Below are 47,325 nucleotides of genomic sequence, written 5' to 3' on the forward strand. Positions count from 1 at the left end.
CCAATTTCGGCAGCCACGACGATGCCTCGGCGCGCAAGATGGCGCACACGCGCACCTTGCTGGCGAAGTTGGCACCGGAACTGGAGGTGGAGGGCGAGATGCACGGCGATACGGCCCTGTCGGAAAAGATACGCGCGCAGCTGTTCCCCGAGGCGAAACTGAAGGGACAGGCCAATCTGCTGGTGATGCCCAATCTGGATGCGGCCAATATCGCCTACAATCTGCTCAAGATGACTGCGGGCGACGGCATCACCATCGGCAGCATCTTGTTGGGTGCTGACAAATCCGCACATATCCTCACGGCGACTGCGACCACGCGCCGTATCGTGAACATGAGTGCGCTGGCTGTCGCCGGCGTGAAAACCAGGAGTGAATGATGGACAAACAGGAAGTTGAACTGCTGAGCAAAGAGGTCGAATTGTTGATGGCCGAACGTACCCGTCTGTTGCGCGTGGTGGGCGCGGCGGCGGTGCTGGTGGCGAATGCGGATGCGATGCGCTTGCAGCCGCAGGCGGTAGATGCTGCCGAAGTGCTATCCGAGATGCTCAACGCGCTTCCCGAGGAGACTTTGCAGGACGCACTGGAATCCGTTAAGGCGCATTCGGCGGCTTGAATCCATGCAAAAGGAGACGATCGGGCTGATCCTCACCGGCGGCGGCGCTCGCGCGGCCTACCAGGTCGGCGTGCTGAAGGCCGTTGCCGAATTCCTGCCATACCGGGCGCGGGTGCCCTTCAAAGTGATCAGCGGCACTTCGGCGGGCGCGCTCAACGCCATCACGCTGGCGGTGAACGCGCGCCATTTCCGCAAGGGGGTGCGCTACCTGCTGAACATCTGGAACAATGCCCAGGTGACCGACATCTACCGCGCGGATGTGCTCGGGGTTCTGAACAACAGTCTGCGCTGGGTGTTCGGTCTGTTGCTGAGCGTGCTGGGCAGCAACTGGCTCAATCGCGTGTCGTTGCTGGACAACAGCCCGCTGCGCACTTTCCTGGAGCGGGCTTTGCCGTGCGATCTTATCCAGCGGCATATCGACGACGGGCTGGTGCATGCGGTGAGTGTCACCGCTTCGGGCTATGGTTCCGGCCATTCGGTGACGTTCTATCAGGGGGCACCGGATATCGAGCCGTGGAAGCGTACCCGGCGTGTCGGAGTGCCGACCCAGCTCGATATCCAGCACCTGATGGCGTCTTCCGCCATCCCTTTCATGTTCCCGGCCGTGCATGTGAACCGTGAGTTCTTCGGCGACGGTTCGATGCGCCAGATCGCACCGATCAGTTCCGCGCTGCATCTGGGGGCCGAGCGTGTGCTGGTGGTAGGTGTCGGCCACAGCGCGATCACGGATGACGAGAAGCGTCCCAAGATCGAGCACTATCCCGCGCTGGCGGAGATCGCCGGCCATGCACTGGACAGCATCTTCATCGACGGGCTGGAGGTCGATCTGGAGCGCCTGCAACGTATCAACAGGACCCTGGACGCTGTTCCCGAAGAGTTGCATCACACCCTCGACCTGCGCCATGTGGAAGCGCTGGTGATCTCGCCCAGCCAGCCGCTGGAAAAGATCGCCGAGCGCTACATCCATAACCTGCCCTGGACCATCCGCTTGCTGCTGCGTCTGGCAGGCGTGATGCGTGGCAGCGGCGCGAATCTGGTCAGCTATCTGCTGTTCGACAAGCATTACTGCCGTGCGCTGATCGAACTGGGCTACCAAGATGCGCTCAAGCGCCGCGAGGAGATCATCGCGTTCCTGCAGCAAGGCGGTGAACCGCCCTGTCATGATCTGGCGCAATGATCAACGCCGCGCCACATTCCCACAAGTCGCTGACCTTCACTTTGCTGCGCTTGCTGGCGGACGGGGAATTCCATTCCGGCGAGGACATGGCGGGGCGGTTGGGGATGTCTCGTGCCAGCGTGCACAACGCGTTGCAGGATGTGGCGCAATACGGTGTCTTGCTGCATAGCGTACGCGGGCGCGGCTATCGTCTGGCCCATCCGCTGTGCTGGCTGGACAAGGAGCGGATACTGGCCGAAGCCGGGGATGCGCGTAGCGTCCTGGATATCGAGATCCTCGAACACGCGACCTCAAGCAATGCCTTGTTGCTGCAAGCTGCGGCGCAAGGCGCAGCCAGCGGCCGCGTGCTGGCGGTGGAATGGCAGAGCGCCGGACGCGGACGACTGGGGCGCACCTGGCATGCCGGACTGGGCGAGGCGCTCACCTTCTCGTTGCTATGGCGTTTCGAATGCGGGTTGGCGGCGCTGTCGGGGCTGAGTCTGGCGGTGGGTGTCGCCATGATGCGCGGCTTGCGCGAACTGGGCGTCAGGGACGCGGGCCTGAAGTGGCCGAACGATGTGATGCTGCCGTCGGGCAAACTGGCCGGTATCCTGCTGGAAGCGCAGGGCGATATGCTGGGTCCCAGCACGGTGGTGATCGGCATCGGATTGAATCTGGTGGCACCAGCGGATGCAGACAGGATCGGGCAGGCGGTGGGGGATCTGTCGGCATGCGGGGTGCCTCCAGGCCAGCGCAACCGGGTTTTCGCCATTTTGCTCAAGCATCTGGTGTCCGTGCTGCGCGAGTTCTCCGCGCACGGTTTCACTGCGTTGCACAAGGAATGGGAAAGTGCACATATGCATGCCGACCGGCCGGTCGAGATGCTGATGCCGGATGGGAAACGCATCCAGGGTATCGCGCTGGGCGTGACGGATGAAGGGGCATTGCGCGTGCGAACGGCGGAGGGCGTGCGTGAATTCCATTCCGGCGAAGTCAGTCTGAGGGGGAGATAGGATGCTGTTGCTGGATGTCGGGAACAGTCGCTGCAAATGGACGCTGGTGCAGAACGGTGCCTGGCTGCGCCAGGGCGTGCTGGAGAATCGCGACCTGGCACGGCTACCGGAGCTGGTGGGGGGGCTACCGGCGGGTTCCCGCATACTGGTGTCCAATGTGGCGGGCGAGGCGGCCGGGGCCAGCTTGCGAGAATATCTTGCGGCATTGCAGGGTGAACTGACGTTCATCCTGGCCGAGGCGGAGCGCTGCGGTGTGCGCAACGGTTATCGCGAACCGCAAAGACTCGGCAGTGATCGATGGGCAGCGCTGATCGCGGCGCGTCATCGCGCCCCCGGTGCCTGGCTGGTCGTCAATTGCGGGACGGCGACCACGGTCGATGCGCTCTCGGCGCAAGGCGAGTTCCTGGGGGGGCTGATATTGCCAGGATTGTCGCTGATGCTGGACAGTCTGAGCGCCAACACGGCGCTGCTGACCGCCCAAGAGGGTGACTTGCAGGACTTTCCCCGTGACACCGCAGCCGCCATGTCGAGCGGCGCGGTGCGGGCGACGCAGGGCGCGATCCTGCATCAGTTCGGATTGCTGCAACAACGCGAGGGCAGTGTGCGCTGTCTGATCAGCGGCGGTGCGGCGGGCAAGGTGATGCAGGGACCGTCCATACCGTGCGAGCATGACGAATACATGGTGTTGCGCGGATTGCAGATTTTGGGAGAAGAGGGAGCATGAACAAGAAATGGGTATGGGGGTTGCTGCTGGCCAATGTGCTGTTGTTTGCATGGATGCGTTGGGGAGAGGTGCTGACCGTCGATCCTGATGTGTTGGCAGCGCAGCCGCCGTTGCACGCGGACAAGGTCGTGCTGCTGAAAGAGACGAGCCCGGTGAACGTGGAATCCTCACCTGCGGCCACATTGCCAGAGTCTGCGGTGGTGTCGGCGGTGGAAGTGGTCGAGGCTGTTCCCGCGCCCGCCCCGCGTCTGAGTGATGAGTTGGCCAACCCGCCACAGATCGAACAATGCCTGTTCTGGGGCGAGTTCTCCGGCAGCGGCCTCGCAGACGCCCGTCAGCGACTGACCGCGCTGAACCTCGGCGCACGGCTGCAGACGCGCAGCGTGGAGCACGCGAGCGGATACTGGGTGTATATGTCGCCGCTGAAGAACCAGGCCGAGGTACAGAAGAAGATCGGACAGCTGAAGAAACTCGGTGTGAACGATTATTTCGTCGTGCAGGAAGCGGGGGAATGGCAGCGCGCCATCTCGCTGGGCGTGTTCCGCACCGAGCGCGCAGCGGAGAACTATCTGGCCAGCCTGCGCAAGCAGGGCGTGCGCACCGCCAAGGTTGGGGAGCGCAAGAGTACGCTCAGGTTCACCCAGTTCGTGATCTCGGAGGCGGAAGCGGAGATCGAGTCGAAAGTGCGCGGTTTTCTGAAAGATTTCCCGGACAGCGAGCTGAAAATGTCAGACTGCAATTGACAGGGCGCGACTAAATCAGCAAAATGCCGCCCTCTTTTTGGCAACGTAACATTTTTACTGCCGAAGAAAACTTGACGGTGATATAGCTCAGCTGGTTAGAGCACAGCACTCATAATGCTGGGGTCGGTGGTTCAAGTCCACCTATCACCACCACATATAATAAAGATAAGCCCCGCCAGTCGGGGCTTTTTCTTCGCCCATTCCAATGGCAGCAATGGTTTTATCGGTATTGCTGTTGTCTCATGTGTGTTCAATTTATCTCAATAAATGTCACAAAATCTCACGCTAATGTGAGTAACGATGTGAGTAATTCTTGCTAAATTTCAATGGTGTGAGTAATATGAATTTTTCATTACTCACAAGGAGTTAATGATGGGAAAGCTAACAGATAAGGCTGTGCAATCTGCACAACCTAGAGAAAAACAATACGGAATTTCTGACGGCGATAGCCTTTCGCTGATAGTCCGCCCCACTGGGGCCAAGCTTTGGTGGTTCAGATATAGGTTTGCAGGCAAGGCTAAAACCTTATCAATAGGGGTGTATCCAGTTGTTTCATTGAGAGAGGCGAGGGATAAGGTATTTGAGGCCAAAAAGAAATTAGCCAATAACATCGACCCTTCCGCTGAGAAGTTAGCAATTCGCGCCTCATTAGTTGAGCAAAAAGAGGAGCAAGTACAAGACGAAGCTAGCCGGTTCGAGGCTGTAGCTCGCGACTGGTTTGAGAAGCACAGTAAAAGCCTAAAGTGGGAAGAAAATCATGCCAGCAAAATCCTCGGACGACTGGAAAATGACATTTGCCCTTGGCTTGGGAAGCGACCAATAGCAGAAATTACTGCACAAGAGCTTTTGAGTGTAATCCGAAAGATTGAGTTTCGTGGAGCCTTAGAGACCGCGCATAGGGCGCTTTCTGAGTGCGGCAGGGTGTTCAGATATGCCGTAGCCTCTGGGTTGGCTGAAAGGGACCCTTCCGGCGATTTAAAGGGGGCTTTGCCACCCTACCGCAAGGATAAGCACTTCGCGGCCGTTACAGACCTCAAGGATGTGGGAGCATTGCTTCGCGACATAGAGGGTTATAGCGGCACTCATGTTGTTCGGGCTGCATTTGCCCTTTCCCCGCGAGTATTCCTAAGACCTGGCGAGCTTCGGAAGCTGGAATGGGAGTGGATTGATTTTGATGAGGCGATGATTACGATTCCACCGACTGCTCACAAGACAGGCAAAAGGACGCAAGCCCCTCATATGGTTCCATTAAGTCAGCAGGCGATTCAAATACTGAAAGAAATTCAGCCTCTCACGGGGAGCAATAAACTCGTTTTCCCAAGTGAGCGGGATAAAAATCGCCCAATGTCTGATAACGCAGTGCGTTCGGCAATGAGACGCTTAGGTTGGACGGGTGACGAGATGACGCCGCATGGCTTTCGTGCGCTGGCAAGCACGATATTAGACAATTTGGGATATAAGCAGGAATGGATCGAGCGTCAGTTAGCGCATGATGAAGCCAATAAAATTAAAGCCGCTTACAAGCGTGACTTGCATTTGATGTATATGCCTGATCGCAAAAAGATGATGCAGGAATGGTCAGATTATTTAGATAAATTACGCGACGGTGCACAGATCCTCCAGTTGAGGAAATAGTCGATTGCGGAGAATTTTGCTAATGCAACCCGTTATTCCTCTTTCAGTTTTGAATTGACACGAATCAATTGAGCCGTATCAGTTGAGCAAACGGAATCATTGCTGTGCAATTTTATGAGCGGTGATATGTTTTTTCTCTTTCGCAACTTGGGCACAGAATTTTCATCCCGACATATACAAACCACCCACTCTGAAAATCCTACGTTGCAAACACGATAATTTTTTCCGTAAGAAACCCTGAGCTTGAAATTTCTTCCGGTGATAGACCGTGCTTTGTATTCAAAATGATTCGGCAACTGCTCCTTATGCTGAAGCTTTTTTGCAAATACCCTTGTCTGAGAAAGACTCAAACTTCGAGTTGAAATTGCAGTGTAGGCACGGAGAGAAACTTGTTTAGGGTGTTCAATATAAGTTGGTACCCAAAGCGAATGAGGCCTTGATTTTGTATTCGGCGCATTTTCCCTGATGCGCTTTTCAAACTTAGAAATATCCAGCTTAACTTTCTCCCACCAATCGCCATCGCGTGCGACGTAGAAAAATCTCTTGTTGCGGCTGGAATGATTTCCAGAAGCGGTGCGAGTAAGAATTAAATTTTCTAGTACGGACTTAAGCCATTTTTCTCTTGCGACACGAAGGTCGTTAAGCAGCCTGTTCACTCGTCTTTTTTGCGATGCAGGTTCATGCATCTCATCTGCTGAATTCGATGAATTGTCTGTTTTTATCGGCATTTATATAAATTCTATTAAGTAAATTTACTTTTATGCATCAAATGGATAGGCGCATATTTGATGCGTATGAAACTTTAACGCAAAGACACCATAAGTTGCTACTGGCAAAACTGTAAATGATGACCGTATTGCGAGTGCGTTGAAAAACACTTCCGTGGTACGGGCTGGAATGGCTCATGCATTCCGTTTGAGTACTGAAAGAATTCACATGAATCAAATATTACGCCCTAAGCAATTATCAAAAAAGCTATCTGTATCACCGGCGACATTATGGCGTTTGCAACATGCAAATGATTTTCCGAAGAAGGTGCAGCTTTCAGCCCGTGCAGTTGGCTGGTTGCAATCCGACATTGATGCGTGGCTCGAAAGGAAGGTAACAAAAAGTCAGAATTCCAGTAGCGAGGTTACGAAATGAATATCTACTTTAATGGTGTAACTCTGAAAGTTACGAAACATGAATTAATGGCTGGCGAAGGGCTAAATAATCAAAATTCGCTTGGAAAGTTGATTGGAAATCGTTTTGCTGACGCGGTACGTGATGCAAAAAACTTCACTTTAATAACTGTGACAAATTTAATTGCATGGATGCAATCAAACCACACCAGTCTAATTAAAGGAGAAATCAATGAGTGACTCCTTAACCGCAATATTTCCGATTGATAGAAGAAAAGGAGAGGCGCTGGAAAGAGAAAATTTCCCGGCACGGTATCTTGTTCAAATGGATAACCATGGTGAACTAGGTAATCCATTTTCAAGGTGGCAATCTGTACGCTCACCGCTAACGAATGAATCATTTCGGGTGCGCACAATTCATAAAATTCTTAACGGACAGCGTAGCGAAGTGCAAGGGTATGAGGTCGAGATTAATCCGCCAGCGTGCTTAATCGGAAACAACCTGTTGTTATCGAACAGTGTATATATGGCGGTCACAGGCACGTTTAAACTACTTCAGTATTGGTTGCTTACGCAAGGATGCACCCATAAAGAAATTAAATTGCTTTCGATTGAAGATGCAAGGATTAAGTCGGCCACGCTGACATACCTTGTCGAGTGCACTGGTGAAAACGATGCTCACTCTGCAAGGCGTGAGTTGGGTTTACATGCTGCTGCGATCAAAAACAAAAAGAACCGTTCAAAACCGCTTTTAAAAAATCTTGTGTTTAGTATCGGGACTAATGAAGAGGCAACCGTATATATGAAGCATCATGATTATTCTATTACGGCATATGTCAAAGACAATCCTGTTGGAGGCGCATCATCATGCTTCGCCAGCAGGGATATTGAAAGTTCCTTACGCAATGAAGCACGAAAATATTTACGTGTCGAAATCAAGTTTGGCGAGAGGTGGCTGGAAGATAATGATCGGGATACTGCTGACTCATGGAGGGTTGTTGATGGTTTCAATCCTTATGATCTCGGCATCGCTACGATCCGGGAGTATCTCAGGCTTGATGAAAACTTGCGCGTTAGAAAGCCAAAACGTGAACATCTGAGCTGTTTGTCTAGGGATGATAAGAAAGTCCTAAGATGGCACTTGAATGGTAACGATGCCAAGGAGCATGAGTTATTGCGAGGATGCAATGCTGCCAAATTCTATCCGATGAGAATTCGGATTTTGCGAAAATTGCGAATCGATCTTGGTATTCCATGGTGCGTACAAAATTCAGAATTACGACCAAAGCTTAATCAGTTATTTGCGATTGAGGGTAAATATAAGCCGCCACGCGAACTTGCGGAGCACGTGTACGGCCCGTCTAGCGTAAAGGTGGCAATTGGCAAGTTGAAGGAGTTAATTGGCAAGAGGCAGGAGGCTCCTGAGGGCGATTAGATTGCTCATATAATAGGGACTGCATGGGGAATCGTCACTCATGCAGTCAAAATGCTCTAGCTTCTGATAATTTGTATGCTCAATTTGCGTACCAATTTACGCTGGAGAATTCTATTCTCCAGACGGCGTTATCTCGATTGCTGTCATAAGTACAGGTGTACGCTGATTGCCATTATCCCGGTCAAACAATCTCCCTTTTACCGAAACTAGCTTGCCACTCAACGCCGCATACTGATCACTTGTTTTTCCATCCAGTACAAGCTGCATCAGCTTAACGCTATCGCCCTTAACGGTTATTGATTTTGCCAATTGAATCGCTCGGAACATTACCTTGCCCCCATCTGGTGTTTCTCCCGGCGCAGCAACCAAACGTCCATGAAGCACGACAATTTCTGACTCTGCGTACTCTGGATAAGAAATATTTACAGGATTCGGAACAGAGGTTGTTTGAGCTACAGCTACTGGTGCATTGCTATCCCCCATAGTGCTTGCCCCGCTCAATTTCGCGGTCAGCAACCTGCGCTGTTTGAACATCTCCTCGGCATCGTTCTGCTCTATGCCACACAATTTATTAGGCAACTGCCCAATACTCACATACTTGAGTTCTTGCGACACTTGGTATTTGAATTCATATACAGGACTGCCTTGATTGTATAGTTTTTCAAAATCCTGCCAGTCCATGTAAACCAAATCAAAGCATTGATCTTTTGGCTTGCCTTTGATCAGCTCAACAAGCACGCCTAAACGCCCCAGAAAGTCATCCAAATTATTTGATGCAATGTTTATCTCAGCCCCTTTGTGATAGTCAACCGCTTTATCGCCAGAAAGCGCCACAGAGGAAGAAGCATTTTTAGGTTTGCCGAAAACCGCACCAATGATTACAAGAGCCACTATCGCTATCGCAATCCATTTCCACTGAAAACCTTTACCGCTTTCAGAAGATACCGGAGAGGCAGCGCCATTCAAGGCATTCCTGAACGACCTAATTATTTTCTGGTTTGGGCTACTGAATAGCGCATAAATATTGTCGTAGTTGGCTGTTGCTTTAACATTTATTTTTGTTCTGTTGTCTGCCAGCCTAAAGAGCGTAATGCTAACTTCACCCCAGGCAGGAAACCTTTTATATTCAGCCTGCATCGTGGAAGTCAATTCCTGCGCCTTGATATTCTTAAATCCACCGGCCTCCAATGCTCCAGTACAACGCTTCAGCAACGCCTCCACATTTTCAGCAATCTCGAAATCTTCCTCAGTTGATTTTCTAATAGCCATATCACTCCCTAATTAAATTATTACTGATTAGTCCACATTCGGCTTCAGCACAATTGCCGAAGCCACCCAAGCGCTATCATTCGTATAGATTCTGGAGCTGGTCATTTTTGCAGAGCAGTTCGCAACCATCTTCTTGCACGCAGCATCACCACTTTTCCAAAATCTCCTTGGCAGAAAATTCATTGCATGTCTCGGCATGCTGCTTGCATTATTCGCCGATATACAGCACATCCAGAACGGGCATCGTTCTCTCAGTCCTATTCACCAATCTGTATTTTCTATTGGCTTTATAGCGCCCCACCACCCAAACAGCTGATCCAATTCGCAGATTCCGAATAAAGCTGATCGTTTTTTTGCTCAGGTTCAATTGGGCATAGTGCCGTGTTCCATTCCGGCTTAACGCTTCCGCTCGCAAAGCCAATTTTGGGCCAAGTTCCACCTCTTCTTGCCATGGGGTTTGATAAGCGACTTCAAAAACAGAGTCGGAGTCAAAACGTACACGCAACACGCCATCATGTTCTTCGCCCTCAATCGTCACTCTCCCTCCATAAACCGCGTTGTCCACTTTCAGTAAAGTGGATGCCATGATTTCCTGCAAACTGGAGATGTGGTCGTTCGCTAACCATACATCTTTCATGCTTTCCGGTTTAATTGCGCCCGATCTGAGCTGCTGCTGACGCGCCAGCTTTTCCTCCTCTTTTGCCTTCAAAGCATCCTCCTTTGCCTTTTCTTTCTGCGCTACTTCTACTTCCATCTTTTTTGCTCTGAGCTTGGCCTCTGCCTCATCTTGGTCACTGCTGGCATGGTTCGCTGCTAACCAACGTGCATGTTCTGCGGCTTGCACTCGACGATATTTTTCAGGAACAAAAGAATCAAGCAACCACACAGCAACCCCAAATGCACTCCTTGAACGGTTGCCATAGACATTTAACAGTGCCTTGGCTAAGGCCATCTTTTCTTCATTGGACAACTCCTGACATTTTTCAAACTGAAAAATATCCAATGGAGATGTTTCCTCACTACTAAACGGGCTAGTGTAGATTGAGGCATTGGATACGATTCCGTGACCTAGATTATCCTCACTGACGACCTTCCCAAAAGACGGTTCACAAGACCACGCCTTCTCGACCATGTCTTCCTCGGAAAAGGCACTGCTGCATATCGCGAACAACGCCAGAAACCAGCCCATATTTATACGTCGCATGTTGCCCCCTTGGTTACTAAACCTTAACGATGATTTGCCTTTATATTTTGCTGGTGCTGCCATGTTGCTTTCTTCTTTCAATAAATCACATTTAGTTTCAGCGCGATAAATCTGGCCGACACTTATCCAAGCATGACGTAATAAATCATAGTATGACATGGAGGGCCATTCTGACAACCTTCCAATAAAACGACACTACACATCATTTAATGATGTAGGAGAGTGAAGTGAGGAATGACCCGAAGGCCGAGGAAAAAAAGCTGGCAAAGCGGCTCGGTGCGCTCATCGCGGCAAGACGAAAATCCCTAGGACTAACCCAAGGAGAGCTGGCCGAAGCAGTTGGGATTGAGCAAGAAAGCATGTCCCGGATTGAAACGGGGATAATTACAACATCCTTGAGCCGATTGCTTTCATTGGCCGATGCGCTGGACTGCTCGATCGAAACTCTATTACGTCCAGCTTCCAACCGGCAACAAGACCAATCGTTAGTAATGGAGGGATTGTTGGATGGCCTTGATGAAGCGGAACGGGCTTTCGCCGTTCGGGTTGTCAGCGACTTTGCCAACCTCGCCCGCTCTCGTCGAAACAAGCGTAGCAAGTCATAAATAATCCGTAAGGGGAAGCCGTCTCAAATTTTTGGATTTCATCACTTGAACCTAGGCCGTCATCAACGAAATCGGCGAGGTAGGAATGGCCGACTATTTCTTCCGCGCCTCATTAACTAACGATAATTGATGTTATCGCTAGTCAACTCTTCGCCGGTCTTACCGGACATTGGCGATTTTATGAAAATCCAGTTTTAACGTGCCTCATTTTATTGTATCGGAAGTTCCTGATTGAAATGTTATGCGGCATCAACCTGGGTATTGCCACACGCAATTTGTGTGAACTGTTATCATCCTAAACTGGTCGCATATCGATACGCTTAACCACGGAATGGGGTGTCCAGTGACGATTCTGCAAGAGATTCTGAAGTGGTCTCAGGGCCTTCCCGCATGGCAACAGGATGCCATCGCCAGACTCTATGTGAGGCCAGAACCTTCCGCCCAAGACCTCGATGATGTGTATGCGCTGCTCAAATCCGCGCACGGTATTCCCGACCCCCAAGGGAGAATCCCGACCCAACTCGCAGCCGAGCAAGTGGCCGTTCCGCAGGCGCAAGATCGGCTGATACAACTCGCCGCAATCAAGAATCTATGTAACGTTAATGCGCTGGCCGAGGGGCAGCGGCTGCCTATTAATCCGAGCGGTCTTAGCGTCATCTATGGGGAGAACGGCTCGGGCAAATCGGGTTATTCCAGGGTGTTCAAGAAGGCTTGTCGCGCCCGCGACCAACGCGAATCCATTCACCCAAATGCTCACTTGCCGCCTGACAAGGTCGGACTTGCGCGAGCGGCATTCGAACTCGTAGTGGATGGTAACCCTCTGGAAGTCGAATGGGTGTCGGGCCAGGAAGCACCCGAGCAGCTTTCCTCGATAGCCATCTTCGATTCGCATTGCGCGCGAGCCTACGTCGACAACCAGGGGGACTTCGCTTACGTGCCATACGGTCTCGATATTCTCGAAGGGCTCGTGTATGTCTGTGGGCAGCTTAGGGCTTCTGTGGCAAAAGAGCAGGCCGAGAACAAACCGAACATCGATATTTTCGCCACCTTAAGTAAAACGCAGACTCCGGTAGGCAAGATGCTGGCATCCCTTTCGCACCAAACCAAACCCGAAGACGTTGAAGCTCTGGCACATTGGACAGCAGCCGACCAGAAGCGACTTGAGACTATCGGCAAGACGCTCGCCGAGACCGACCCCAAGCAGAAAGCGCAGATTATCAAAAACCTGGCGACGCGCTTCGCTGGCCTGTCCACCCGCATTAACGCGGCCATCGGCTTGGTCAATGATGCCAGCGTTGCCAGTCTAAAATCCCTCATCGAGAAATCGACCGTTGCAAAACAGGCGGCAATCTTGGCGGGCCAGAACTTCAAGGAAACTCCAGGCCTTCTGCCCGGCACCGGGGGCGAAGCCTGGAAAGCGCTTTTTGACGCGGCCCGTGCTTTCGCCGTGGAGTCCCATCCCGGCAAGGATTTCCCACATTTGGGAGCGGAATCCGCCTGTCCGTTGTGCCAGAATCCTCTTGAACAAAATGGGGTGGCGAGGCTCGAAGCGTTCGAGGTCTTTTACCAGCAGGCGGCTGAAAAAGCGGATAAGGCGGCTAGACAACTGGCGGAGGATGCTTATCGGACAGTCAAGAGTGCCCAGCTAGACCTGTTGATCGATGAGTCTTTGGCGACTGAACTTGCAGGAGTGAGCCAGAAGTTGGCCGACGACTGCGCGAACCTCCAGAAGGTTCTGCTGGAACGGCGGGCAGCCATCCTCGAAGCACCGAAGTCGGGAAACGATTGGAATGCGATTCCTGCGCTGCCGACAGATCCCAGGGTTGACCTGGAGAACGCCAAGAACAAATTTCTTGGCGATGCCAAGGATCTCGAAGCGTCCATGGACGAAAAGGCCAAAGCGGCAATGTTCATCGAAAAGGTCGAACTGGAAACCAGGCTACGGTTCTCCGATTTGAAAGATGCCGCATTGGATGCCATCGCCAAGTGCGTATTGATAGAAAAGCTCAAGGCCTGTTCCGAGGCCACGGCTACGACCGCTATCTCCCGCAAGTCCACCGAGCTTTCCAAGACCATGGCAACCCAGGAGGTCGCCAATGCCCTCAACCAGGAGTTGAAGGATCTGAACGTCCACGAGCTGAAGGTGGTGATGAAGCCCGAGTCGCCGGGTGGCAAGACTAGGTTCAAGTTGGTGTTGGAAGTTCTCGGCAGCGCATCGGCAAAGGACATCTTAAGCGAGGGGGAGCAGCGGGCCATCGCGATCGCCTCGTTCTTAGCCGAAGTGAACCTCGGTAAAGGAAGCGGAGGCATCGTATTCGACGACCCCGTTTCCTCACTAGACCATCGCCGCCGTGGTTACGTTGCGAAACGCCTGGCAGCAGAAGCCAAGCGCCGGCAGGTGATCGTTTTAACCCACGACATCTATTTCCTTTGCATCCTCCAGAAGGAAGCTGATGAAGCAGGCCTCGGCTTAGACCCCCAATACATCCGCAGGACATCGATGGGGTTCGGCGCGCATAGCGCACATCTGCCCTTCGATGCCCTGACCACATCAAAGCGCGTCAAATACCTCCGGCAAATGCAAGTGGCCATAGCCCAAGCGCACAAAACTGATGAGGAAGAGGCAAAAAAACTCACCCGCAACGCCTACTCCCATTTGCGAATGACTTGGGAACGTGCCGTCGAGGAGGTGCTTTTCCAGGGCGCGGTCACGCGTTTCGGTGAAGGGGTCTCCACCCAAAAACTGAGCTACGTCGAAGTCAGAGACGACGATTACGCGAAGGTCAGCTCGGCCATGTCCAGATGCTCGAAGTTCGCCGCACACGATGCTGCTTTGGGCGCGCAGTTATCGACGCCACGCCCCGATGAGCTTTCCGTAGATATCGAAGAACTGGAGGCTTGGCGCGAATCGGTCGACAAACGGAAAGATGCGATTCGCGCCAGGAGGTCGTAATCGGCGAATGAGGCTTGGGTAAAATTGTTATCATACGCAACAGAATGACTACGAGAATTTAAATGAAAGTTGAAACAGAAAAAATGATGAAAGGCCCTCATCACCGGGCCGAAGTTGTCAAAATATCCACAGTGGCCCCAAGAAAACGTTCGGATGCTAAGTCTGCTACTGTCGAAATCGGAAAGAAAGCTCGCGGCAAGATTAAGCAGACGGTGGAGAAAAAGTCGGCAACCGTCCAAAACCTGCGGCCTACTCCGCTGAAACCGACCGCAAAAACATCGGATGCCGCCAAGAAGATGGCGCGCCCGTGGGAGATTTTCACCCCGATTGTAAAAAGCAGCAAAAAGACCAACCTGACGCACGTGAGCCTGTTCTCGGGTTGTGGCGGCTTCGACCTTGGCTTCCATCAGGCAGGATTCAAGACGGTGTTCGCGAACGACATCAACCCCGATGCGTGCGAGACGTATCGCCAGAACATCGGGGAAATCTCCGATCAGGACGTAAGGGTGGTAGGTGTTCCGAAACTGAGTAAACGTCCCGATGTGTTGACCGCTGGGTTTCCGTGCCAGCCCTTCTCGAACGCAGGTTCCAGGAAGGGTGTGGAAGACAGCACCAGTGGTACCTTATACCAGACCGCATTGGCTTTCGTCCGCGACTTGAAGCCCAGAAGCGTGGTGTTCGAAAACGTGCGGGGGCTACTCTCCTTCGGGGATGGCGAGAAGCTCCTGATTCAAGAAATCTGCGAGCAGCTGGATGCGCTGGGATACAACGTGGTGTTCAGTCTTATCGATGCGTCCAGGCATCACGTCCCGCAAAAAAGGTTGCGCCTTTTCGTCGTCGGAGTGGAGAGGGTCCATGCGGCCGGATTGTTTTCTTTCCCGCATCCCGTCGACCGGGACGATTTGAGCCTCAAGCACACCATAATGGATCTGAACAGCAAGGTGTTGAACCAGAAGGAGCTGATGCAGCTTAACCCGCAGGCCATACAGCTGGGAAGCATGGTTCCCGAAGGCGGGTCCTGGAAAAACATCCCCTACGAGAAGCTTCCCGAGCGCCTCAAGAAAATAAGTGACAACATGGAGCGATACCGGTGGCCTAACTTTTACAGAAGGTACCATCGGGACGAAATCGCCGGAACGATCACTGCGGCCTTCAAGCCCGAGAATGCAGGCGTTTGGCATCCTATCGAAAAGCGCATCTTCTCGGTGAGGGAAATCGCCAGGATTCAAACCTTTCCCGATTGGTTTAATTTCGTCGGTCGCACCATCAAGTCGAAATACCAGCAGATCGGCAATGCGGTGCCTCCACGGTTGGCCTACGAGATGGCTATGCAGATCAAGGCGGTGCTGGGTGGTGCCGACCTGAGGGGCGAGTCGGAATACCTGAGCTTCGAGCAGTTCGTAGACTCCGGCAAGCCGCTGCGTGCCCGCGATAGAGACGTGATCTTCTCGCAAGAGAAGCCGTCCGTCAAAACCAAGAAGCGAGCATGATGCGATGGCTAAATATTTGAGTCAGGAGTTGGTTTGCAAATCCTTCGAAAGGCTTTCCTCGCGAAACACGACGGGGAAGACGCATATGGAGCGAACATCGGCGCTGATGTATTTTTTGTCGGTCGATGCCGTGTTCAAACATTTCGGGGTGAGCAGCCTGGATCTGAATCCGGATAGTCTGGAAGGGAAAAATAGCCGCAAGCAAGTGGAGATGGAATTTACCAGGCTGGTTCTGGTCGGAAATTCACACGGCGTGGTCAGGCAGGTAACCGAGTTGGGTAAAATCGAAGAGGCAGGAACCCATCCGGAGAAAAGGATATCGTCGAACTTCTTGACGGTGCCGCTGAAGAAAGCATCAAACCAAACTACCCCCTTTTACTATCCGAGCCGACCCAAGCACCCGCTATTCAAAATGGGGTTCGCTGCCACCGGGAAGAAGTGGGGAGTCAGCTTTCACGACAACTGGATGACGAATTTCTTGGCGATACTGACCACGATAAAGGGGGCGACTCCATCGTTGGACCTCGCGGTGTTCGTTTGTAGGGACTGTGCCATCGATGATGGGGCCGCAGACATTTTTACGGCTCTTGAAGAGCAGCTCAAAAAAAGGTTTACCAGAAACCTGGCCGACTTCTGGGTTCAGAGGATAGAGAAGGAAAAGGTTATGGCTCGCGGTGTTGAGGCTCCTTTTGCCGACCACCATGCGCTATTCGCGAGTTTTTATAAGCAGGCCCCCGCCCCCGTTAAACAATACGAGCAGATGAAAAAATCTGAACTGATAGACCGCATACATCAGTTGGAGTCGATGTTGGCAACGACAGATTAACCCATAGGATTAGGACGACCATGACCACTCAACCCAAGTTTATGTTGGACAAACCACAGCCTCAAATCAAGCAGAGGCTTTATAACGGCAGGAGGATCAACGTTTGGGAAGGGAAGGTGAAAGTTTCGTCGATCATCGGCTGGGTGGACAACCCAAGAATTGAACTGGAGAAAAAGAAATACTTATCCCAGGTTGGCGGGAGGCAGCTAACCCAGGACGAAATTTTCGATCTGATGAAGAACGACCCGGAGGTAAAGCTCAAGGAGCTTCGGGACGACATCATTAAAAATGGTCTGCGCGAACCTCTCGCCCTGTCGTTTACGGGAAAGCTGCTCGATGGAAACCGCAGGTTTTTTGCCGTCAAGTACGCGCTGGCAAGTATGCCGTTGTCCGACCCCAACCGCCAAGACCTGGAAACGGTCGAAGTTCACGTCCTTTCCGAAGACGCTACCGATGCCGACGAGCAGAATGTCCTGGTGGAAGAGAACTTCTCGGCATCGTTGAAAATCGAGTGGCCTGCATACGTGAAGGCGGTCCAAGTTATCGATGCTCACGAGGAGGGCTTAAGCCCGGAGGAGATTTCGCAAAAGTTCAGTTGGGCCAAATCGAAGATCAAGGAAACGCTCAAGATCCACGAAATAATCCAGGAGTTCATTATTTTTGCGACCGCCAATATAGACCCGGACGATGAGTCAGGCGGCGGTTTGGGATTATCGGAGCAGGAGGCGGAGACCGTTGCCGCCAAAAGTTATCAGTATTTCAACGAGGCGCAGAAGTCGTTTTTTGACCCGTTGAAGACGGACATAGATTTCAAGATCCAGTTTTTCAAATGGATCAACGATTCGAAGTTTTCGAGCTTCCCCGAAGTCAGGGTCGCATACAAAGCGTGGCTACATCCCGAAGCCAAAGCGGCCCTGTTACAACCCGACCCCGCTGCCGCGAAATCGGCGAAAGCGATTCTCGACTACAACGCGAGAATCGTGAGGAGCGGCGACGAAGCCGTTGGCAGGATCGATACGTTCGTCAAGTTCATCAAAGAAATGACCGCCTCTGATATCAAGCTGATTCCTGAAAACTCGCGGAAGAATCTCCAAGAGGCACTGGAGCTGGTAATCAAACTGAGCAAAGCGGCATCGGAGTGAACCGATGAAAGTCCGAGTCGAGGGGGATGGGGTGCACATCGAGTGCGCTGGACTTGAACTGTTAAAGCTCAAGGCCCAACTTGCCCAACGGATAGGCTCGCAGCTTACCTCGGGGAAAGATTTCATTACGTTTCCGTTGCCTGCTCTTCCTATAGTCGCAGACCTGATAGGTCATGCGGAAACGGATGGCGAGGTGGAGAACGCGTTGGAGCGATTCAAGCGGCACGAAGCGGCACGAATCAGGGCGCTTGAGATAATAGAACTCAACGAGCAGCCCGCACTGTCTGGAAACTGGAACAACGTCCTCGAACCCGCCCAGGCATCGGCGGTCGGAGCGATGACCGTGCCGGGGCTTTTAGGACTCTGTCTGTTCGATGAGCAGGGCAGCGGGAAAACGGTGATGACCATCGCCGCCTTCGACGAGTTGAGGGGGTTGGGCGAGATAGATGCGATGATCGTGGTATGCCCGAAGAGTATGGTCAGCGAGTGGCCGAAGGACATCGCCAGGTTTCTAGACCCCGAGTGCCGGGTCGAGATAGCCGAGGGCGACCAGCGGCAGAAGTATGAGACTGCGCAACGCAAGTTCGACGTGCTGGTCACGAACTACGAAGGTGTTGAGCCCATGCTGGTCTACCTGATGGCGAGCGCATCCACCCGGCGCTACCTTCTCGTGGTCGACGAGTCCTACTACCTGAAAAACGGTGAGTCCTACCGTTCGGAAATCGTGGAGAAACTCAGGTCGAAGTGCCGGAAGTGTTTCGTGCTGTGCGGAACTCCCGCTCCCAACTCCGCCCACGATTTGGTGAATCAGTTCGTCCTGGCGGACTTAGGCTACACGTTCGGCGGATTCAAGAAATCGAACAACCCTGCGGCGGACTGGGACAAAATCGCTACGCTGGTAGACACGAAAGGTGTTTTCATCAGAAGGTTGAAGCCGGACATCCTCCAGCATGTTCCAGAAAAGAACTTCCACGTGATAAGTGTGGAGCTTGCGGGCAAGCAGGCCCTGATGTACGAGAAGGCAAAATCAGCATTGGAGTTAGAACTCAGGAGTCTGAACAACGAGTCGTTCAAGAAGAGTTTGCTGACTTATTTCCAGAAAAGGGCCGCGCTGTTGCAGATATGTTCCTGCCCCAGCTCGATCGACCCGACGGCTTCGGAAGTTCCTGTGAAATACACCGTGCTCGACGATCTCCTGGATAAACTGATATCCCAGGGCCGCAAGGTCGTGCTCTGGTCTTTCTACAGGAAAAGCCTAGACGAGATCATGGCGAGATATTCTCGATATCATCCCGTCAGGGTCGATGGCTCAGTCACTTCTAACGTTGCAAGGCGAGATGCTGTGCGCTCCTTCCAGGAGGACCCGGCTACCATGCTGTTCGTGGGCAACCCCGCCGCCGCAGGCGCTGGAATCACCCTACACGCGGCCTACGATGCGGTCTACATATCGTATTCTAACCAGGCGGCACACTATCTCCAGTCGCTGGACAGGATACACCGGCGTGGGCAGGTCGCGGACGAGGTCAACTACTACCTGCTGATTTGCAAGAACACGATAGAAGAAACCGAGGTGGTGAGGCTAAGGGGTAAAGAGGTCCGGCAGCACGATTTGTTAGGCGACCACATAACTTGGCCGACATCGCTGGATGACGCACTGGGGGAGCTCGGAGTTCATGTTTGACTTGGTCTGGGTCCTCGATGGCGAGAAGGGCACGTCTTTCGGAAGCGCCGGTGTTTCCGGCAGTTACATCCTCCCCAAAAACGAGGTCGATTTCGAACCTAAATCCCTGGCGGGCCGAAGGCTCTGGGTCGTGCTGAGGGGGCAAGAAGACAGGTTGCTCCTGCTCGTCAAGGTAAAGAAGGTGGAGCGGATAATCGATGGTTACTACTCCGGCGATTATTGGATATCGCCGGAGGTGACGGGTTCGCTCAAGCTGGTGTCTGACTACGCAGGTGCGGCCAGATACGCCACGATGTCCACTCGCGCTTCTAAACTTGGCGTGTCCGAACTGTCGCAAGAGTCATCCGGTGCTCTAGCTTTACTCGTCAAAGGCTCAATACAGACGAAGTTGCTTCCGCCCGACAAGCGTTCCCTGTCGAAGGTCGATTTCCAGCTGGTGCCGAGCAACGGTCGCCGCCTGGCCCAGAGCGCTTTGCGGGCGGTGGTGTCGCATCTGACGCTGGAACAGGTATGGGCGAATGGGACGGGAGACAGGCTGGGGGCTTTTTCTAATTACGCTTGTGCGTTACTCACGGAAAAAATGGGCACAAAGCCTTCGCCGGAAATTGTTGGCGACCTGAAAGCTTTCGACCCGGTGTCTGTGATATTTGCGGAAGAAAAGCCTTCGACCGAACGGGGAGAACCTGGTCATAATTACAACGCGCCGTGCGTGGACACCGAGTTTTCCGAGATCGAGCCGGGGAAAATATACGCCAGGGAGTTCGTGTCGGCGGACTCGAAACTGAGGAACTTGGAGGAGGCACTCAAGAAGACTGAGCATGCGGAAAAAATCCACCAGGCGATGCTGAAGGATATTTCAGAATACTTGATCACGAATGGCATCAAACCTTACGAAAGCAGTTCCATCGACTTGTTATACAGGTCCAGGGAAATGCTGAACATCTTCGAAATAAAAAGCTCGAACATTAATAATATCCTGTCCCAATCATCGAAGGGGGCGTTCCAGTTAGCCTGTTACCTGAACGAGCTCAGCAAGGACTACGACAACTTGAACGCCAGACTGGTGCTTCACGTGACGGAGAGCCCCGAGCTTCAAAAGTATGCGGTTGAAGCGTTGCTAAGGCTGGGCATAGAGGTGTTGTTCTACGACCCGGACAAGTCTTGGCCCAACCGCATACAGGGCCTTCCGCTGTAACACGGCTCCATGACTCGGGCCCGAAAATATGTGCGGCTCTCGACGAAACCCCCGAAATATGTGGTGGAGGTTGCGGCCGGACTCAAGAAGCGGTATCGGGATTTCGACCATTACAACCTCAAGGACCCGTTGGACGAGCTGCTGTTCATTATATGCAGCACGAAAACCGAGGAAGCCAGCTACCTGAACTCTTTTCGTGCCCTGAAGGAATCATTCCCCACCCACAACGCTATCGCCGCAGCCGATGCCGGGAGTATTGCCCGAGCCATTGTCAGGGGTGGGTTGTCCAATCAGAAGGCCAAGGCCATCCGCAACTTGCTGGACGCAGTCGTGGCACGATTCGGCGAGCCTGGACTGGAACCGCTACGCTCGATGGGAGACGACGAAGCCGAAGATTTTTTGGTTTCGCTGCCGGGGGTTGGCAAAAAAATTGCGCGATGTGTCCTGATGTATTCGTTGGGCCGGAATGTTTTTCCTGTCGACACGCATTGCTGGCGAATCGCCCGGCGTTTGGGATGGGTCAGGCCGACCCAAAAGGATGGGCATTGCGCACCGAGAGACATGGACCGCATCCAATCCAAAATCCCCCTAAAGCTTCGACACTCGTTACACGTGAACATGGTTTCGCTGGGGCGGGAGATTTGCACCGCGATTGCGCCAAAATGCGAAAAATGCCCGGTAACCGATTGGTGCCCCATGATAGGAGTGGCTCGAAGTCAAGGCTAGATATTGTCCACAGATTTGGTGGATAAGGCTGTAGACAAAGCTGGAAAAACCAATGACGGTTGGACTTGAGTCCGTATGCCTCAAAAAAGAGCGAAAGGATAATATGGTTTTTCTCGTCCTCCTCCGCTTGGCTTTATGATTGACTGACAAAGTTAAGGCATCGCAGCTACCAACATTTTATTGTATCAATAGCATCACTTGCTGTTAGTCAGGTACGTGTTGCCTCCTCATCCCTTGAATACCACTTCAGCCACACAAAGCTGCTAATTTTGCAGGGCTTTACCTAATTAGCGATAATTACAAGTGCTTGATTATAAACAGTATAAAGAGTATTTTCCAATTCAGAAATGAGTCTGAACGAAGGGTTTTGAATCTGAGTAAATTAACTCTGTTCGGGTTCGGTCTACCTCATAGGTGCTTCTTCGCTTTGCCTTGCTGGTTTCATTTCTCAAGCCTGCTTTTTCATTGCAGCAGAAATATCTTTGAACAGTTTTTTTCTTGCGTTATTCAGTGCCAAGGCGGCGTCATTGTCGCTCATCTTTGCTGCCCGCGCATCCAGTTGTTTGAAGGTGACACCCTCTTTGAGATACTCGCTGGCCTCGGGTATTGATTTGAGCTTTTCGTAAGGCGTCATCATGTCCTCATAGCGGTACTTTTTGCGCTCCTTTCCTTTTGCATCCGTGATCGTTTCAGGGAAGAAGCACGGCCTGTGGAAATTGACGTAGGGGTTGAGGAATTCGGCACAGAAGGCGTTGACCAAGCTGGCGCAGTGCTGCGGGATATGCGCGTAACCCAGATGCTTGCGCACTACCGCGCCGTTCTTGGATTCCGCCAGCGCGTTGTCGTTGGAGTGCCGAGGGCGGGATTTGGTGAACTCGATGCGCAATTTGCCCAGCAACTTGGCCACCCGGTAATTGATGTATTCCGAGCCGTTGTCTGCATGGAACCCCAGGATGACAAACGGAAACCCATCCAGCAACTGCCGGATGACCGGGAGCATGTACGCCTCGCTGATTTTCTCGCAGGTGGCGACGAGTTGCATCTGCGTCACACAGTCCACCGCGTTGATGTGATACACGCCTTTGACGCCGTCCAGATCGCCCTGATGCACACTGTCTATGCGGATGTAGCCTGGCACCCCGTCCGGCTGCGGGGCGCGGCGTTTGCCGATGGGTACGCCCACCGGGTTTGTCTTGGTCCAGTGCCGCCGTTTGTTCTGATACGGCTTGCTCCCGCGCAGGTTGTACAGATGGGAAACCGAGATGCCCGACAGGCGCTCGTAGCGCGGGTCGCCGAACACTTGGTACGCGCGCTCCATGAGCTTCTTGGTGGCAGGCCCGGACAGCGTGCTATGCAGCACATCCGTCTCGGCCAGCAAGGCCACGTCCGCTGCGGTATAGCGGTATGTGAAACCTCGCTTGGGCGCGCAGGGCTGTTTCGATAGTTTCCCATCCTTGCGGTATTGCCGCACCAAGCGGGTTACTTGCTGGCGTGACAGCCCGGTCATGCGCTCGATATAGCGCAGCAGCACGCCCTTGTCTATTCGCCCGTGCGGGGCGTAGCCAAACCGCTTGAGCACCCGCTCGACAAACTGGTTGCGCTCTTCTTTGGGAACCCGAAATGTCACCTCCGAAGTCCCGTCCAAAAATGCCTTGATCTGCTCCAAGGTCTGTAGCTTCGCTTCTTCCATGTTGATCACCATGCCTCGCATAATGACCGACCCGGCAAATCAATTTCAGACTCATTTCATGTTGGAAATACGCCAACCCTTCAGACTCATTTCATATTGGAAGAGGCTTAAAGTTGACAGTGGCTTGAGCGTAGTGTACAATTCGCTACGTGCAGTGTTTGTGTGGTTTTTGAGCGCTTTTACACTCAACTGACTGACATTTCAGTATTGATGCACGCAGCTTCTCCTCCCAGTTTTGCCCACTATCAACCCAAGCCGATTGAACGAGTAAATCAAGAGCATCTTAGCTCTTGGTGGTTTTCGTTTGCCTATTGAAAGGAGAGGCATCATGAGTGCAGTGAGAGGCCATATACGAATGCAGATGAATAGCAAGATGTTCCATTCCAGGCGCATTCTGTCGAAGCAAAAGTTACGCTACATGGCACATGGAGATTGAATGAAAGTGTGCATAGATATGTTGCCCCGGCCATGTTGAGTGACATATCGCAAGGGCTGATCATATTTTTAGGCGCTGGATATATAAGACAGCTATTCAGTTACTCGAAATTAAATTGGAGAAATATAGAAATGAAAAGTCTCGACTCGCTAGAGCTATGCATTAAAAATCGATCAATACGCTTGCCAGATAATTACCCGGCCAAACCCGGAAGTCGTTTGTTTTTGGCGACCAGCCTAACAGGTTGCCTGATGCTATTCCCGGTGGATGAATGGTTAGCGATTAGGAACAAGTTAATTACATGCAAACAGGGCAAGGTATTTTTTACAAAAATAGGGATTAATAAGCTTTGGCAAATTGAAATCCAAAATCTCATCGCCACTGGTGAGGACGTGGAGGTAACCAAAGATAGGCGGATCGAATTTTCGAGCTATCAGGCTAGGGCGGCAAAAATGACTGACGCAATGAGTTGGGTGCCGAAGGAAAAATACATTGAACTGTGGAATCCAAGACGTTATTCAGAATTGGTTGAACATGGAGTTGAATCGTGGCATCACATTTTGTCGTTAATCGACGAGGGTGTCGTTAATAGCCCCGTGTAGAGTGCAACTGTTACGGCAATCCCAGCAAGGGACAGATTGCCTCATCGTTTCTCGAATACATCTTTAAACGAGTCCAAACGCGTTAATTTTTGCAGGTCTCAGTCTTACCTCAAGTCGTTAAATCCAACTGAATGAATTCAATCCGCAGCTTTTGCTTCGGCAGGCATTCGTTCGTCCAATGAAAGGTGAAAAACATGAACGCAGTGACTAAACACGAATCAACCAAGACCATTTGCTTTCCACTTGGTCATCTTGTTTCAACTCCAGGGGCATTGGAGTTGCTAGACCGGATGGCGGTGAACGCTACCGATCTTCTACAACGTCATCAGCAGGGCGATTGGGGGAGTGTATCAGTTGAGGACGCTGAAGATAATGAATATGCAGTCGTGAATGGTTTGCGAATTCTGTCGAGCTATCAACTTGGCGATGCGCGCCTCTGGATTATTACAGAAGCGGACAGGAGCTCTACAACGCTGCTGCTCCCAGAGGAATATTGATTAGCGTGAGGGTTCCAGGATGAATAAGGACACTAACAATGGGCAGGCATCGTACTTAACCCTGTCAGATACCGAGTTACTCGAAAAACTCATTGGCGTGCGCCAAACTCAAAAACACTATCGCGGGTCGCTAGGCGAGATGTTTACCTCAGATCATCACCAAGTGAATCCGCCAGAACGATGCGTGGTGGCACGCGAGCTGGTCAGGCGATGGTTAGATGAAGAGTTGAGGCGGGATTGCGTGCTGAATGCTCCACAGGCGGTGCGTGACTGTCTACGGATTCAATTTGCCGGTCGCGAGCATGAATGTTTTGTGGCGATGTTTCTGGATGCACAACATAGGCTGATTGCAACGCATGAGCTATTTCGAGGCACGTTGACGCAAACATCGGTCTATCCGCGAGAGGTGGTTAAGGCGGCACTCAGGGAGAATGCGGCGGCAGTGATCTTCTCTCACAACCACCCCAGTGGTGTCGCTGAACCCAGCCAGTCAGACCAGCAGCTCACCATAGCACTCAAGGGGGCGCTTGCATTGGTTGATGTGCGTGTACTTGATCATTTCATCGTTGCGGGAACATCGGTACTGAGCTTCGCCGAGCGAGGGCTGCTGTAGGCAACAGCACCCTGCCATCCATCAGGTAGTTATCACCCAGTCACTCATTCAGAAAGGAGGCCAATTCACCGGCAGGCATTCATTCGTCCAACAAACTCAAACATCACGCCAATTGAGCCCGCCACGTTGTGATGCTGCGCGGGTTTGCTTTGGTCATACAGGGATAAATTATCGGAGTAATACAACATGAATAATAACCACAGTCGGCACACCAAAACAGCGGTGGAGTCGATAGGTAGAAATGTGAATTCAGATTTGAATGTCGCCAATAACAAAATCAGGAGGGTGCGACAGCGGAAGAAAAGCGATTGCGGAGTTGCCTGCGTTGCAATGGTTGCAGGCGTGCCATATCGAAAGGCTTTCGATGTGTTTGGATTCGATGCACGGCAAAACACGTTCTATACCAGCCATAAAAAACTGGAAGAGGCGCTTGGAAAACTCGGGTGTTCGGTGCAGCGAGAGATGTTTACTTCTTGGGATACCATTTTTGGCAGTGCAATTCTGCCCGTGAATCGCCGATGCAACCGTCGCAATTTCCACTGGATAGTGTTTAACGGCAAGGTTGTTCTAGACCCTAACCCAAAGCGACCGTCGAGGCAAAAGAGTTTTGCTCGGTATCGAGCGTCAGGTAGTTATTTGCTGGTAACGAAATCGAACTGTGGTGTGTCGGGATTCGATGAAGGAGATCGGCCATGAACAACAAGCGAAACGTTAAGGGTAAGTCGGTACTAAAGCTATCACCGTTGGTTCGGCAGTATGTGGAGGCCTCTCTTACAGAGAATACCCGTCGAGCCTACAGCAATGACCTTCAGCACTTTTTAAACTGGGGTGGACGAATTCCATCATCTCCAGAACGAGTCGCAAGCTATCTGGCCGAACATGCAGACAAATTGTCATATGGAACACTCAATCGCCGTGTCGTCGCTATCAATCGAGCGCACAGAGCGAAGAAGCTTTCATCACCGACACAGTCAGACATGGTCAAGGCGACATTGCATGGCATCCGCCGCACCAAAGGACGAGCGCAGCGTCGAGTAAGGCCAACGTTGCTGCCACAGATACAGGCGATGGTTAAAGAGGCCCGTGGGATGAAAGGCCTGCGCGACAAGTCATTGCTGCTTATCGGATTCTCAGGTGCTTTTCGTCGCTCCGAGTTGGTATCCATTCGGGTTGAAGATGTTCAGTTCGTCACAGAGGGCATCGTCATTCACATCCGCCGCAGCAAAACTGATCAAGCAGGGCAAGGGAGAGACATCGCCATTCCAACCATGCGAGGCCGATATTGCCCTGTCAAAGCACTCAGGGATTGGTTGGTTCTGTCAGAGATCTCAGGAGGGGCATTGTTCCGTGGCGTGAATCGTCATGGGCAGGTGATGAATCAAGGCCTTTCTGCCCAGTCGGTCGCCTTGATTGTGAAGGAGCGAATCGCTGCAATCGGACTCGATGCAAAACAGTTTTCTGGCCACAGCTTGCGTGCTGGACTTGTCACCAGTGCCGCCATCAATGGCGTGAGCAGTTGGAAGATATGCCAGCAGACAGGGCACAAGTCGTACGCTGTGATGCAGAGATACATCAGGGACAGCAATCTGTTTATCAGCAACCCACTTGAGAAGATTTGGTGAGCACTTTATGCAACTGCTCTCATATCAAATTCATCCTCATGCCAACTGCAAAAGACAACTGTAACGAATTAAAAATTGGAGAACGAAATGGATGGCTCGCAACTAAAACACGGGATGACGCAATTCATAGGAACAGAAAACTACTATCGCCATGTACTGAGTCGAATGAAATATACCGATGGGGTGCAATTCTTTGCAGAAAACGCAGGGGGCGGCGCGTACTGGTTTTTGGATATTGTCGGTACGGAGTTGATGCAGATACAAAAGACGCAGCCGTTTATCAGCATCAAGCTCAATATCATTGAAAGTAAGGCGGACATTATCGCAACAGATGGCAACGACAACATACTTTGGCGCCGGTCAATTGAGTACACCGACTGCCCTGAGGGGGAGTGGTCGTTTTACCTGATAGACGGAATTATGCTGCTGACTAGGGAGTATTGAGATGATCCACTACATTGATGCGCTGCACGAGGCTATCCGATGAGTACTCTTCCTGAATTTCTATATCGCAAGAAATCTGTATCTGGGCATCCTAGCAAACTAACTGACACTTTTCATGGTTATCAGCCGCTACTGGCAAGTTGGTTATTGGATTTTGCGATTACGTTGGGCTTGTACAAAGTTTCCGGGTTTAAGTCCATCATTGATGATGAAGATTTTGCTCGCGTTACCGGTTTAGAGATAGACCGAGAATTTGGAACCGATGATCTGATCGTGAAGTTGCTGGTGAACGGGGAAAAGGTTACTTATTCGGACTCTGCCTGTAAAGTCGTTTTGCAGAAAAAACTTGCAGCCTTCCGCAAGCTTCCTGTCGTTGATGAACTTTATATCTTCGAGAATATTGGAACGATAAGCAAGCTCATTGGCCTGAGTCATGCCGATCAAGCTGTCCTGTGCTTTGCGGTCATGCTGGAAGTATTTACAGCGTTCAGAGGAGCGATTAGCGCGGCGAATGTCAAAGTGTCGGATAGTAAATTGGGCGGCATCATTGCACATTTAACTGGACATGGCGATGCTGAAATCATAGCTTCCTTGCGGAAGGACGCGAAACTTACTACCGCCGGAATTCTTCAAACCACTACGCAAAGTGACTTCGCTTACCGGATAGATTTGTTAAACGGATTAGGCACATTCCTATCCCAGCGTTATGAAAACGATGATGCGCTGCTCAATCGCTTTCTTCAGAAAACATCACCGGCTTGTTTGCAACTGCACAATTTTCCGCACCTGTCGCAGGACATCACCGCATTGACTACGTTCCTACGCAATTCACTGACCACCAAGAGCGAGGGAACCAATATCTTGCTGTACGGCATTCCAGGTACGGGGAAAACTGAATTGGTCAAAGCAGTCGCTTGCGAGTTGAAGGCAGAGCTATTTGAAATTTTTTATTCCGACTCGGATGGAAACCCTATCACCGGCAATACGCGGTTGAGAGCCTACAACCTGTGTCAGTTGATTTTGGCTAACAGGGACAACGCTATTCTCATGTTTGACGAAATTGAGGATGTCCTGCCACGGCGTCGGGGATTTCGAGGGCTAATTGGCGTGGAGATGTCCGAACAGGGTAGTAGCGGTGGTAAGGCATGGATTAACAGGGCGCTGGAACGCAATGCAACCCCTGCAATCTGGATAACCAACGATGCAAATCTAGACGAGGCGTATTTGCGCCGCTTCGATTATTCCATTCGGTTTTCTGTACCTCCACAAAAGGTTCGAATGGAGATTGCGCGGCATCACCTTGGGCGGTTCAATCCTACGGAAGAGTGGCTCGCGCAGATTGCATCGAATGAACAAACTACGCCTGCCCAGTATGAGCGTGCCGCCAAGGTGGCGAAGGTGAGCAGCGGTGATGATGACTATGCGCGACAACTGGTCCTTCAGGTGCTGGATAGGAGTGCAACGCTCCTAGGGCAAAAACGGCTGTCGATGCGGAGCGCGCAGCACACAAGCTACGACCTGCGCTTTGCCAATACCAGCCTGTCGATGCCTGACATCATCTCAGGCTTGAAGAAAAGATGCTGCGGCACGTTCTGTTTCTATGGCCCCGCAGGCACAGGCAAGAGTGAGTTGGCACGGCACATCGCCGATGAACTTGGAAAACCCATTATTCTTCGACGAGCATCCGACATTTTGAGCAAGTGGCTAGGTGAATCTGAACACAACATCGCAAACATGTTCGCCGAGGCTAGGCAGCAGGATGCAGTGTTGATTCTGGATGAGGCTGATAGTTTTCTGGCCGATCGCCGCGACGCACAACAAAGCTGGGAAGTAACCCAGGTCAATGAGCTCCTGACCCAGATGGAGGCATTCGATGGCATTTTTATTTGCACGACCAACCTGATGGAGCGACTTGACCCTGCAAGTCTGCGCCGCTTTGCCTTCAAAGTGAATTTTGACTATCTCAATCCAGAGCAACGCTGGGCAATGTTCAATCAGGAGTTGCTGCGCTTGGGAGGCAAGTTATCAGACAGCCGCGAGATGAAAAGTGAAGTTTGCAGCCTGAGCAATTTGACGCCGGGGGATTTTGCAGTGGCAGCGCGCCAGTTTGTCGTTCTGGATAGGCCTGTCAGCGCAGAGGAATTGTGTCGGCAGTTGTCGGCGGAGTGCAGGTTGAAAGATGGCTCAACTAGAACAATTGGTTTTATACCTTAAGGGAGAATGGAAATGGAAAATTCGTACAAAAAGCCAAGCGAATGCCACCCCCTTGGAAAGTCCCTACAGACACCCCAAGGTTCACTTGTGTTGTTCCGACTAGCTGGTTGTGCAGAAATTTGCCGGAAATGGGCGGAGCCGTAAACTATAGGCTTGGTGTTTTTGCTTGATATGAGGCGACGGCAAGTATTGACCGTCAATTTGTTTTGATGCATTATGATTATAATGGTCATATAGGTTGAATAATCATGATTACTGAAACAAGTGCAGTTAGCTTCAGGCAGAACTTGGGCGAAATGCTTAATCAAGTGCAGTACAGGCACGATAGCGTGATCATCAACAAAGATGGCAAGCCGGTTGCTGCATTGGTTGATGCTAGGTTGTTCGAGCGCATTCGGCGTATGCAGGCTCGCTTTGATGCGCTATGCCAGCGTATTGAGTCAGGTTTTGCGAATGTACCCGAGGCGGAAGGGCTTGCTGAAATTGATGCAGCCATTGTGCTTGAACGGACACAGGTCCGCTCATCAGCCAAGAAGCGTTAACCCGCAGTGGCTACGTTGCGTGTCGTACTTGATACGAATGTATTGCTTTCGGGGATTGCTTATCCCGCAAGCGTGCCGGGAAAAATAATGTCCGCATGGCGTCATGGCTCGATTGAGGTGCTACTTTCTGTTTACATCCTGGATGAGTTGAGGCGCGTGCTGCCCCGGCTAACTAACCGACATGGTTTGACAGCGGTCGAGATTGAAGACTTGGTCGATGTTCTTTCCTTGCAGGCTGAAGTCATTGAGCCGCTACCAAGCTCGGAGCCCGATTTGCGTGATGCTGATGACCAGCCTGTGTTGGGTACCCTGCTGGCGGCGCTTAAGACCTCAGACGTTGATTACCTCATCACGGGTGATAAAGATTTGCTGGTCATGGGGGAGCGTTATCCAATTTTGACTCCCGCCAGCTTCTGGGCAGCACATGCAGGGCTTTAAACTGTGAGTAATATTGTGAGTATTGCGGAGAAATTATGTATTAAAGCCAGTATCTGCTTGGAGTTCAAGTGCACCTATCACCACCACGGATTCAATTATGGGCTCGGCTTTTTCCGCCCATAAAAAAACTCCAGCCTCACGGCTGGAGTTTTTCATTTCCGGGGTACCGGTCTGCTTACTCGGAATCGGTGAACAGCTGCTTCAGCATCCACAGCGAGAAGCCGACTGCCAGAATTGCGGTACCGATCGAAGAAATATCAGCGATGAATGACATGGTTTACCCCTCCCAAAGTTAAGTTGAACATACCGACAAACAACGGGAGTAATGCTAGCACAAACCCTACGGCTGACAAGTGTTTTATGCATGGGAATACCAGCCCGGCGCATTTTGCGCAGGCAGATAAGTGTGGAGCCTGTGAATTTCAGCGACCGGTGACCCGGCCGCAACGGATGCGTATTACTCTTTGCTGAAGAGTTGCATCACCATCCAGATGGAGAAACCGACCGAGAAGATTGCAACGCCGATGGAGGAGAAGTCTGCTACGAATGACATGTTTTTCCCTTTTATCTTTATGTTGATTTAACGGTGGTTCCGAAGGCATGCAAATCGCTCACCGGAAGCCGAAACGGATTATATTAGCGAAATACTCAGGAAAGACCCCTATTTGAAAAGGCTGTTATTTTCAGGGGCATTGGGTGTCGGATGCGGAAAGAGGGTGTGGTACTTTGAAGAAACTGTATATCAAGACGTATGGCTGCCAGATGAACGAGTATGACTCGGACAAGATGGCGGATGTGATGTTGGCCGGTGCGCAGCTGGAGCAGACGGACAGACAGGAGGAGGCGGACATCATCCTGTTCAATACCTGTTCCATCCGCGAAAAAGCGGAGAACAAAGTGTTCTCGGACTTGGGCCGCGCGCGGGCTTTGAAAGATTCCAATCCAGGGTTGCTGATCGGCGTTGGCGGTTGTGTTGCCAGCCAGGAAGGCGAGGCCATCATCAAACGCGCGCCTTATGTGGATGTGGTGTTCGGGCCGCAGACGCTGCACCGTCTGCCCGAGCTGATCGAGGCGCGCCGCAGCAGTGGCAGGCCGCAGATCGATGTCAGCTTCCCCGAGATCGAGAAGTTCGACCATCTGCCTGCTTCGCAGACTGCGCACGGCACGGCTTTCGTCTCCATCATGGAAGGGTGCAGCAAGTACTGCACTTTCTGTGTGGTGCCGTTCACGCGCGGCGAGGAAGTGTCGCGCCCGTTCGAGGATGTGATGCGCGAAGTCGAAAAGTTGATCTCGCAGGGTGTGGGCGAGATCACGCTGCTGGGACAGAACGTGAACGCTTATCAGGGGGAGGCGGACGACGGCGATACGGTGGATTTCGCATTCCTGCTGCGTGCCATCGCCGCGCTGGACGGGGTGCAGCGACTGCGGTACACCACTTCGCATCCGCGCGAGATGTCGCAACGCGTGATCGATGTCTACGCCGATACGCCCAAGCTGGTGAGCCATCTGCACCTGCCGGTGCAGTCCGGTTCGGATCGCGTGCTGGCGGCGATGAAGCGCGGTTATACCGCGCTGGAATACAAGTCGGTGGTGCGCAGACTGCGCGCCGCGCGGCCTGATATCGCCATCGCGTCGGATTTCATCGTCGGTTTCCCCGGCGAGACCGATGCCGACTTCGAAGCGACCATGAAACTGATCGAGGACGTGCAGTTCGATGCCAGCTACAGCTTCGTATTCAGTCCGCGCCCGGGCACGCCTGCGGCCGAGATGCAGGACGATACGCCGGACGAGGTGAAGCTGGGGCGACTGCACCGTTTGCAGGCGCGCATCAACGAGCTGGAGCAGGCATATAGCCAGCGCATGGTGGGGACGGTGCAGCGCGTGGTGGTGGAGAGCGTCTCGAAGAAGAATCCGGGCGAACTGGCCGGGCGTACCGAGAACAACCGCGTGGTGAATTTCGAGGGCTCGCCCGGCATGTTGGGCCGCTATCTCGATGTGCGTATCACCGCAGTGTCCAACCACACCCTGCGCGGCGAGGTGGTGGAGGCGGCATGAGCGAACGTGCGAACATCTCATTCGAGCCGGTGGATAACGATCGACTGGCCAAGTTGTGCGGTGCGTTCGACGAGAACCTGCGTCAGATAGAGACCGCGCTGGAGGTGAACATCGCGCGGCGCGGCGAGCGCTTTAGCATCAGCGGCGAGCAGGCGGAGCTGGCGCGTGCAGTGCTGGAGCGCTTCTACCTGGAAGCGAATCACGACATCTCGCTGGAGCGTCTGCAGCTGGGCCTGATCGAATCGATGAAGCGCGACCTGCCGGATGCGGGCAGCGAATCGGTGCCGTTGCTGATGACGCGCAAAGCCGAGGTGCGCGGGCGGACGGTGCGCCAGAACGAATACCTGCAAGCCATACAGGAACACGACATCACCTTCGGCGTCGGCCCCGCCGGTACCGGCAAGACCTATCTGGCGGTGGCCTCGGCGGTGGATGCATTGCAGCGCGAGAACGTTAAGCGGCTGGTGCTGGTGCGCCCGGCGGTGGAGGCGGGCGAGCGTCTCGGTTTCCTGCCGGGGGATCTGGCGCAGAAGGTCGACCCTTACCTGCGGCCTTTGTATGATGCATTGTATGACCTGATGGGGCTGGACAAGGTGGCCAAGGCTTTCGAGCGCGGTGCCATCGAGATCGCGCCGCTGGCCTATATGCGCGGCCGCACCCTGAACCATTCCTTCATCATCCTAGACGAGGCGCAGAACACCACGCCCGAGCAGATGAAGATGTTCCTCACCCGCATCGGTTTCGGCAGTAAGGCGGTGATCACCGGCGATGTGACGCAGATCGACCTGGCGCGCGGGCAGAAGAGCGGGCTCAACGACGCGCGCATCGTGCTGAAGGACGTGCGCGGCATCGCCTTCCAGCAGTTCCTCGCCGAGGACGTGGTGCGCCATCCGCTGGTGCAGAAGATCGTCTCCGCCTATGAAAAGCACGGTGAAAAAAGCAATGAGTGATGTGCACAAACTCTCGCTGTCGGTGCAATACGCCAGCAATGCAAGGGAAGTGCCGAGCCGTCAGCAGTTCCGGCGCTGGGTCAAGGCGGCGCTGGAGCAGGATGTGCAGATGGCGTTGCGCATCGTGGACGAGATCGAGGGGCGCGCGCTGAACCAGAGTTATCGCGGAAAGGATTACGCCACCAATGTGCTGACCTTCGTCTATGACGATAGCGATCCCTTGTATGGCGATGTGGTGATCTGCGCACCGGTGGTGGCCCGCGAGGCGCAGGAACAGGGCAAGGATCTGTTCGCGCATTACGCCCATCTCACGCTGCATGCCGTGCTGCACCTGCAGGGGTATGACCATGAAAAGAAAAAGGAAGCCGAGCGGATGGAGGCCCGCGAGACTGCATTGATGCTCAAATTGCGGTATCCTGCGCCCTATCTAGTTAGCAAGTAGTCAGGTAATGGACGGTTCAGACAGTAGTAGCAAGCCTACCTTTTTTGAACGGCTCTCCACGATGTTGCTGCGTGAGCCGGAAGACAGCGAACAACTCATCGCTTTGTTGTACAGCGCCTATCAGCGCAACCTGCTGGATGCCGACGCGCTTTCCATGATGGAGGGGGTGCTCCAGGTGTCCGAGCGCCAGGTGCGCGAGATCATGATCCCGCGTGCGCAGATGGATGTCATCGACATCAGCCAGCCGCCCGAACAGTTCATTCCCTTCGTGATCGAGACTGCCCACTCGCGCTTCCCGGTCGTGGATGGAGACAAGGACAATATCATCGGCATCCTGCTGGCCAAGGATCTGCTGCGCTATTACGCCGGCGGCGAGGAATTCAATGTGCGCGACATGCTGCGTCCCGCCGTGTTCGTGCCGGAATCGAAACGCCTCAACGTGCTGTTGCGCGACTTCCGCAGCAACCACAACCATCTTGCGCTGGTGGTGGACGAATACGGCGGTGTGTGCGGCATGGCCACCATCGAGGATGTGCTGGAGCAGATCGTGGGCGATATCTCCGACGAATATGATTTCGATGAGGATGAGGACAACATCATCCGTCAGGATGACAGCCACTGGCGCGTCAAAGCCGATACGGAGATCGCAGACTTCAACGAACAGGTGGGGGCGGAATTCAGCGACGAGGAATGTGACACCGTCGGCGGGCTGGTGCTCAAGGCCGCCGGCCAGCTCCCCAAGCGCGGCAGCATCTTCGTGATCGATGGTTGGCAGTTCACCGTGTTGCATGCGGATAGTCGCCGCCTGTATGTTTTGCTGGTGGCGAAAGCGCCTGCATCGCAGCCGGACAGCGCGGAAACTGCCTAGAACTTCTCGTCCTCGCGCAGATAGCGCCACTGCCCCAGCGGCAGTTTCTCCAGCTTCACGTTACCGATTCGCACGCGCTTCAGTCCGGTGACTTTCAGGCCGACCAGTTCGCACATGCGGCGGATCTGGCGCTTCTTTCCTTCCTTGAGGATGAACCTCAGCTGGTCCTCGTTCTGCCAGGTCACTTTGGCGGGTTTGAGTTTCTTGCCGTCCAGCGACAGGCCGAAGTTGAGCTTGTCCAGGCCGTCCGCGGCGATGCGGCCGGAGACGCGCACCAGGTATTCCTTCTCGATGTCCGAGTCTTCGCCGATCAGTTGCTTGGCGATGCGGCCATCCTGCGTGAGCACCAGCAGGCCGGTGGAGTCGATATCCAGCCGTCCGGCCGGAACGAGGTGCTTCAAGTGGCGCGGATCGAAGCGCTGTGGCGAGTGGTCCAGCTTCCAGTGTTTTTCCGGTTTTACCAGCACGATGGCAGGCTGGTAGCCGTCCTCGGCCTGGCCCGAGACGTATCCCACCGGCTTGTGCAGGATCACGGTCACTTGTTCCTGCTGCTTCGACTGTGCTGCTTTCTTCAGGGTGATCTTTTGTGTCGGCAGAATCTTCGTGCCGAGTTCGCTTACCACTTCGCCGTCCACCAGCACCCAGCCTTTGGCGATGTAGTCATCTGCTTCGCGGCGCGAGCAGAGTCCCTGTTCGGACATCAATTTCGAGAGTCGTTTCTTTTCCATGTTCAACCCAGTGCCGGGAACAGCCCGCGCAGGCCACCCGCGATGAATTCGACCGCGATGGCGGCCAGCAGCAGGCCCATCAGTCGGGTGACGATGGTGCTGCCGATCTTTCCCAGGCGCTGCGAGACCCACGGTGCGGCCAGGAAGGTCAGCCATACGGTCAGGCCCAAAGCGATGAGTACCAGCGTCATCATGCCGTAATGACCGGCGCTATCCGCCTTGTGGGCATCGACGATGACTGTGCTGATCGCACCGGGGCCGGCCAGCAACGGCGTGGACAGCGGCACGATGGCGATGGATTGCGTCGAATCGGTGTCGCTGTTGTCGTCGGGCGGCGGTGCTGCCTTGTGGCCGATCAGCATGTTGACCGCCATCAGCAGCAGCAGGATTCCGCCCGCCGTGCGGAAGGAGTGGATACTGATGCCGAAGAAGGACAGGATGGCCTCGCCAAGCAGCAGTGCCGCGAGCAGGAGGCCGAACATCGTGATCGAGGCGATGCGCCCTACGCGCTCGCGCTTCTGGTCGCTCATGCCGGCGGTGAAAGCGATGATGAGCGGGATGATGCCGACCGGATCGATGATCGCGAACAGGCTGATGAATATCTTGGTGTATTCGGTGAATTCGAGCATCGGCAGCTTAATCGATGTAATCGACCAGTTGCCCCACCGCCATGCGCAGGCGGCGCGACAGGCTGACAGCGATGGCGCGGATGATGCGGGCAGCCATGCGCGGATGCTCTTCCAGCATCTTGTCCAGCGCTTCCTTGGAAAGGGTCAGTACCACACTGTCTTCGGCTGCCTTGCAGGTGGCCGAGCGGCGTTCCCCGTCCAGCACGGCCATCTCGCCGAAGGCCCGCCCGTTACCCAGTTTCACCACTTCCACCTGGTCGTTGTTCTGGTTGGTCTTGATCACATGCACGCTGCCTTCATGCACGATACACATGAAATTGCCGATCTCGCCCTCGTTGAAGATCACTTCGTCGGCGGCGAGATGGGTGACGCTGAAATAGTGCGCAGCAGCGCGCAGTTCTGCCGGCGGCAGGTGATTGAACAGATCGCTTTCGACCAGCATGGAGCTGATCTCGTCGTACAGGGCGGATTGGACGGACATGGTGCGCAAGGCATGGGTTGAAGTGCGGCGGAAGTTACACCGTATAATCCCGAGAATCAACCTGATCGACCGCTCATGTGAACAGACTCATCGCCTCCCCTTCCATGCAGACTTTGCTCGCCGGTGTGCTGGCAGTGTTCGGCTTTGCGCCGTTCGGCATGTTTCCCCTGAGCGTGCTTGCGCTGCTTGTCCTGTTCCGGGTTTGGCTTCGCAGCGGGAGTGCGGCGCAGGCCGCCCGGGCCGGCTTCACTTTCGGTATGGGGCTGTTCAGCTTCGGTGTCGGCTGGGTCTATGTCGCGTTGCATGATTACGGCTATATGCACCCGTTGCTGGCGATCGCGGCGACGTTGCTGTTCGCCGCGCTGGTCTCGACCCCGCTGGCGCTGGCGGGATATCTGATGATGCGTGTCCGTACATCGGCGAACGTTCGTTTGTTGTTGCTCATGCCTGCATTGTTGGTGTCCGCCGAGTGGCTGCGCGGCCTGATGTTCACGGGCTTTCCCTGGCTGGCCTCGGGTTATTCGCAAGTGCCGGACAGTCCATTGGCTGGATATGCGCCGTTGCTGGGTGTCTATGGGGTATCGCTTGCGGTGGCAGTGAGTGCTGCCGTCTTGCTTTTTGTTTCGCAGGTGCGCTGGAGCACGTCAGGCAAGATCGCACTCGGCAGTTTGTGCGCACTGTGGCTGTCCGGCTGGGCATTGCAGCATGTCGCATGGACGCAGCCGTATGGCGATCCGCTCAAGGTGAGTCTGTTGCAGGGCAACATCCCTCAGGAGGAGAAATTCTCGCAGGAGATGCTGGTCGGTTCGCTGGAGACCTACCGGCGTCTGGCGCAGGGTAGCGACGCACGCCTGATCGTCATGCCCGAAACGGCATTCCCGATGTTGCGCCACAACGTGCCGCCCTATTATCAGGAGATACTGCGTGAGCACATGCGGCAGAACGGCGGCGATATCCTGATCGGCGTTTTCGAGAAAGAGGGAGGACGCTATTTCAACAGCGTGTACTCGCTCGGCAGCGCCGAGAGCCAGCATTACCGCAAGGATCACCTCGTACCTTTCGGTGAGTTCATTCCCATGCGAGGTGCGCTGGGCTGGTTCATCAACGAAGTGCTGCAGATACCGATGGGAGATCTGGCCAGTGGCGGGGATGCGCAAGTACCGCTCGCTGTGGCGGGACAGCGCGTGGCGGTGAACATCTGCTATGAGGATGCGTTCGGCGAGGAGATCATCCGGCAGTTGCCGCAAGCCACACTGCTGGTGAATGTCACCAACGATGCCTGGTATGGAGAGTCGAACGCCGCCGTGCAGCACAACCAAATGTCACAGATGCGCGCGTTGGAGACCGGGCGCATGATGTTGCGCGCGACCAATACCGGAGTCACCTCCATCATCGGTACCGATGGTCGTGTGTTGGGGCAATTGCCGCAGCATGAAGAGGGCGTGCTCACCGCGGAGGTGCGGGGGTATGAGGGGAGCACGCCCTATGTGCGCTGGGGCAATGTTGCAGTCCTGACCCTTCTGGCGTTGATGCTGGGTGCGGCAGGCAAGTTTTCGCGACGATGACCTGGTTCTGCTACCTCCTGCGCTGTGCGGATGACACGCTCTATTGCGGTATCACCAATGATCTTGAAAAACGCATCGCTGTCCATAACGCGGGCGAAGGGGCGAAATACACACGCAGTCGTTTGCCGGTGACGCTCGTTTATAGCGAATCATGTGTCGATCGTTCTCAGGCATCCAGGCGCGAACGGGCGGTCAAAAGCCTGCCAAGAGGTGCGAAACTGGCCTTATGCGGGGTGACGCAATCACCCGAAAACCCGTAAAATGCGCACCTTTGAAAAAAATCAGCCGGTATTTATCCATATGAGCACTTCTGGTTCTGACAATATGCCCGAAGCAGGGCAAGGGCCAACCTTCCAGCAGATCATCCTGACGCTGCAGAATTTCTGGGACAAGCACGGCTGTGCGCTGCTGCAGCCCTACGACATCGAGGTCGGTGCCGGCACCTTCCATACGGCGACATTCCTGCGTGCGGTCGGTCCCGAGCCCTGGCGTGCCGCCTATGTCCAGCCTTCGCGCCGTCCCAAGGATGGCAGATATGGCGAGAATCCGAACCGGGGGCAACACTATTACCAGTACCAGGTAGTGATGAAGCCGTCCCCGGATAACATCCAGGATATGTATCTGGATAGCCTGCGTGCGCTGGGCATCGATACCAACCAGCACGACATCCGCTTCGTCGAAGATGACTGGGAGTCGCCGACGCTGGGCGCATGGGGTCTGGGCTGGGAAGTGTGGCTGGACGGTATGGAAGTCACCCAGTTCACCTATTTCCAGGAAGTCGGCTCGCTCACCTGCAAGCCGGTGCTGGGCGAGATCACTTATGGCCTGGAGCGCCTTGCCATGTATTTGCAAGGCGTGGAGAACATGTTCGATCTGGTGTGGACCAGGAATGGCGATACGGTAGTCACCTACGGCGATGTCTTCCACCAGAACGAAGTGGAGCAGTCTAAATACAACTTCGAACACTCCAACGTCGAGATGCTGTTCCGTCACTTCAACGAATATGAAGGCGAGGCCAAGCGGCTTATGGAAGCCGGCTTGGCATTGCCGGGCTTCGAGATGGTGATGAAGTGCTCGCACACCTTCAATCTGCTGGATGCGCGCGGCGCGATCTCGGTGACCGAGCGTGCCGCCTACATCGGCCGTGTGCGTGCATTGTCGCGTCAGGTGGCGCAGGCTTACCACGATTCGCGCGAGGCGCTAGGCTTCCCCATGTGCAAGCAAGGGGAGGGAAAATAAATGAAACAGACACTGCTGATCGAACTGCTCACTGAAGAGCTGCCGCCCAAGGTGCTGGAAAAACTCTCCACCACCTTCGCCAACGAAGTGTTCGCCGCGCTGAAGGAGCAGGCGCTGCTGGGAGACGACAGCGCCTGTACCCCGTATTGCACGCCACGTCGTCTGGCAGTGAGCATCACCAATGTCGAGGCGCAGCAGCCTGACCGCATCATCGAACGCAAGGGCCCGGCTGTCGCCTCCGCTCTGGATGCGGAAGGCAAACCGACCAAGGCGCTGGAAGGCTTCATGCGTTCGGCAGGTGTGGCGCTGGCGCAGTTGCAACGCGTGGGAGACGGCAAGGCGGAATATTTTGCGGCGCGCATCGAGCAGGCGGGCAAGCCGCTGGAAGAATATCTCTCGACCATCATCATGCAGTCACTGAAGAAGTTGCCCGTGCCCAAGCTGATGCGCTGGGGCGATCTGGAACATCAGTTCGTGCGTCCGGTGCACGGTTTGACCGTGCTGCACGGCAACAGCGTGGTGCCCGCCGAAGTGCTGGGTCTGGCCAGCGGCAATGTCACCAGCGGTCACCGCTTCCTGTGTGGCGAGCGCATCAGCATCGAACACGCCGACGACTACGAAGCAACTTTGGCGCGCGACGGGCGCGTGGTGGCGAGTTTCGCTAACCGCCGCGAGAGTATCGCCGCCCGACTGGATCAATTGGCAGAGCAGCACAAAGCGATCTGGATCGGTCATGCCAACTTCGACCAGTCCAAGCTGATGTCCATGTCGAACGAAGAGCGCAGCCTGCTCTCTTCCCTGTTGGACGAAGTGACGGCACTGGTGGAGTGGCCGGAAGTGTATGTCGGCGAGTTCGAGGCGGAATATCTGGAAGTGCCGCAGGAGTGCCTGATCCTCACCATGCAGCAGAACCAGAAATATTTCCCGCTGCTGGATGCAAAGACGGGCAAGTTGCTGAACAAGTTCCTCATCGTGTCGAACATGCAGATCGCCGATCCGCATCACATCATCGAGGGTAACCAGCGCGTGGTGCGTCCGCGTCTGGCCGATGCGCGGTTCTTCTTCAACCAGGACCGCAAGCAGAAGCTGGAGACCCGTGTCGAGAAGCTGGGCAACGTGGTGTACCACAACAAGCTCGGTTCGCAGTTGCAGCGCGTGGAACGTATCACCACGCTGGCCGGCACCATCGCGCGCCTGCTCGGTGCGGACAAGGCGGATGCCGAACTGGCTGCGCGCCTGAGCAAGGCGGATCTGATCACTGACATGGTCGGCGAATTCCCCGAGCTGCAAGGCATCATCGGCCATTACTACGCGCTGCACGACGGCGAGAAGCCAGACGTGGCGAGCACCATCGAAGCGCACTATCACCCGCGCTTCGCCGGTGACACGCTGCCGCAGGGGGCGCTGGCCTGTGCCGTGGCGCTGGCCGACAAGCTGGAGACGCTGGTCGGCATCTACGGCATCGGTCAGGTGCCGACCGGCGACAAGGATCCGTTCGGCCTGCGCCGTCAGGCGCTGGGTATCCTGCGCATCCTGATCGAGACGCCGCTCGACCTGTCCCTGCCTGCATTGCTCAAGGCCACCGCCGACAACTTCCCGCAGGGTATGTTGAGCGCGACCGTGGCGGCAGATGTGGAAGGTTTCATGACGGACCGTTTGCGTGGCTATCTGCGCGACCAGAGTTTTGAAGGCGCGCATATCGAGGCGGTGCTGGCGGTGCTGGGCGGGCGTCTGCACGAAGCTTTGCCGCGCTTGCAGGGGGTGCGTGCATTCGCCGGCATGGCTGCGGCGAAAGACCTGGCGGCGGCCAACAAGCGCGTGCAGAACATCATGCGCAAGAACGCCGAGGAGTTGGGCGAACTACCGACCTCCATCGATGTGACGCTGTTCGAGGACGAGGCCGAACGCGAGTTGTATCAGGCCATGCTGGACATCACACCGATGGCGCGCGGCTATTTCGAGCGCGGCGATTACAGCAACAACCTGAAGACATTGGTCACGCTGAAACCATTCGTCGACGATTTCTTCGACAAAGTGATGGTGATGTGCGAGGACAAGGCGCTGCGCATCAACCGCGCCTTGCTGCTGCAACAACTGAGTCGACTGATGAACCAGTCGGCTGATATCTCCAAGCTGGCGGCATGAAACTCATCATCCTCGACCGCGACGGCGTCATCAATTACGACTCCGACCAGTTCATCAAGAGCCCGGAGGAGTGGAAGCCCATTCCCGGCAGTCTGGAAGCCATCGCGCGTCTGAACCAGAATGGTTACCGGGTGGTGGTGGCTACTAACCAGTCCGGCATCGGGCGCGGTCTGTTCGATATGCCGACCTTGAATGCCATCCACGACAAGATGCACAAGTCGCTGGCGCTGGTGGGCGGCCGTATCGATGCGATCTTCTTCTGTCCGCATACCAGCGAAGCCGATTGCAGTTGCCGCAAACCCAAAAGCGGCATGATGCTGGAGATCTCCGCGCGCTACGGCGTCGGACTGGCGGGCGTTCCGGCAGTGGGCGATTCCCTGCGCGACCTGGAATCGGCTGCACGTTTGGGAGCTGTTCCCTATCTGGTGCTGACCGGCAAGGGGAATAGAACGAAAGAGAAGGGCGGGCTGCCGGAAGGTACGCTGGTCTATCCTGATCTCGCTGCGGTGACCGCCAGCCTGTTATGACCCTGATCCGCTCCATCCTCTTCGCGCTGGCACAGGCGGTGTACACCTTGGGCTATGCGCTGTTCTCGCCGTTCATCTTCCCGTTCGGCCAGCATATGCGGCACCGCCTGCTGTCCGGTTTCGCTCCCGGGATGTTGTGGATGCTGAAGGTGATCTGCGGCATCCGCATGGAAGTGCGCGGTCTTGAGAACATCCCCAAGCAGGCATGCGTGGTATTGAGCAAGCATCAGTCCGCCTGGGAGACGCTGTCGCTGCAATTGGTGCTGCCGCCGCATGCCTGGGTGGCCAAGCGCGAGTTGTTGTGGATCCCTTTCTTCGGCTGGCTGCTGGCCTTGTCCAGTCCTATCGCGCTGGATCGCAGCAAAGGCAAGGCGGCGATGAAAGAATTGCTGACGAAGGGCAAGGAGAAGCTGCAACAGGGCTTCAGCATCGTGTTGTTCCCGGAAGGCACGCGCATGCCATACGGTGAGCGCGGCAAATACAAGATAGGCGGTGCCTTGCTGGCATCCCATGCGGGCGTGCCGGTATTGCCGGTGGCGCACAATGCAGGAAAGTTCTGGGGGCGCAACGCCTTCATCAAGAAGCCGGGGACCATCGTCATGGTGATCGGCCCGGCCATCGACACCACGGGGCTGAAGGCGGAGGAGATCAATGCCCGCACCGAGGCGTGGATCGAAGATGAGATGACGCGCTTGGGATGATGTCCCTGCTTTCCCGCGCCAGACCGGTCCCGCCCGCTGTCGAACAGCGCACGCTGCGACTCTCCGACCAGCACATCACCTACACACTGAAACGCAGCGGCAAGCGCCGCAGCATCGGCCTGCGCATCGATGAGCGCGGGCTGACGGTGAGCATGCCGTTGCGCGCATCGGAGCAGTGGCTGCACAGTGTGTTGCAGGACAAGGCGGGCTGGGTGTTGGACAGACTGGAGAGCTGGCAGGTCGGCAAGGCGCCGCCTGTCGTCTGGCAGGATGGGGCGAACATCCCGTTCCGCGGTGAAACGGTCGCTCTGCGTGTCGTGCCAGACCTGTTCGGCGCGCCGCCGTGTTTGCAGGGCGGGAAACTGCTGCTGCGACCGGCTGGCATCGTCACCCCGCAGCGTATCGAGCAGCTCGTCAGCCAATGGTACCGAGAGCAGGCGCTGCAGGTGTTCGAGGAATGTGTGGCGCATTTCGCGCCGTTGATGGAGGTCGCGCCCCGCACCATCCGCTTGTCTTCGGCACGCACCCAGTGGGGCAGTTGCAGTGCGCGCGGTGTGATCAGCCTGAACTGGCAGCTGGTGAAGCTGCCGCTGCCCCTGATCGATTACGTGGTGATACACGAACTGGCGCACCTGAAAGAGATGAACCATTCCGCCGCATTCTGGCGTGTCGTGGCGTCCGTGTGTCCGGACTACCTTGAACACAGGGTTGCGTTGCGCGATATCCGGGGCGGCTGAGTATCCGTACCGGCGGGATGCGACAATATGCCGCATTCCATCGCTGGGTGTGCTGGGTTACATTCCTTCCGTCAGATGCCCGAAACAAAAGGCCCCCTCCTTGCGGATCGCACCGCCGGGCATCTGGCAACCTCTCAGAATCCAAACGTTCTGCCAGCCCCGCTGCTTATCAGGTCGGACAATTTGGCGTACAGCTCGTCGCCGTCGCGCTGGCTGGCCCAGCGCCCGTTCTGCCAGCCGAAATGGAAACCGCCCGAACGGGCAGCCAGCCATATCTCGCGATTGGGGACGTGACGGTTGATGATGACCTTGCTGCCGTCGTCGAACTCGATCTCCATCACCATGCCGTTGCTGTCATAGTCGATGTCGGTCGCGTCCAGCGCGTGCTCGATGCGCTGGAAGACCTGGTCGGCCAGGGTGTTGAATTCGCTCTCTGTCATGATCCCTCCGTTATTCAGTTGCGTCCGATCAGCAGGGTGTCCCCTTCCTGCCCGACGCGGAAGTTGCGCAGCACGTTCGCGCCGAGCAGATTGGTTTCCATGTTCGGCATCACTGCCACCGTGATGTTCTTAAGTGTGAAGTTGCCCAGCGTCATCTGCGGGACCAGCGCGATGCAGCCGGTCGTGCTGCCGTTGGCGGTCTGCACCTGGATCTCCTTGCAGTTGCGCACGTCGGCTTCGCGCGCGATCTCGCTGGTGATGGAGGTCACCGAAGCGCCGGTATCCAGCATGAAGGTGACCGGCACGCCCGCGATGCTGCCGGGCAGGTAGAAGTGTCCGTTGCCATGCCGTTTGACAGTCATGCTGCCGTCGCCGCTGAATGATGGCGCGGGCGGCGGTGCGGCGGGTACGAAGCTGGAGATCAGCGCGCGGAAATCCTCCGGCCCGGCACCGGAGGATTGCATGGCGATTCGCACCGGTGTGTCGTGCGGCACCGACAGTGGTTCGCTGAACTTCAGCATGCGTCCATCGGAGAACCCGCTTCGTGCATCACACCAGCGTGTGCCGGCGGCGAACATCAGGTCGTATTGCCCCGGCGGTATGCGCACGCTGGCCTGCTGTCGCGCATGCACCATCACCGAAATGGAAGGGATGAGGGTGTGCGGGGCAGTCAGTATCAGTAGCAGCGGGTGGGCGTGCTCGTTGTTCAGGGTGAGTTCGGTACCGCCGGGTCGCAGGCCGCTCTCGGCAAAGACCGTCGTGCTGCCATTGTCCGGGAAGCGGCTTTCGCAGCGGCGTCCACTATCTGCGACTGATGCAGATCCAGTCTGGATCGCGGCAGGTTCCCCTGTGCGGCTGGGCTGGCCTGGCTGCTGTGTCAGCAAGTAAGCCACAGCAGCCAGCAAGATAATGATCGCCGTGTTGCGAAGTCCGTGCCCGCCGGACGGGACATGCTGGATGATGACGGGCGATCGCGTGGTGACTTCGGGCTGTGGTACACGCGAATTGCGCGGGTCGCTGGCGATGGTCTGCTCCAGCAACTCGCCGAGTCGGTCGAGCAATTCGCCATGTTGTGGCGAGTGCCAACCGGACCCCTGTGGCAGGAACTCGCTGCCGCCCGCCGCAGCCGCCAGCCACACGAGCCCGGATTGTCGATCAAGGTTGATCAGGATGCGCTGGCCGTCGGCAAACACAAGTTTCAGCGTCGTCGCATCCTGTTGCAGGCGGATGTCCACGCCGCGTGCCGTCACCATCTGCCGGATGCGGGCAAACAAGGCGTCTCCCGCAGCGTCGCTGGCGCTTTCCGTCATATAATCCGCTCGTTTCGAATTAAGGAAGAAGATACAGATGCGTACAGTGTGCATTATGTTGCTGTTACTTGTCGGCTTGCAAGGATGCGGACGCAAAGGACCGCTTTATCTGCCGCCGGCGCAATCCCAATTCTCGGCCGTCCCCCATCAATCCCAATCTTTAGAACTTCAACATGAGTGAATATTTCAACTATCGCGACGACACGCTCCATGCCGAGCAAGTGTCGCTGACCGACATCGCGCAACATTTCGGTACGCCATGCTATGTCTATTCGCGTGCTGCCTTGACCGATGCCTACCATCAGTTCGCCGATGCGCTCAAAGGACGCGAGCATCTGATCTGTTACGCGGTGAAGGCCAACCCGAATCTGGCGATCCTCAATGTTTTTGCAAAACTGGGCGCGGGCTTCGATATCGTTTCCGGCGGTGAATTGCAGCGCGTGCTGGCCGCGGGCGGTGCGGCCGACAAGGTGGTGTTCTCCGGTGTCGGAAAAAGCGAAGCCGAGATGCGTCTGGCGCTGTCGGCGGGCATCCGTTGCTTCAATGTCGAGTCGGCTCCGGAATTGGAAAGGCTGAACGAAGTGGCGGGCAGCATGGGCAAGGTCGCGCCGATCAGCCTGCGCGTGAATCCGGATGTCGATGCCAAGACGCATCCCTATATCTCCACCGGTCTCAAGCAGAACAAGTTCGGTGTCGCTTACACGGAGGCGCTGGCACTCTATCGCAAGGCGGCAGCGATGCCGCATCTGCGTGTGACCGGGATAGACTGCCACATCGGCTCGCAGCTCACCGAAGTCAGCCCGTTCATCGCGGCGGCCGAGAAGGTGCTGGCGCTGGTGGATAGCTTGAAAGCAGAAGGCATCACGCTGGAACACATCGACCTCGGTGGCGGGCTGGGGATCCGTTACGACGACGAGACCCCCCCCGCCATTGCCGAGTATGCGCAAGCCTTGTTGCAGGCTTTGCATGGACGGGCGGAAGCACTGATCGTGGAGCCGGGCAGGGTTTTGGTGGGCAATGCCGGTATCCTGCTGACGCGTATCGAATATCTGAAGCACGGCGAAGAGAAGAACTTCGCCATCGTCGATGCGGCGATGAACGACTTGATGCGCCCTGCGCTCTACGATGCCTTCCATGCGATCCGTCCGGTGAAGAAAAGCGTGGCGCCGGAGCTCGTCTACGAAGTGGTCGGTCCTGTCTGCGAGACGGGTGATTTCATCGGGCATGGCCGTGAAATGGCCGTGGCGGCGGGCGATGTGCTGGCGGTCATGTCGGCAGGTGCGTATGGCATGAGCATGAGTTCCAACTACAACACGCGACCGCGCGCGGCAGAAGTGATGGTCGATGGCGAGCGCGTGCATCTTGTTCGTGAGCGTGAAAAAGTGGATCGGCTGTACGCATCCGAAAAGATCTTCGATTGATTTTTTTGCACATAAGTGCACAAATCTATTGCGTAAAAAAAATATTCGCGCATAGAATGCAATCACCGTGCGTATTGGGAGGTTTCTTCAGGTTGAAAGCGCATCGGGAGTGCAGTGGTAGCACGTAAGAAATTGCACCAATCTAGTCCATCAAACTTTAATAAGGAATGAAAATGGCAACTGCAAAATCCAAAGCGAAAAGTCCCGCAACCAAGAAAGTGGCAGCAAAGAAACCTGCAGCAAAGAAAGCTGTTGCCGCAAAGAAACCTGCTGTTAAAAAAGTCGCCGCCAAGAAGCCGGTAGCGAAGAAGGCAGTTGCCAAGAAGCCCGCAGTCAAGAAAGTCGCTGCCAAGAAGCCGGTAGCGAAGAAGGCAGTTGCCAAGAAGCCCGCAGTCAAGAAAGTCGCTGCCAAGAAGCCGGTAGCGAAGAAGGCAGTTGCCAAGAAGCCCGCAGTCAAG

Annotated in this window: 50 protein-coding genes and 1 tRNA gene (1 of these 51 cut by a window edge); 42 read left to right on the forward strand and 9 right to left on the reverse strand. The window is 54.8% G+C overall.

Annotated elements, in window-relative coordinates; all coding sequences use genetic code 11:
- The 8 genes from ACYPYQ_RS12360 to ACYPYQ_RS12395 form a co-directional block, all read left to right on the forward strand.
- Window positions 1–377, forward strand: partial view of an NADP-dependent malic enzyme gene (locus tag ACYPYQ_RS12360; protein WP_459724164.1) — the 3' portion only. It extends 1,900 nt beyond the left edge of the window; only the last 377 of its 2,277 coding nucleotides appear in the window; its start codon lies off the left edge, out of view; its stop codon occupies window positions 375–377.
- Window positions 377–613 (forward strand): hypothetical protein, encoded by a 237-nt coding sequence (locus ACYPYQ_RS12365; RefSeq protein ID WP_459724165.1) that lies wholly within the window; start codon window positions 377–379, stop codon window positions 611–613. The genes ACYPYQ_RS12360 and ACYPYQ_RS12365 overlap by 1 nt, the downstream gene beginning before the upstream one ends.
- A 4-nt stretch (window positions 614–617) precedes the next feature.
- Window positions 618–1,790, forward strand: a complete 1,173-nt coding sequence (locus tag ACYPYQ_RS12370; protein ID WP_459724166.1) for a patatin-like phospholipase family protein — start codon at window positions 618–620, stop codon at window positions 1,788–1,790.
- Window positions 1,787–2,782: a biotin--[acetyl-CoA-carboxylase] ligase gene (locus ACYPYQ_RS12375; RefSeq protein ID WP_459724168.1), complete on the forward strand. Its 996-nt coding sequence runs from the start codon at window positions 1,787–1,789 to the stop codon at window positions 2,780–2,782. Before ACYPYQ_RS12370 ends, ACYPYQ_RS12375 begins: the two co-directional genes overlap by 4 nt.
- Window position 2,783: 1 nt before the next feature.
- Window positions 2,784–3,506: a type III pantothenate kinase gene (locus tag ACYPYQ_RS12380; protein ID WP_459724169.1), complete on the forward strand. Its 723-nt coding sequence runs from the start codon at window positions 2,784–2,786 to the stop codon at window positions 3,504–3,506.
- Complete coding sequence (locus ACYPYQ_RS12385) at window positions 3,503–4,249, forward strand: SPOR domain-containing protein (RefSeq protein WP_459724171.1); 747 nt, start codon at window positions 3,503–3,505, stop codon at window positions 4,247–4,249. Before ACYPYQ_RS12380 ends, ACYPYQ_RS12385 begins: the two co-directional genes overlap by 4 nt.
- Window positions 4,250–4,325: 76 nt before the next feature.
- Window positions 4,326–4,402 (forward strand) — tRNA-Met (locus tag ACYPYQ_RS12390).
- A gap of 219 nt (window positions 4,403–4,621) precedes the next feature.
- Window positions 4,622–5,884, forward strand: coding sequence for a tyrosine-type recombinase/integrase (locus tag ACYPYQ_RS12395; RefSeq protein WP_459724172.1), 1,263 nt, complete (start codon window positions 4,622–4,624; stop codon window positions 5,882–5,884).
- Window positions 5,885–5,916: 32 nt separating this feature from the next.
- On the opposite strand, the gene ACYPYQ_RS12400 is transcribed toward ACYPYQ_RS12395, so the two are convergent.
- Window positions 5,917–6,612 (reverse strand): hypothetical protein, encoded by a 696-nt coding sequence (locus tag ACYPYQ_RS12400; protein ID WP_459724173.1) that lies wholly within the window; start codon window positions 6,610–6,612, stop codon window positions 5,917–5,919.
- Between the two features lie 208 nt (window positions 6,613–6,820).
- Here ACYPYQ_RS12400 and ACYPYQ_RS12405 point away from each other — a divergent pair, with 208 nt between their 5' ends.
- The 3 genes from ACYPYQ_RS12405 to ACYPYQ_RS12415 are packed head-to-tail and all read left to right on the forward strand — an operon-like array spanning window position 6,821 to window position 8,440.
- Window positions 6,821–7,027 carry a helix-turn-helix transcriptional regulator gene (locus tag ACYPYQ_RS12405; RefSeq protein WP_459724174.1) on the forward strand — a complete coding sequence of 69 codons (207 nt, stop codon included), beginning with the start codon at window positions 6,821–6,823 and terminating at the stop codon, window positions 7,025–7,027.
- Window positions 7,024–7,245 carry a hypothetical protein gene (locus tag ACYPYQ_RS12410; RefSeq protein ID WP_459724175.1) on the forward strand — a complete coding sequence of 74 codons (222 nt, stop codon included), beginning with the start codon at window positions 7,024–7,026 and terminating at the stop codon, window positions 7,243–7,245. The genes ACYPYQ_RS12405 and ACYPYQ_RS12410 overlap by 4 nt, the downstream gene beginning before the upstream one ends.
- Complete coding sequence (locus tag ACYPYQ_RS12415; protein ID WP_459724177.1) at window positions 7,238–8,440, forward strand: phage/plasmid replication domain-containing protein; 1,203 nt, start codon at window positions 7,238–7,240, stop codon at window positions 8,438–8,440. The genes ACYPYQ_RS12410 and ACYPYQ_RS12415 overlap by 8 nt, the downstream gene beginning before the upstream one ends.
- A 111-nt stretch (window positions 8,441–8,551) precedes the next feature.
- Here the strand turns inward: ACYPYQ_RS12415 and ACYPYQ_RS12420 are convergent, their stop codons facing one another.
- Complete coding sequence (locus ACYPYQ_RS12420; RefSeq protein ID WP_459724178.1) at window positions 8,552–9,709, reverse strand: DUF4431 domain-containing protein; 1,158 nt, start codon at window positions 9,707–9,709, stop codon at window positions 8,552–8,554.
- A gap of 208 nt (window positions 9,710–9,917) precedes the next feature.
- Entirely contained in the window at window positions 9,918–11,072 is a 1,155-nt protein-coding gene (locus ACYPYQ_RS12425) for a hypothetical protein (protein ID WP_459724179.1), read from the reverse strand.
- 68 nt (window positions 11,073–11,140) lie between these two features.
- Between ACYPYQ_RS12425 and ACYPYQ_RS12430 the strand changes: the two genes are divergently transcribed.
- From ACYPYQ_RS12430 to ACYPYQ_RS12465, 8 genes are all read left to right on the forward strand, one after another.
- Entirely contained in the window at window positions 11,141–11,518 is a 378-nt protein-coding gene (locus ACYPYQ_RS12430) for a helix-turn-helix domain-containing protein (protein ID WP_459724182.1), read from the forward strand.
- Window positions 11,519–11,861: 343 nt separating this feature from the next.
- On the forward strand, window positions 11,862–14,471 hold the full coding sequence (locus tag ACYPYQ_RS12435; protein ID WP_459724185.1) for an AAA family ATPase: 2,610 nt from the start codon (window positions 11,862–11,864) through the stop codon (window positions 14,469–14,471).
- Between the two features lie 62 nt (window positions 14,472–14,533).
- On the forward strand, window positions 14,534–15,961 hold the full coding sequence (locus ACYPYQ_RS12440; protein WP_459724187.1) for a DNA cytosine methyltransferase: 1,428 nt from the start codon (window positions 14,534–14,536) through the stop codon (window positions 15,959–15,961).
- Window positions 15,962–15,965: 4 nt separating this feature from the next.
- Window positions 15,966–16,787 carry a hypothetical protein gene (locus ACYPYQ_RS12445; protein WP_459724191.1) on the forward strand — a complete coding sequence of 274 codons (822 nt, stop codon included), beginning with the start codon at window positions 15,966–15,968 and terminating at the stop codon, window positions 16,785–16,787.
- A 20-nt stretch (window positions 16,788–16,807) separates the two neighbouring features.
- Complete coding sequence (locus ACYPYQ_RS12450; RefSeq protein ID WP_459724193.1) at window positions 16,808–17,929, forward strand: hypothetical protein; 1,122 nt, start codon at window positions 16,808–16,810, stop codon at window positions 17,927–17,929.
- A gap of 4 nt (window positions 17,930–17,933) precedes the next feature.
- Window positions 17,934–19,610 (forward strand): DEAD/DEAH box helicase, encoded by a 1,677-nt coding sequence (locus tag ACYPYQ_RS12455; RefSeq protein ID WP_459724197.1) that lies wholly within the window; start codon window positions 17,934–17,936, stop codon window positions 19,608–19,610.
- A complete protein-coding gene (locus tag ACYPYQ_RS12460; protein WP_459724199.1) occupies window positions 19,603–20,805 on the forward strand; it encodes a hypothetical protein in 1,203 nt (400 codons plus the stop codon). Before ACYPYQ_RS12455 ends, ACYPYQ_RS12460 begins: the two co-directional genes overlap by 8 nt.
- Window positions 20,806–20,868: 63 nt before the next feature.
- Window positions 20,869–21,531 (forward strand): endonuclease III domain-containing protein, encoded by a 663-nt coding sequence (locus tag ACYPYQ_RS12465; RefSeq protein ID WP_459724201.1) that lies wholly within the window; start codon window positions 20,869–20,871, stop codon window positions 21,529–21,531.
- A 448-nt stretch (window positions 21,532–21,979) separates the two neighbouring features.
- On the opposite strand, the gene ACYPYQ_RS12470 is transcribed toward ACYPYQ_RS12465, so the two are convergent.
- Window positions 21,980–23,221 (reverse strand): transposase family protein, encoded by a 1,242-nt coding sequence (locus ACYPYQ_RS12470; protein ID WP_459724203.1) that lies wholly within the window; start codon window positions 23,219–23,221, stop codon window positions 21,980–21,982.
- Window positions 23,222–23,788: 567 nt separating this feature from the next.
- Here ACYPYQ_RS12470 and ACYPYQ_RS12475 point away from each other — a divergent pair.
- The 13 genes from ACYPYQ_RS12475 (at window position 23,789) to ACYPYQ_RS12535 (ending at window position 34,944) form a co-directional block, all read left to right on the forward strand.
- Window positions 23,789–24,259: a hypothetical protein gene (locus ACYPYQ_RS12475; RefSeq protein WP_459724206.1), complete on the forward strand. Its 471-nt coding sequence runs from the start codon at window positions 23,789–23,791 to the stop codon at window positions 24,257–24,259.
- 194 nt (window positions 24,260–24,453) lie between these two features.
- Window positions 24,454–24,756: a type I restriction endonuclease subunit M gene (locus ACYPYQ_RS12480; RefSeq protein WP_459724208.1), complete on the forward strand. Its 303-nt coding sequence runs from the start codon at window positions 24,454–24,456 to the stop codon at window positions 24,754–24,756.
- Between the two features lie 19 nt (window positions 24,757–24,775).
- Window positions 24,776–25,369 carry a JAB domain-containing protein gene (locus ACYPYQ_RS12485; protein WP_459724210.1) on the forward strand — a complete coding sequence of 198 codons (594 nt, stop codon included), beginning with the start codon at window positions 24,776–24,778 and terminating at the stop codon, window positions 25,367–25,369.
- A 186-nt stretch (window positions 25,370–25,555) separates the two neighbouring features.
- Entirely contained in the window at window positions 25,556–26,065 is a 510-nt protein-coding gene (locus ACYPYQ_RS12490) for a hypothetical protein (RefSeq protein WP_459724211.1), read from the forward strand.
- Window positions 26,062–26,991: a site-specific integrase gene (locus tag ACYPYQ_RS12495; protein WP_459724212.1), complete on the forward strand. Its 930-nt coding sequence runs from the start codon at window positions 26,062–26,064 to the stop codon at window positions 26,989–26,991. Before ACYPYQ_RS12490 ends, ACYPYQ_RS12495 begins: the two co-directional genes overlap by 4 nt.
- A gap of 87 nt (window positions 26,992–27,078) precedes the next feature.
- Window positions 27,079–27,435, forward strand: coding sequence for a DUF6876 family protein (locus tag ACYPYQ_RS12500; RefSeq protein ID WP_459724213.1), 357 nt, complete (start codon window positions 27,079–27,081; stop codon window positions 27,433–27,435).
- Window positions 27,436–27,474: 39 nt separating this feature from the next.
- The gene (locus ACYPYQ_RS12505; protein WP_459724214.1) at window positions 27,475–29,649 is read left to right on the forward strand and encodes an AAA family ATPase; all 2,175 of its coding nucleotides are present in this window, start codon (window positions 27,475–27,477) and stop codon (window positions 29,647–29,649) included.
- A 248-nt stretch (window positions 29,650–29,897) separates the two neighbouring features.
- The gene (locus ACYPYQ_RS12510) at window positions 29,898–30,191 is read left to right on the forward strand and encodes a type II toxin-antitoxin system Phd/YefM family antitoxin (protein WP_459724215.1); all 294 of its coding nucleotides are present in this window, start codon (window positions 29,898–29,900) and stop codon (window positions 30,189–30,191) included.
- Between the two features lie 15 nt (window positions 30,192–30,206).
- Entirely contained in the window at window positions 30,207–30,629 is a 423-nt protein-coding gene (locus ACYPYQ_RS12515; protein WP_459724216.1) for a putative toxin-antitoxin system toxin component, PIN family, read from the forward strand.
- Between the two features lie 726 nt (window positions 30,630–31,355).
- Window positions 31,356–32,684, forward strand: a complete 1,329-nt coding sequence (gene miaB / locus ACYPYQ_RS12520; protein ID WP_459724217.1) for a tRNA (N6-isopentenyl adenosine(37)-C2)-methylthiotransferase MiaB — start codon at window positions 31,356–31,358, stop codon at window positions 32,682–32,684.
- Entirely contained in the window at window positions 32,681–33,634 is a 954-nt protein-coding gene (locus ACYPYQ_RS12525; RefSeq protein ID WP_459724219.1) for a PhoH family protein, read from the forward strand. Before miaB ends, ACYPYQ_RS12525 begins: the two co-directional genes overlap by 4 nt.
- Window positions 33,627–34,076, forward strand: a complete 450-nt coding sequence (ybeY, locus tag ACYPYQ_RS12530) for an rRNA maturation RNase YbeY (protein ID WP_459724220.1) — start codon at window positions 33,627–33,629, stop codon at window positions 34,074–34,076. The genes ACYPYQ_RS12525 and ybeY overlap by 8 nt, the downstream gene beginning before the upstream one ends.
- 61 nt (window positions 34,077–34,137) lie before the next feature.
- Window positions 34,138–34,944, forward strand: coding sequence for an HlyC/CorC family transporter (locus ACYPYQ_RS12535; protein WP_459724221.1), 807 nt, complete (start codon window positions 34,138–34,140; stop codon window positions 34,942–34,944).
- Here the strand turns inward: ACYPYQ_RS12535 and ACYPYQ_RS12540 are convergent.
- The 3 genes from ACYPYQ_RS12540 to ACYPYQ_RS12550 are packed head-to-tail and all read right to left on the reverse strand — an operon-like array spanning window position 34,941 to window position 36,782.
- Window positions 34,941–35,672, reverse strand: coding sequence for a pseudouridine synthase (locus ACYPYQ_RS12540; protein WP_459724222.1), 732 nt, complete (start codon window positions 35,670–35,672; stop codon window positions 34,941–34,943). The two genes, ACYPYQ_RS12535 and ACYPYQ_RS12540, sit on opposite strands and share 4 nt — an antisense overlap.
- Before the next feature lie 2 nt (window positions 35,673–35,674).
- The gene (locus tag ACYPYQ_RS12545; RefSeq protein ID WP_459724223.1) at window positions 35,675–36,301 is read right to left on the reverse strand and encodes a MarC family protein; all 627 of its coding nucleotides are present in this window, start codon (window positions 36,299–36,301) and stop codon (window positions 35,675–35,677) included.
- Window positions 36,302–36,308: 7 nt separating this feature from the next.
- The gene (locus ACYPYQ_RS12550; RefSeq protein ID WP_459724224.1) at window positions 36,309–36,782 is read right to left on the reverse strand and encodes a Crp/Fnr family transcriptional regulator; all 474 of its coding nucleotides are present in this window, start codon (window positions 36,780–36,782) and stop codon (window positions 36,309–36,311) included.
- A 104-nt stretch (window positions 36,783–36,886) separates the two neighbouring features.
- On the opposite strand from ACYPYQ_RS12550, the gene lnt reads away from it, so the two are divergent.
- The 7 genes from lnt to ACYPYQ_RS12585 all read left to right on the forward strand — a co-directional run bounded on the left by lnt (window position 36,887) and on the right by ACYPYQ_RS12585 (window position 43,696).
- Window positions 36,887–38,347 (forward strand): apolipoprotein N-acyltransferase, encoded by a 1,461-nt coding sequence (gene lnt, locus ACYPYQ_RS12555; RefSeq protein ID WP_459724239.1) that lies wholly within the window; start codon window positions 36,887–36,889, stop codon window positions 38,345–38,347.
- Window positions 38,344–38,607, forward strand: a complete 264-nt coding sequence (locus ACYPYQ_RS12560; protein ID WP_459724225.1) for a GIY-YIG nuclease family protein — start codon at window positions 38,344–38,346, stop codon at window positions 38,605–38,607. The genes lnt and ACYPYQ_RS12560 overlap by 4 nt, the downstream gene beginning before the upstream one ends.
- A 64-nt stretch (window positions 38,608–38,671) precedes the next feature.
- Window positions 38,672–39,586 carry a glycine--tRNA ligase subunit alpha gene (gene glyQ / locus ACYPYQ_RS12565; RefSeq protein WP_459724226.1) on the forward strand — a complete coding sequence of 305 codons (915 nt, stop codon included), beginning with the start codon at window positions 38,672–38,674 and terminating at the stop codon, window positions 39,584–39,586.
- Window positions 39,587–41,731: a glycine--tRNA ligase subunit beta gene (glyS, locus tag ACYPYQ_RS12570; protein ID WP_459724228.1), complete on the forward strand. Its 2,145-nt coding sequence runs from the start codon at window positions 39,587–39,589 to the stop codon at window positions 41,729–41,731.
- Entirely contained in the window at window positions 41,728–42,258 is a 531-nt protein-coding gene (gene gmhB, locus ACYPYQ_RS12575) for a D-glycero-beta-D-manno-heptose 1,7-bisphosphate 7-phosphatase (RefSeq protein WP_459724229.1), read from the forward strand. The genes glyS and gmhB overlap by 4 nt, the downstream gene beginning before the upstream one ends.
- Window positions 42,255–42,959, forward strand: coding sequence for a lysophospholipid acyltransferase family protein (locus ACYPYQ_RS12580; RefSeq protein WP_459724230.1), 705 nt, complete (start codon window positions 42,255–42,257; stop codon window positions 42,957–42,959). The genes gmhB and ACYPYQ_RS12580 overlap by 4 nt, the downstream gene beginning before the upstream one ends.
- The gene (locus ACYPYQ_RS12585) at window positions 42,959–43,696 is read left to right on the forward strand and encodes a M48 family metallopeptidase (RefSeq protein WP_459724231.1); all 738 of its coding nucleotides are present in this window, start codon (window positions 42,959–42,961) and stop codon (window positions 43,694–43,696) included. Before ACYPYQ_RS12580 ends, ACYPYQ_RS12585 begins: the two co-directional genes overlap by 1 nt.
- 134 nt (window positions 43,697–43,830) lie before the next feature.
- Here ACYPYQ_RS12585 and cyaY read toward each other — a convergent pair whose 3' ends face one another.
- Window positions 43,831–44,136, reverse strand: coding sequence for an iron donor protein CyaY (gene cyaY / locus ACYPYQ_RS12590; RefSeq protein ID WP_459724232.1), 306 nt, complete (start codon window positions 44,134–44,136; stop codon window positions 43,831–43,833).
- A gap of 14 nt (window positions 44,137–44,150) precedes the next feature.
- Window positions 44,151–45,446: a TIGR02281 family clan AA aspartic protease gene (locus tag ACYPYQ_RS12595; RefSeq protein WP_459724233.1), complete on the reverse strand. Its 1,296-nt coding sequence runs from the start codon at window positions 45,444–45,446 to the stop codon at window positions 44,151–44,153.
- Window positions 45,447–45,483: 37 nt separating this feature from the next.
- Between ACYPYQ_RS12595 and lptM the strand changes: the two genes are divergently transcribed.
- From lptM to ACYPYQ_RS12610, 3 genes are all read left to right on the forward strand, one after another.
- On the forward strand, window positions 45,484–45,627 hold the full coding sequence (lptM, locus tag ACYPYQ_RS12600; protein ID WP_459724234.1) for an LPS translocon maturation chaperone LptM: 144 nt from the start codon (window positions 45,484–45,486) through the stop codon (window positions 45,625–45,627).
- Window positions 45,620–46,867 (forward strand): diaminopimelate decarboxylase, encoded by a 1,248-nt coding sequence (gene lysA, locus ACYPYQ_RS12605; protein ID WP_459724236.1) that lies wholly within the window; start codon window positions 45,620–45,622, stop codon window positions 46,865–46,867. The genes lptM and lysA overlap by 8 nt, the downstream gene beginning before the upstream one ends.
- Before the next feature lie 173 nt (window positions 46,868–47,040).
- A partial coding sequence (locus tag ACYPYQ_RS12610) for a histone H1-like repetitive region-containing protein (protein ID WP_459724238.1) occupies window positions 47,041–47,325 on the forward strand: 285 nt, incomplete at its 3' end.

It is taken from the genome of Sideroxyarcus sp. TK5 (genome assembly GCF_054601595.1).

Bases quoted from the DNA above. Each gene is read 5' to 3' on its own strand.
- ACYPYQ_RS12365 (WP_459724165.1), top strand. From the start codon at position 377: ATGGACAAACAGGAAGTTGAACTGCTGAGCAAAGAGGTCGAATTGTTG.
- ACYPYQ_RS12370 (WP_459724166.1), top strand. From the start codon at position 618: ATGCAAAAGGAGACGATCGGGCTGATCCTCACCGGCGGCGGCGCTCGC.
- ACYPYQ_RS12375 (WP_459724168.1), top strand. From the start codon at position 1,787: ATGATCAACGCCGCGCCACATTCCCACAAGTCGCTGACCTTCACTTTG.
- ACYPYQ_RS12380 (WP_459724169.1), top strand. From the start codon at position 2,784: ATGCTGTTGCTGGATGTCGGGAACAGTCGCTGCAAATGGACGCTGGTG.
- ACYPYQ_RS12385 (WP_459724171.1), top strand. From the start codon at position 3,503: ATGAACAAGAAATGGGTATGGGGGTTGCTGCTGGCCAATGTGCTGTTG.
- ACYPYQ_RS12395 (WP_459724172.1), top strand. From the start codon at position 4,622: ATGGGAAAGCTAACAGATAAGGCTGTGCAATCTGCACAACCTAGAGAA.
- ACYPYQ_RS12400 (WP_459724173.1), bottom strand. From the start codon at position 6,612: ATGCCGATAAAAACAGACAATTCATCGAATTCAGCAGATGAGATGCAT.
- ACYPYQ_RS12405 (WP_459724174.1), top strand. From the start codon at position 6,821: ATGAATCAAATATTACGCCCTAAGCAATTATCAAAAAAGCTATCTGTA.
- ACYPYQ_RS12410 (WP_459724175.1), top strand. From the start codon at position 7,024: ATGAATATCTACTTTAATGGTGTAACTCTGAAAGTTACGAAACATGAA.
- ACYPYQ_RS12415 (WP_459724177.1), top strand. From the start codon at position 7,238: ATGAGTGACTCCTTAACCGCAATATTTCCGATTGATAGAAGAAAAGGA.
- ACYPYQ_RS12420 (WP_459724178.1), bottom strand. From the start codon at position 9,709: ATGGCTATTAGAAAATCAACTGAGGAAGATTTCGAGATTGCTGAAAAT.
- ACYPYQ_RS12425 (WP_459724179.1), bottom strand. From the start codon at position 11,072: ATGTCATACTATGATTTATTACGTCATGCTTGGATAAGTGTCGGCCAG.
- ACYPYQ_RS12440 (WP_459724187.1), top strand. From the start codon at position 14,534: ATGAAAGTTGAAACAGAAAAAATGATGAAAGGCCCTCATCACCGGGCC.
- ACYPYQ_RS12445 (WP_459724191.1), top strand. From the start codon at position 15,966: ATGGCTAAATATTTGAGTCAGGAGTTGGTTTGCAAATCCTTCGAAAGG.
- ACYPYQ_RS12450 (WP_459724193.1), top strand. From the start codon at position 16,808: ATGACCACTCAACCCAAGTTTATGTTGGACAAACCACAGCCTCAAATC.
- ACYPYQ_RS12455 (WP_459724197.1), top strand. From the start codon at position 17,934: ATGAAAGTCCGAGTCGAGGGGGATGGGGTGCACATCGAGTGCGCTGGA.
- ACYPYQ_RS12460 (WP_459724199.1), top strand. From the start codon at position 19,603: ATGTTTGACTTGGTCTGGGTCCTCGATGGCGAGAAGGGCACGTCTTTC.
- ACYPYQ_RS12470 (WP_459724203.1), bottom strand. From the start codon at position 23,221: ATGGAAGAAGCGAAGCTACAGACCTTGGAGCAGATCAAGGCATTTTTG.
- ACYPYQ_RS12475 (WP_459724206.1), top strand. From the start codon at position 23,789: ATGAAAAGTCTCGACTCGCTAGAGCTATGCATTAAAAATCGATCAATA.
- ACYPYQ_RS12480 (WP_459724208.1), top strand. From the start codon at position 24,454: ATGAACGCAGTGACTAAACACGAATCAACCAAGACCATTTGCTTTCCA.
- ACYPYQ_RS12485 (WP_459724210.1), top strand. From the start codon at position 24,776: ATGAATAAGGACACTAACAATGGGCAGGCATCGTACTTAACCCTGTCA.
- ACYPYQ_RS12490 (WP_459724211.1), top strand. From the start codon at position 25,556: ATGAATAATAACCACAGTCGGCACACCAAAACAGCGGTGGAGTCGATA.
- ACYPYQ_RS12495 (WP_459724212.1), top strand. From the start codon at position 26,062: ATGAACAACAAGCGAAACGTTAAGGGTAAGTCGGTACTAAAGCTATCA.
- ACYPYQ_RS12500 (WP_459724213.1), top strand. From the start codon at position 27,079: ATGGATGGCTCGCAACTAAAACACGGGATGACGCAATTCATAGGAACA.
- ACYPYQ_RS12505 (WP_459724214.1), top strand. From the start codon at position 27,475: ATGAGTACTCTTCCTGAATTTCTATATCGCAAGAAATCTGTATCTGGG.
- ACYPYQ_RS12510 (WP_459724215.1), top strand. From the start codon at position 29,898: ATGATTACTGAAACAAGTGCAGTTAGCTTCAGGCAGAACTTGGGCGAA.
- ACYPYQ_RS12525 (WP_459724219.1), top strand. From the start codon at position 32,681: ATGAGCGAACGTGCGAACATCTCATTCGAGCCGGTGGATAACGATCGA.
- ybeY (WP_459724220.1), top strand. From the start codon at position 33,627: ATGAGTGATGTGCACAAACTCTCGCTGTCGGTGCAATACGCCAGCAAT.
- ACYPYQ_RS12535 (WP_459724221.1), top strand. From the start codon at position 34,138: ATGTTGCTGCGTGAGCCGGAAGACAGCGAACAACTCATCGCTTTGTTG.
- ACYPYQ_RS12540 (WP_459724222.1), bottom strand. From the start codon at position 35,672: ATGGAAAAGAAACGACTCTCGAAATTGATGTCCGAACAGGGACTCTGC.
- ACYPYQ_RS12545 (WP_459724223.1), bottom strand. From the start codon at position 36,301: ATGCTCGAATTCACCGAATACACCAAGATATTCATCAGCCTGTTCGCG.
- ACYPYQ_RS12550 (WP_459724224.1), bottom strand. From the start codon at position 36,782: ATGTCCGTCCAATCCGCCCTGTACGACGAGATCAGCTCCATGCTGGTC.
- lnt (WP_459724239.1), top strand. From the start codon at position 36,887: ATGCAGACTTTGCTCGCCGGTGTGCTGGCAGTGTTCGGCTTTGCGCCG.
- ACYPYQ_RS12560 (WP_459724225.1), top strand. From the start codon at position 38,344: ATGACCTGGTTCTGCTACCTCCTGCGCTGTGCGGATGACACGCTCTAT.
- glyQ (WP_459724226.1), top strand. From the start codon at position 38,672: ATGCCCGAAGCAGGGCAAGGGCCAACCTTCCAGCAGATCATCCTGACG.
- glyS (WP_459724228.1), top strand. From the start codon at position 39,587: ATGAAACAGACACTGCTGATCGAACTGCTCACTGAAGAGCTGCCGCCC.
- gmhB (WP_459724229.1), top strand. From the start codon at position 41,728: ATGAAACTCATCATCCTCGACCGCGACGGCGTCATCAATTACGACTCC.
- ACYPYQ_RS12580 (WP_459724230.1), top strand. From the start codon at position 42,255: ATGACCCTGATCCGCTCCATCCTCTTCGCGCTGGCACAGGCGGTGTAC.
- ACYPYQ_RS12585 (WP_459724231.1), top strand. From the start codon at position 42,959: ATGTCCCTGCTTTCCCGCGCCAGACCGGTCCCGCCCGCTGTCGAACAG.
- cyaY (WP_459724232.1), bottom strand. From the start codon at position 44,136: ATGACAGAGAGCGAATTCAACACCCTGGCCGACCAGGTCTTCCAGCGC.
- ACYPYQ_RS12595 (WP_459724233.1), bottom strand. From the start codon at position 45,446: ATGACGGAAAGCGCCAGCGACGCTGCGGGAGACGCCTTGTTTGCCCGC.
- lptM (WP_459724234.1), top strand. From the start codon at position 45,484: ATGCGTACAGTGTGCATTATGTTGCTGTTACTTGTCGGCTTGCAAGGA.
- lysA (WP_459724236.1), top strand. From the start codon at position 45,620: ATGAGTGAATATTTCAACTATCGCGACGACACGCTCCATGCCGAGCAA.